Source organism: Vibrio sp. 779(2023), assembly GCF_033344285.1.
GTDB classification, from domain to species: Bacteria; Pseudomonadota; Gammaproteobacteria; order Enterobacterales; family Vibrionaceae; genus Vibrio; species Vibrio alginolyticus.
In genome coordinates this window covers 1-57,671 of record NZ_JAWPOM010000007.1, presented here as the reverse complement: position 1 = coordinate 57,671, position 57,671 = coordinate 1, and the positions used below count along the sequence as shown (strand labels likewise).

48 protein-coding genes and 1 tRNA gene (1 of these 49 running past the window's edge) are annotated in these 57,671 nt (G+C 44.9%); 19 read left to right on the top strand and 30 right to left on the bottom strand.

The features are described from left to right. The 5 genes from R8O70_RS10915 to hrpB form a co-directional block, all read right to left on the bottom strand. Positions 1–325: the 5' portion of a YacL family protein gene (locus R8O70_RS10915; RefSeq protein WP_182016242.1), read on the bottom strand. 44 nt of this gene lie to the left of the window's left edge; 325 of the gene's 369 nt are visible here — the first part of the coding sequence; it begins with the start codon at positions 323–325; the stop codon falls past the left edge of the window. A gap of 99 nt (positions 326–424) precedes the next feature. After that, the gene (gene acnB, locus R8O70_RS10910; protein WP_047102649.1) at positions 425–3,022 is read right to left on the bottom strand and encodes a bifunctional aconitate hydratase 2/2-methylisocitrate dehydratase; all 2,598 of its coding nucleotides are present in this window, start codon (positions 3,020–3,022) and stop codon (positions 425–427) included. A gap of 268 nt (positions 3,023–3,290) precedes the next feature. Then, the gene (locus R8O70_RS10905) at positions 3,291–5,621 is read right to left on the bottom strand and encodes a patatin-like phospholipase family protein (protein WP_005380018.1); all 2,331 of its coding nucleotides are present in this window, start codon (positions 5,619–5,621) and stop codon (positions 3,291–3,293) included. Positions 5,622–5,743: 122 nt separating this feature from the next. Next, entirely contained in the window at positions 5,744–8,116 is a 2,373-nt protein-coding gene (gene mrcB / locus R8O70_RS10900) for a penicillin-binding protein 1B (RefSeq protein WP_053306758.1), read from the bottom strand. Then, positions 8,109–10,577, bottom strand: coding sequence for an ATP-dependent helicase HrpB (gene hrpB, locus R8O70_RS10895; protein WP_318184183.1), 2,469 nt, complete (start codon positions 10,575–10,577; stop codon positions 8,109–8,111). The genes mrcB and hrpB overlap by 8 nt, the downstream gene beginning before the upstream one ends. A 66-nt stretch (positions 10,578–10,643) precedes the next feature. On the opposite strand from hrpB, the gene sfsA reads away from it, so the two are divergent. The 7 genes from sfsA to panC all read left to right on the top strand — a co-directional run bounded on the left by sfsA (position 10,644) and on the right by panC (position 16,590). After that, the gene (sfsA, locus tag R8O70_RS10890; protein ID WP_017635909.1) at positions 10,644–11,360 is read left to right on the top strand and encodes a DNA/RNA nuclease SfsA; all 717 of its coding nucleotides are present in this window, start codon (positions 10,644–10,646) and stop codon (positions 11,358–11,360) included. Between the two features lie 136 nt (positions 11,361–11,496). Next, positions 11,497–11,943, top strand: coding sequence for an RNA polymerase-binding protein DksA (gene dksA, locus R8O70_RS10885; RefSeq protein WP_005386584.1), 447 nt, complete (start codon positions 11,497–11,499; stop codon positions 11,941–11,943). Between the two features lie 95 nt (positions 11,944–12,038). Further along, the gene (gene gluQRS / locus R8O70_RS10880) at positions 12,039–12,902 is read left to right on the top strand and encodes a tRNA glutamyl-Q(34) synthetase GluQRS (protein ID WP_047102653.1); all 864 of its coding nucleotides are present in this window, start codon (positions 12,039–12,041) and stop codon (positions 12,900–12,902) included. 102 nt (positions 12,903–13,004) lie between these two features. Then, a complete protein-coding gene (gene pcnB, locus R8O70_RS10875) occupies positions 13,005–14,372 on the top strand; it encodes a polynucleotide adenylyltransferase PcnB (protein ID WP_258623921.1) in 1,368 nt (455 codons plus the stop codon). Beyond that, on the top strand, positions 14,369–14,854 hold the full coding sequence (gene folK / locus R8O70_RS10870) for a 2-amino-4-hydroxy-6-hydroxymethyldihydropteridine diphosphokinase (RefSeq protein ID WP_017635910.1): 486 nt from the start codon (positions 14,369–14,371) through the stop codon (positions 14,852–14,854). Before pcnB ends, folK begins: the two co-directional genes overlap by 4 nt. A gap of 24 nt (positions 14,855–14,878) precedes the next feature. Then, positions 14,879–15,673 carry a 3-methyl-2-oxobutanoate hydroxymethyltransferase gene (gene panB / locus R8O70_RS10865; protein ID WP_054574817.1) on the top strand — a complete coding sequence of 265 codons (795 nt, stop codon included), beginning with the start codon at positions 14,879–14,881 and terminating at the stop codon, positions 15,671–15,673. Positions 15,674–15,684: 11 nt separating this feature from the next. Further along, entirely contained in the window at positions 15,685–16,590 is a 906-nt protein-coding gene (gene panC / locus R8O70_RS10860) for a pantoate--beta-alanine ligase (protein ID WP_065274834.1), read from the top strand. Between the two features lie 53 nt (positions 16,591–16,643). Here panC and R8O70_RS10855 read toward each other — a convergent pair whose 3' ends face one another. The 4 genes from R8O70_RS10855 to R8O70_RS10840 form a co-directional block, all read right to left on the bottom strand. Beyond that, positions 16,644–17,573, bottom strand: a complete 930-nt coding sequence (locus tag R8O70_RS10855; protein ID WP_005380004.1) for a Kdo(2)-lipid IV(A) acyltransferase — start codon at positions 17,571–17,573, stop codon at positions 16,644–16,646. A 127-nt stretch (positions 17,574–17,700) separates the two neighbouring features. Next, complete coding sequence (locus R8O70_RS10850; RefSeq protein WP_005380002.1) at positions 17,701–18,471, bottom strand: ABC transporter permease; 771 nt, start codon at positions 18,469–18,471, stop codon at positions 17,701–17,703. After that, positions 18,472–19,389 carry an ABC transporter ATP-binding protein gene (locus tag R8O70_RS10845; RefSeq protein ID WP_005380000.1) on the bottom strand — a complete coding sequence of 306 codons (918 nt, stop codon included), beginning with the start codon at positions 19,387–19,389 and terminating at the stop codon, positions 18,472–18,474. 250 nt (positions 19,390–19,639) lie between these two features. Further along, positions 19,640–21,310 (bottom strand): SulP family inorganic anion transporter, encoded by a 1,671-nt coding sequence (locus R8O70_RS10840; protein WP_005379997.1) that lies wholly within the window; start codon positions 21,308–21,310, stop codon positions 19,640–19,642. A 281-nt stretch (positions 21,311–21,591) separates the two neighbouring features. Between R8O70_RS10840 and can the strand changes: the two genes are divergently transcribed. Then, complete coding sequence (gene can, locus R8O70_RS10835) at positions 21,592–22,260, top strand: carbonate dehydratase (protein ID WP_005379996.1); 669 nt, start codon at positions 21,592–21,594, stop codon at positions 22,258–22,260. Positions 22,261–22,338: 78 nt separating this feature from the next. On the opposite strand, the gene hpt is transcribed toward can, so the two are convergent. Further along, positions 22,339–22,869 (bottom strand): hypoxanthine phosphoribosyltransferase, encoded by a 531-nt coding sequence (gene hpt / locus R8O70_RS10830; RefSeq protein WP_005379995.1) that lies wholly within the window; start codon positions 22,867–22,869, stop codon positions 22,339–22,341. A 319-nt stretch (positions 22,870–23,188) separates the two neighbouring features. Between hpt and opaR the strand changes: the two genes are divergently transcribed. Then, a complete protein-coding gene (gene opaR, locus R8O70_RS10825) occupies positions 23,189–23,803 on the top strand; it encodes a transcriptional regulator OpaR (protein ID WP_005379994.1) in 615 nt (204 codons plus the stop codon). A gap of 145 nt (positions 23,804–23,948) precedes the next feature. Here opaR and lpdA read toward each other — a convergent pair whose 3' ends face one another. The 5 genes from lpdA to ampD form a co-directional block, all read right to left on the bottom strand. After that, positions 23,949–25,376, bottom strand: coding sequence for a dihydrolipoyl dehydrogenase (lpdA, locus tag R8O70_RS10820; RefSeq protein WP_005379993.1), 1,428 nt, complete (start codon positions 25,374–25,376; stop codon positions 23,949–23,951). Positions 25,377–25,643: 267 nt separating this feature from the next. Beyond that, on the bottom strand, positions 25,644–27,539 hold the full coding sequence (gene aceF / locus R8O70_RS10815) for a pyruvate dehydrogenase complex dihydrolipoyllysine-residue acetyltransferase (RefSeq protein ID WP_171343194.1): 1,896 nt from the start codon (positions 27,537–27,539) through the stop codon (positions 25,644–25,646). A gap of 19 nt (positions 27,540–27,558) precedes the next feature. Further along, positions 27,559–30,222 (bottom strand): pyruvate dehydrogenase (acetyl-transferring), homodimeric type, encoded by a 2,664-nt coding sequence (gene aceE / locus R8O70_RS10810; RefSeq protein WP_005386612.1) that lies wholly within the window; start codon positions 30,220–30,222, stop codon positions 27,559–27,561. 48 nt (positions 30,223–30,270) lie between these two features. After that, positions 30,271–31,038 carry a pyruvate dehydrogenase complex transcriptional repressor PdhR gene (gene pdhR, locus R8O70_RS10805; RefSeq protein ID WP_005379989.1) on the bottom strand — a complete coding sequence of 256 codons (768 nt, stop codon included), beginning with the start codon at positions 31,036–31,038 and terminating at the stop codon, positions 30,271–30,273. A gap of 405 nt (positions 31,039–31,443) precedes the next feature. Continuing rightward, on the bottom strand, positions 31,444–31,995 hold the full coding sequence (gene ampD, locus R8O70_RS10800; RefSeq protein ID WP_005379985.1) for a 1,6-anhydro-N-acetylmuramyl-L-alanine amidase AmpD: 552 nt from the start codon (positions 31,993–31,995) through the stop codon (positions 31,444–31,446). Between the two features lie 92 nt (positions 31,996–32,087). Here ampD and nadC point away from each other — a divergent pair, with 92 nt between their 5' ends. The 8 genes from nadC (at position 32,088) to yacG (ending at position 39,275) form a co-directional block, all read left to right on the top strand. Next, on the top strand, positions 32,088–32,975 hold the full coding sequence (gene nadC / locus R8O70_RS10795) for a carboxylating nicotinate-nucleotide diphosphorylase (RefSeq protein WP_054576329.1): 888 nt from the start codon (positions 32,088–32,090) through the stop codon (positions 32,973–32,975). A gap of 263 nt (positions 32,976–33,238) precedes the next feature. Continuing rightward, positions 33,239–33,673: a type IV pilin protein gene (locus R8O70_RS10790; protein WP_029803401.1), complete on the top strand. Its 435-nt coding sequence runs from the start codon at positions 33,239–33,241 to the stop codon at positions 33,671–33,673. Continuing rightward, positions 33,673–35,358, top strand: a complete 1,686-nt coding sequence (gene pilB / locus R8O70_RS10785) for a type IV-A pilus assembly ATPase PilB (RefSeq protein ID WP_115386281.1) — start codon at positions 33,673–33,675, stop codon at positions 35,356–35,358. The genes R8O70_RS10790 and pilB overlap by 1 nt, the downstream gene beginning before the upstream one ends. A gap of 23 nt (positions 35,359–35,381) precedes the next feature. After that, complete coding sequence (locus tag R8O70_RS10780; protein WP_171343192.1) at positions 35,382–36,605, top strand: type II secretion system F family protein; 1,224 nt, start codon at positions 35,382–35,384, stop codon at positions 36,603–36,605. A 64-nt stretch (positions 36,606–36,669) separates the two neighbouring features. After that, entirely contained in the window at positions 36,670–37,539 is an 870-nt protein-coding gene (locus tag R8O70_RS10775) for a prepilin peptidase (protein ID WP_025768182.1), read from the top strand. Continuing rightward, positions 37,540–38,154: a dephospho-CoA kinase gene (gene coaE, locus R8O70_RS10770; RefSeq protein ID WP_017635920.1), complete on the top strand. Its 615-nt coding sequence runs from the start codon at positions 37,540–37,542 to the stop codon at positions 38,152–38,154. It begins immediately after the preceding gene. 27 nt (positions 38,155–38,181) lie between these two features. Continuing rightward, positions 38,182–38,922 (top strand): cell division protein ZapD, encoded by a 741-nt coding sequence (zapD, locus tag R8O70_RS10765; protein ID WP_017820392.1) that lies wholly within the window; start codon positions 38,182–38,184, stop codon positions 38,920–38,922. Between the two features lie 158 nt (positions 38,923–39,080). Continuing rightward, positions 39,081–39,275: a DNA gyrase inhibitor YacG gene (gene yacG, locus R8O70_RS10760; RefSeq protein ID WP_017635922.1), complete on the top strand. Its 195-nt coding sequence runs from the start codon at positions 39,081–39,083 to the stop codon at positions 39,273–39,275. Positions 39,276–40,270: 995 nt separating this feature from the next. Here yacG and rplS read toward each other — a convergent pair. From rplS to ffh, 5 genes are all read right to left on the bottom strand, one after another. Next, positions 40,271–40,624, bottom strand: a complete 354-nt coding sequence (gene rplS, locus R8O70_RS10755) for a 50S ribosomal protein L19 (protein ID WP_005379971.1) — start codon at positions 40,622–40,624, stop codon at positions 40,271–40,273. Positions 40,625–40,665: 41 nt separating this feature from the next. Continuing rightward, a complete protein-coding gene (trmD, locus tag R8O70_RS10750) occupies positions 40,666–41,427 on the bottom strand; it encodes a tRNA (guanosine(37)-N1)-methyltransferase TrmD (protein WP_033905595.1) in 762 nt (253 codons plus the stop codon). Positions 41,428–41,454: 27 nt separating this feature from the next. Next, positions 41,455–42,003, bottom strand: a complete 549-nt coding sequence (rimM, locus tag R8O70_RS10745; RefSeq protein WP_005379964.1) for a ribosome maturation factor RimM — start codon at positions 42,001–42,003, stop codon at positions 41,455–41,457. A 29-nt stretch (positions 42,004–42,032) separates the two neighbouring features. Beyond that, positions 42,033–42,281, bottom strand: coding sequence for a 30S ribosomal protein S16 (gene rpsP / locus R8O70_RS10740; RefSeq protein WP_005379962.1), 249 nt, complete (start codon positions 42,279–42,281; stop codon positions 42,033–42,035). Between the two features lie 209 nt (positions 42,282–42,490). Further along, positions 42,491–43,873 (bottom strand): signal recognition particle protein, encoded by a 1,383-nt coding sequence (gene ffh / locus R8O70_RS10735; protein ID WP_005385423.1) that lies wholly within the window; start codon positions 43,871–43,873, stop codon positions 42,491–42,493. Between the two features lie 224 nt (positions 43,874–44,097). Here ffh and R8O70_RS10730 point away from each other — a divergent pair, with 224 nt between their 5' ends. Continuing rightward, positions 44,098–44,892, top strand: a complete 795-nt coding sequence (locus tag R8O70_RS10730; protein WP_005379950.1) for an inner membrane protein YpjD — start codon at positions 44,098–44,100, stop codon at positions 44,890–44,892. Positions 44,893–45,016: 124 nt separating this feature from the next. Next, complete coding sequence (locus R8O70_RS10725; RefSeq protein ID WP_005379948.1) at positions 45,017–46,297, top strand: HlyC/CorC family transporter; 1,281 nt, start codon at positions 45,017–45,019, stop codon at positions 46,295–46,297. A gap of 68 nt (positions 46,298–46,365) precedes the next feature. Here R8O70_RS10725 and luxS read toward each other — a convergent pair whose 3' ends face one another. The 10 genes from luxS to R8O70_RS10675 all read right to left on the bottom strand — a co-directional run bounded on the left by luxS (position 46,366) and on the right by R8O70_RS10675 (position 57,548). Further along, positions 46,366–46,884, bottom strand: a complete 519-nt coding sequence (gene luxS / locus R8O70_RS10720) for an S-ribosylhomocysteine lyase (protein ID WP_017820391.1) — start codon at positions 46,882–46,884, stop codon at positions 46,366–46,368. An 84-nt stretch (positions 46,885–46,968) separates the two neighbouring features. Then, a complete protein-coding gene (locus R8O70_RS10715) occupies positions 46,969–47,574 on the bottom strand; it encodes a hypothetical protein (RefSeq protein WP_171343190.1) in 606 nt (201 codons plus the stop codon). A 23-nt stretch (positions 47,575–47,597) separates the two neighbouring features. Then, a complete protein-coding gene (gene gshA / locus R8O70_RS10710) occupies positions 47,598–49,166 on the bottom strand; it encodes a glutamate--cysteine ligase (RefSeq protein WP_064368762.1) in 1,569 nt (522 codons plus the stop codon). Between the two features lie 156 nt (positions 49,167–49,322). Then, complete coding sequence (locus R8O70_RS10705) at positions 49,323–52,166, bottom strand: M16 family metallopeptidase (RefSeq protein WP_042521322.1); 2,844 nt, start codon at positions 52,164–52,166, stop codon at positions 49,323–49,325. A 9-nt stretch (positions 52,167–52,175) separates the two neighbouring features. Continuing rightward, a complete protein-coding gene (locus tag R8O70_RS10700; RefSeq protein ID WP_005379938.1) occupies positions 52,176–52,637 on the bottom strand; it encodes a YqaA family protein in 462 nt (153 codons plus the stop codon). Further along, positions 52,631–53,581 (bottom strand): NADP-dependent oxidoreductase, encoded by a 951-nt coding sequence (locus tag R8O70_RS10695; protein WP_042521320.1) that lies wholly within the window; start codon positions 53,579–53,581, stop codon positions 52,631–52,633. The genes R8O70_RS10700 and R8O70_RS10695 overlap by 7 nt, the downstream gene beginning before the upstream one ends. Positions 53,582–53,704: 123 nt before the next feature. Further along, positions 53,705–54,835 (bottom strand): sodium ion-translocating decarboxylase subunit beta, encoded by a 1,131-nt coding sequence (locus tag R8O70_RS10690; RefSeq protein ID WP_005379935.1) that lies wholly within the window; start codon positions 54,833–54,835, stop codon positions 53,705–53,707. 9 nt (positions 54,836–54,844) lie between these two features. Beyond that, positions 54,845–56,629, bottom strand: coding sequence for a sodium-extruding oxaloacetate decarboxylase subunit alpha (gene oadA, locus R8O70_RS10685; RefSeq protein WP_225474072.1), 1,785 nt, complete (start codon positions 56,627–56,629; stop codon positions 54,845–54,847). A 31-nt stretch (positions 56,630–56,660) separates the two neighbouring features. Further along, positions 56,661–56,918, bottom strand: coding sequence for an oxaloacetate decarboxylase subunit gamma (locus tag R8O70_RS10680; RefSeq protein WP_005379932.1), 258 nt, complete (start codon positions 56,916–56,918; stop codon positions 56,661–56,663). A gap of 553 nt (positions 56,919–57,471) precedes the next feature. Further along, a tRNA-Arg gene (locus tag R8O70_RS10675) sits at positions 57,472–57,548 on the bottom strand. Positions 57,549–57,671 lie beyond the last annotated feature (123 nt).

The following is a 57,671-nucleotide window of genomic DNA, read 5'->3' as shown; positions in this document are numbered from 1 at the left end:
AATCCTCTATCCCACAACTTGCTGTACTTTCTGCATTGTAGAAGTCGAACTCACTTTCCATCTCGACATCATATTCATGGGCTAATGCGTTTTCTTGTACAAGAACTTCGTCGCCCTGAATCATCAAGCTAATTTCCGTGCCTGTTAGGTTATGCTCCTGAGAAGGCGCTAAAAATGACCGCTCAATTAGCTTTTCAACTTGTGCAATCTTCATCGGATCTTTGCCAATTTCTTCTTGCAACCAGCGCCCTACAATCTCATGTCCCATGCTACATTTTACGTAGTACTCGCCCATCAACGTGTTACGAATGAATTCAAATTCCACCGAGATTGCCTATTTCGTATCAATTTGGTGCGAGTATAGCGAATTGCTCCCATAAAAAAAGCACCTCATGTGAGGTGCTTTTGAATTGTGCATTTCTGATTATGCTGGTTCTTGGAAGATCACTTCGTCCGCTTTCTTGGTGTATTGATCCATTTTATGGAAGTTCAAGTAGCGGTACGTATCCGTTGCCGTAGCGTCGATTTGCTTCGCGTATTCTAGGTATTCTTCTTTGGTTGGAATCTTACCTAGGATTGCACCTACTGCAGCTAGCTCAGCTGACGATAGGTAAACATTCGCACCAGTACCCAGACGGTTCGGGAAGTTACGCGTTGAAGTCGACATTACTGTTGATTTATCTGCAACACGTGCTTGGTTACCCATACAAAGTGAACACCCTGGCGTTTCAATACGAACCCCTGCACGTCCGAAGATACCGTAGTAGCCTTCTTCAATCAGTTGGTCTTTATCCATCTTTGTTGGTGGCGCTACCCAAAGGCGCGTTGCTAACTGGCCATTGAACTTATCAAGCAATTTACCTGCTGCGCGGAAGTGACCGATGTTCGTCATACAAGAACCGATGAACACTTCATCAATCGCTGTGCCTTGTACTTCAGACAACAAACGAGCGTCATCTGGGTCATTCGGTGCACATAGTACTGGCTCATTGATTTCAGCCATATCGATTTCAATCACATGTGCGTATTCAGCGTCTTTATCTGCTTGCATCAGCTCAGGGTTTGCTAGCCACTCTTGCATTGCTGTAATGCGGCGCTCGATAGTACGGCGATCACCGTAGCCTTCAGAGATCATCCACTTCAGCATCACGATGTTAGAGTTTAAGTACTCTTCGATCGACTCTTGAGACAATTTCACAGTACAACCTGCCGCCGAACGCTCTGCAGATGCATCAGAAAGCTCAAATGCTTGCTCAACCGTTAGCGTTTCTAAGCCTTCAATCTCAAGGATACGGCCAGAAAATTCGTTGATCTTGCCCGCTTTCTCTACCGTTAGTAGACCTTGCTGAATCGCGTAGTAAGGGATGGCATGAACAAGATCACGCAGTGTAATACCCGGTTGCATTTCACCTTTAAAACGAACCAAGATTGACTCTGGCATGTCTAGCGGCATAACGCCTGTCGCAGCTGCAAAGGCAACCAAGCCCGAGCCTGCTGGGAATGAAATACCCAGAGGGAAACGAGTATGTGAGTCCCCACCCGTACCGACAGTATCCGGTAGTAGCATACGGTTTAGCCATGAGTGGATAATACCGTCACCAGGACGAAGAGATACACCACCGCGGTTCATAATAAAGTCCGGAAGTGTATGGTGAGTGTTAACGTCTACTGGTTTTGGATAAGCCGATGTGTGACAGAAAGACTGCATGACAAGATCAGCAGAGAAGCCGAGACACGCCAAGTCTTTAAGTTCATCACGAGTCATAGGGCCAGTAGTATCTTGCGAACCTACTGTCGTCATTTTCGGCTCACAGTAGGTTCCAGGACGGATGCCTTCTACGCCACATGCTTTACCAACCATTTTCTGTGCAAGCGTGTAGCCTTTACCAGAATCTGCGATTTCACCAGGTTTGCGGAATACGTCCGAAGGCTCAAGACCTAGCGATTGACGCGCTTTGTCTGTCAAACCACGACCGATGATCAATGGGATACGACCACCAGCACGAACTTCATCAATCAGTACTTCTGTTTTTAGCGAGAACTCAGCTAGAACCTCACCAGTTTCGTGGTTGCAAACTTTACCTTCATATGGGTAAACATCGATAACATCGCCCATGTTGAGCTTAGTTACGTCAACTTCGATTGGTAGTGCGCCAGCATCTTCCATTGTGTTAAAGAAGATAGGGGCAATTTTGCCACCAAGCACATACCCACCAGCTCGTTTGTTTGGAACGTAAGGGATATCATCACCCATAAACCAAAGCACTGAGTTGGTTGCAGATTTACGTGAAGAGCCAGTACCAACAACATCACCAACGTAAACCAATTGATGACCTTTGTCTTTTAACTCTTCAATTTGCTTGATCGGACCAATAGTACCCGGTTGATCAGGGTTTATTCCTTCACGCTCGTTTTTAAGCATCGCCAGTGCGTGTACTGGGATATCAGGACGAGACCAAGCGTCAGGTGCAGGTGAAAGGTCATCCGTGTTCGTTTCACCTGTTACTTTAAATACGGTTAGAGTGACTTTTTCTTCAAGCTTAGGCTTAGAAAGGAACCACTCAGCATCAGCCCATGATTGAAGTACTTTCTGTGCATGCGCATTGCCTGCTTTTGCTTTCTCTTCTACGTCATAGAAAGCATCAAACATTAGCAGCGTATGAGACAGCGCTTTTACTGCGATCTCTGCCAGTGCTTCATCATCCAATAGCTCAACTAGCGGTTCGATGTTGTAACCACCTTGCATAGTGCCTAGCAGTTCAGCCGCTTTTTCACGACTCACTAATGGTGATTTAACTTCACCTTTTGCTACTGCTGTTAGGAAACCCGCTTTTACATAAGCAGCTTCATCAACACCTGGAGGGATACGGTTTTCAAGTAGGTCAAGAATGACTTTTTCTTCACCTTGCGGGGGATTTTTCAGAAGTTCTACAAGTCCAGCAACTTGTTCTGCGTCTAGCGGTTTAGGAACAACTCCTTCAGCAGCACGCTCTTCGACGTGTTTACGGTAGGCTTCAAGCACGACTTTTTCCTCTCATTGCGGTTCCTCCTCTATTATTACTATTGTTAAAGTAAAGGAGTGAACATCCTTGGAAACTTGGCTCTCCATTGCCCTTGTTTTCATTCAATTATGATTGAGAAACAGCGCCGTAGAGGCCAAACTGTGGGCAAAATAATAGCAAATTTAACCTTAAATTAAAATCTTATCATTTTGACCAACATAGCAACTTACGACTAAAGTTCTGCTAATTTTGACCAAATATGCCAAGTTTTTGCTTTCTCATACCCGATTAATTAAACGATGTTCCTACGATCAAATACACAGCATCCAAATCTTGCTCGGTACGACCGTATGCCAACATTATTGGTCCTATTGGTGAGTCAACACCAAAGAAGATGGAGCCAGCATTGTAAAGCGGCGCTTCGTTTAGTTTCAGATCATTATCAGACCAAACACCGCCATATTCGACCGATGCGCCCAGGTAGACTGGAGCTTCAAACAATCCGAAATCATTATCAAACCACTTATATCGGTACACCAAACTGCTGAAAAATAAGTTCTGTCCGATCAGGCTATTTCTTGGGATTCCCGATAGGCTTAAGAAGCCGCCCAACTCTCTGGGATCAAGCGGTAAAGATGAGTTTTTACTCTCTACAAAACTATATTCAGCATGTCCGACTAAAGTATGACGCTGATGACTCACTGCACCTTTAAATCGTGCAGAGATTTCATAAACGGTATCTTCAATAATTTTGTCAGTTTCTAAAAGGCTAACGCCTTGAGGACTTTGATCATGAGACACTAAATATTCGAGATCGACTAAAAGCCCACGAGTCGGAAATGCGAAATCATCAAGTGTATCTAGGCGATAATTGGCAAACAGGCCACGACGTTCAAAATCCAATTTACCAGCAGAAGCCAAAGTAGAAAGCTCAATATCTCCGGTTGAGTAGCGAGCGCCAAATCGAAGTTCTTGCCACAATGTGGGTTGGATACCTATCGCTAACTCTGTTGTAAAATCATCGTAAGTGACCGGAAAAAAGTCATTTACTGACTCTAAATCTGGTGCTTGAGGCTCTGTTAAAGGTAAGTTTCGGCTCTCACTACCATAGGAAATTCGCCCCGATACAAAAAGTTCTTGGCTAGATAAAACAGGGGAATACAACTCAGCTTCAATCAGCTTATCCGTGCCCATTTCTACGTTGAACGCCAACTCCGCGCCATGAGAGTTTAAATTGGTAAAGTTGGTCGATATTCCTATGCCGTACTGGCTATCTGTATCGAAGTCATCTTCAAGAAAAAATCGGAAGTTGAGATAATTAGGCCCCCACGACTTCTCGTTAACATCAAAAACCAACAATGTCTCACCATCAACCTCTTCAAAGTGATAAGTGATGAGCTCGAACCGATCTAACGCGTAGAGGTTTTCAACGGCTTTCTCAATTTCGGCCGTTGAAATACGACGTCCGGTTTCTAATTCAATACGATTCGTCAACAACACATCGCTGTAGTGCGTGTTATTAACAATCACTATGTCATCAACCACACGCTGATCGCCATAAATCAAAGTTTTACGAACTTCTTGTTTGCGATCGATGTATTTTTGATAGTCCGCATTGGACAAGCGCAACCCTTTCAGCTTGTCTTTTAACTGCTTGGTAATATCGTACCCAGCTTGAAAAGCCCAAGGCATTTTGTCGAACTCGACAGTTTCCATGGTGCCCACATTGGGACGAATATAGATATCTTGAGGTTCAAGCTCGTCCACTTGCTGTTGTGTACTACGACGAACGAGATAGTTAGAGAGTTGGTCCGCGACAGTAAACAGCCCCGTAAATTCATCTTCGGTTTTGTAGTCGGTGCTAATATCGACGGCAATAACGACATCAGCCCCCATGGCGCGAGCCACATCGACAGGCATGTTATTGACGACACCGCCATCGACAAGCATATGGCCATTGAGCTTATAGGGAGGAAGCGCTCCTGGTACAGACATGCTAGCCATCATGGCGTCCACAAGGTAACCATTGCCCAGTACGACTTCTTCTAGGGCAAGAATATCTGTCGCAACAGAACGATAGGGAATGGCAAGATCATCAAAAGAATCGAATCGCCCTAAGTTCCCTGTAGTCTCACGCAATACTCGCAACATGTTCTGGCCTTGCACCACACCCGTTGGTGCTCGTACCTCACCGAATCTTAAGCCGAGGTCGGTATTAATTTGATAGCGGTCTTCATACTCTTTGTCACGAACTCGACGTTGGCTACGGTCAACACGATCTCGATAACCGCTGCCCCAATCGACGGTGTAGATAAAACTCTCGATTTCATCAGCACTCATACCCGTGGCATAAAGCCCACCCACATAGGCGCCCATACTGGTACCGGTCACAATATCCACAGGGATCTGCATTTCTTCCAATGCTTTTAAAACTCCAATGTGTGCCGCCCCTTTCGCTCCGCCACCAGCGAGCACAACCGCCACCTTTGGTCGAGGTTCCAAGTCATCCGTTTTTGTTAGAGAGTTTGCGAGGGAAACAGAAGGAGTGATCATCAAAAAGGTACTAACCCAAAGCGCAAAGTTGCGAACCGATGGGCTTGATAACAGCTTTTTGAACATTCACTTCTTCCTTTATTGAATATCTGATCAAGTAGGGCGTGCTAGCAGTACTGTACTAACACGCCCTAATATGTACTAAGAATTAATCAGATAAACAAGCTAATGTTGTTGATTTGGCGATGCTACCAATCAAATATGCTATTTAACCAGTTTGATTTCTTCTCACACTGTTGCTTTATCTGACCGGTTTTATCCCAAATCGGCAGTTTGTAATCACTACGGCAGTTCATTTCTAAACCTCCATCAGATGTAGGCTTGAACCCTAATGTGGTGATTTCTCTTGGCCATGGGAGCTCTAAACGCTCAGGAATACGCTGCTTCAAGTACTCTGCGTACACTCGTAATGCACCACTCGACCCTGTTAGATTCACGGGTTTATTATCGTCACGGCCTAGCCAAATTGTCGTCACCTCACGACCATCAACACCGACAAACCAACTATCGCGGTTGTCATTACTGGTACCCGTTTTTCCTGCCAATGCAGCCCAACCAAACTGGCTTTGTAAGAAGCGGCCAGTGCCTTGAGCAACCCCTTGTTTCATCGCGTAGGTCGTTAGCCATGCAGCTTGTTCATCCACGGCTCTTGATGAACGAGGCAAGGATTGATACAGCACATTACCTTCCATATCCATGACTGAGCGCAGAGCGGTCAGTTTTGCACGCTTACCTGAATTCGTCAGAGTCTGATACATCTGTGCAACTTCGAATGGCGTCAAAGAAAACGAACCCAAAAACATCGAAGGCACTGGGCGAATTTCGTCTTTGTTCACGCCCAAACGCTCTAAAGTATTGGACACTTCAGGAATGCCAAGTGCCATACCTAAGCGCACGGTCGGTACGTTAAGTGATTTCGCTAAAGCAATGTAAAGTGGCACATCACCACGATATTTTCTATCGTAGTTGCGCGGCGTCCACACGTTACCTTTACTGCTCTTCAGACTTAACGGCGTGTCGTGTAGCGTCGTGCCTAGGTTGTATTTATCCGGTTGTTCTAGAGCCGTTAAGTAAATCGCTGGTTTCACTAAAGAACCAATCGGACGACTGGCATTGAGCGCGCGGTTAAAGCCTTCATAACCGACACGTTTACCACCTACCATCGCACGGATTTCACCACTATGGCGATCAACGGCCACAGCTGCGGCTTCTAACTCTTTACCACCCCGTTTAGCTAGTTCTGGGATCTTTTTCGCGATAGCTTGTTCCATTTTGCTTTGCGATACTGGGTCCAGAGACGTAAATACGCGCAGTCCGGTCTCTGCCTTAAATCGCTCCCCAACTTTTTCTTTTAATTCAATACTCAATTGTTGGAAATAAGCTGGCTGACGGCTCGCAATACGTGGCTTGCTTTGCGTATCGAGTGGACGACTTACAGCTTGTTCATACTGCTCTGAAGTCAACATGTTTTGCTGCATTAACAGGCGCAGAACGAGATCACGACGCTCTTTCGTTCTCTCAGGGTAACGAATTGGGTTGTAGTAAGACGGTCCTTTTACCATCCCAACTAACATCGCCAATTGATCGATTCGCAACTCCTGAATTGGCTGCCCAAAATAATAACGCGACGCCAAGCCAAACCCGTGGATCGCTTCACCTCCACTTTGACCTAGGTACACTTCGTTTAGGTAGGCTTCTAAGATACGATCTTTGCTGTAACGGTAATCCAAAATTAGCGCGATATACGCTTCTCGAACTTTACGCCACAGTGTTTTATCACGAGTCAAAAACAGGTTTTTTGCCAATTGCTGAGTCAGCGTACTACCACCTTGAACAGTACGACCCGCCTTAATGTTCGCAACCAATGCACGTGCAATCGCGAGCGGTGACACCCCGTCATGTTGATAAAAATCCCGGTCTTCGGTCGCAAGCAGTGCATCCACCAAAATTTCAGGGAACTGATCACGACGTAAGAAAAGGCGCTGTTCATCACGGTCTTTCTCCAGCATGCCCAACATCTTCGGTTCTAGGCGCAAGTAACCAAGGTCTCCTCGAGATTCTAAAGACTGAATACGTTGCAAGCCGGAATCAGAGAAATGCAGCATAATGTGACGATCCGGCTCGGGACCATCGGCAAACTCGAATGGACGACGAATCAATTCAATCCGAGTGGAAGAAGAGGAATATTCGCCTGGGTAACGAGGTTGACTCACTTTACGGTAATTCAACACATCTAGCTCGTTGCGCAGTTCTTGGATGGTGATATTCTCACCAGGGCTTAGATTCAAGATACGGGCATAAACCACCGTTGGCAGCTCAAACAGCTGACCTTCAAAGCGTTCTTTCACCACACTATCTAAGTAAATCCCAACAAACAGCAAAACAGCGGCAAGTGCAACGCCAGCTTTCCAGCTAAACGACCACAGAACTTTCAACCACGAACGTTTCTCGTTAGTCGGCTTTTTACTCGGCGTACGTCGAGTCTGTTTTGCGGTTCCTTTATTGGTTGTACTTTTCTTCGCTGGCGCTTTTTTCGCGCTAGGCTTCTTGCTGTCAGTCATTATTCAATTGTCTTTTTGTTTTCGTTGTTGCTACATGATTGGCAGGATCATCTGGCCAAACGTGTTTTGGGTAGCGCCCTTTCATCTCTTTTTGAACGTCTTTGTAGCTTCCGTTCCAGAAAGCCGCCAAGTCCGACGTTACTTGCAATGGACGTTGTGCCGGTGAAAGCAGTTCAAGCACCAAACGCTTGCGGCCAAGAGCTACCGTTGGGGAACCACTCTCCCCAAATACTTCTTGCATACGCACCGATAATATCGGCTCGTGGCCATATTGGTAACGGATACGCTTCTTTGAACCTGTGGGTAGTTGGTAATGCTCAGGTAACCATTCATCCAGTTGTTGATTGAGTGGCCAACCTAATAGAGCATTAAGCGCTTCGACCAAGTTTATCTTGCTCAGGTCTTTAACCGAGCTGACAGACGTCATGTATGGTTCTAACCACTCCTCTAATGAATCCAGCAAACTGGCTTCATCAAACACTGGCCATGACTGCTCAGGTAACCATTCCACCGCACAACGAATCCGAGCCAACAAGCTCTCCGCTGCCGGTGTCCAGTTTAGACTCTGTAAGCCCTGGCGGCGGACATACGTGAGTAAAGCTTGTGTCATTTTTTCTTTGCCCGGGCTTGGCAACGGCTCGCGTTCAACGACCAGCAGACCGAGTTTTGTTTGTCGCTCAGCTATTAGACGGCCTCTTTTTTCATCCCAGTCCACTACTTCTTCAGACGAAAATAGCGCATCAAAGGTCGTTCGCAATATATTGACATCCAATTCACATGCCGAATGAATTTGACTTGAATTAGAATGAGAACGCATTAAGTCAACGGCAACCAAATACTCACAGCCACCTAGCATGTCTTCCTGATGACATTCTGCACCATGACCATTAGCCAAAGTAAATCGCCCAAATTGATTTGTGCGCTGCTGCGCAATGCGATCTGGAAATGCCAAACTTAACACCAGCGGTAATGCATCTTCATCCACGCCTTTCAGGTCAAATACCGTATCCAATTTGTACGCCAGAGATTGAGCACGCTTGAACAACATCGACTTTTTTGGATGAGTACCAACAAGCCAACGATGCAAGCTATGAGCGATATTGGTAACATTTCTCTCTGGCTCTTCAATCAGTGCGACCGCCGCCAAAGCAGCATTTAACATCTTATCACTGTAAGATAGCGCTTTAATTAGCATCGCAGCCGCACGAGGCTCAACGCCTAGTTCATGCGCCTGTTTTCCTTCGGACGTTAATTGCCCTTTTTCCGTCAGTAGTCCCAATGACACCAATAGCTGCTTCGCTTGTTCCAATGACGCATTAGCGGGAACATCAAGCCACTTTAGATCGTGGATATCACCCGTTCCCCAAAAGGCAAGCTCCATAACTAAACTAGCCAAATCGGAATGCAAAATTTCGGGTAGGGGAACCAGCGGTTGCTGCTTGAACTGGCTTTCAGAATAAAGACGAACACAAATGCCCTCTTCTATTCGTCCCGCTCGTCCTGCACGCTGAATCGCTGAAGACTGTGCAATGCGTGTTTGCTCTAAGCGTGTTAAACCGTTTTTCAAATCAAAGCGGGCAATACGCTCTAACCCAGAATCAACCACGAGGCGAATGCCTTCAATCGTTAGTGAAGTTTCTGCAATGTTGGTCGCTAGAACGACTTTACGCTTACCTTGTTCTGCTGGCGTAATCGCTTTTTGTTGGTCTGCAAAACTCAGTTGACCATAAAGTGGGCATATGTCGATATCATCCGCTAAATGAGACAACCGCTCTTCAACTTGTTTTATGGCACCAACACCCGGCAGGAAAGCCAACAAAGATCCGGACTCTTTGTTCATAAGACTTTCTATTGTTTTTGCCATACTCGTAGGTAAATGCTCGTTCACACCTAACGGCTGGTAGCGCATTGCCACATCAAAGCTGCGCCCTTCAGATTCAATGTAACTGGCTTCCGGCAACAACGATTGTAATGCTTGTTGGTCAAGCGTTGCCGACATTACCACCAGCTTGAGATCGTCTCGCAATGCCTCTTGAACTTCTAAACTGAATGCCAAAGCGGTATCGGCATGAATGCTGCGTTCATGAAACTCATCAAAGATCAGTAGATCAACCCCATCCAGTTCAGGGTCAGTTTGGATCATCCTGGTCATGATCCCTTCGGTCACGATCTCCAGCTGCGTTGCAGAACTTACCTTTGCCTCGCCACGAACTCGATAACCCACGCGTTGACCAACTTGTTCTCCCAATTGCTCAGCAAGATAACGGGCAATGTTACGCGCCGCGAGTCGTCTTGGCTCAAGCATGATGATTTTTCCAGCAACCGAATGATTTAAGAGTAACTGCAAAGGGAAGTAAGTCGACTTACCGGCACCAGGCACCGCTTTTAAGATCACTTGATGTTGATTTTTGACCGCCGTCAGCAACTCAGGCATCACGGCTTCAATCGGCAATTGTGACAAAGAAAATACCTTATGGTGTAATGGTGGCAACATTGTACATAAAAAATTTTTTGTCTAAATAAGCAAATGCATTTCACACCCGCTTTAGAGTCCGCCACTCTACTCAAACGTTATAAACGCTTTCTTGCCGATATCGAGCTCGATACTGGTGAAATCCGTACAATCCACTGCGCAAATACAGGTGCAATGACGGGTTGTGCTACGCCCGGAAACAAGGTTTGGTTTTCTACTTCCGACAACCCGAAACGAAAATACCCCAATAGTTGGGAGTTGAGTGAAACCGAACAAGGCCACCGTATTTGTATCAATACCGCGCGCGCCAATCAATTAGCCGTAGAGGCTATTGAAAATAATGTCATTTCAGAGCTTTGTGGTTATGACACACTTCAAACTGAGGTGAAATACGGCAATGAAAATAGCCGAATTGATATCTTGCTCAGCGCAGACGACAAGCCAAAGTGCTATATAGAAGTGAAAAGCGTCACTCTTCTTGATGAGACCGACTCTACTGGACAAGGATACTTCCCAGATGCGGTCACGACTCGGGGACAAAAACACCTGAGAGAGCTCACAGAAATGGCACAAAATGGAAGTAGAGCCATACTTTTATTCACTGTTTTACATTCAGGTATTGAAAAAGTATCCGCGGCGCACCATATAGACGCGAAATATTCACTATTACTCAAACAAGCACAAGACGCTGGAGTGGAAGTTCTCTGCTACAAAGCTGAACTGAGCGATACTGGAATGAAGCTGATTTCCGCTATTGATTTTATCAATTAAGAGAAAAAATGATGTCGTCTTCACATTGACGATAACTTTGCGATTCAGTATTTGCTTGCACCGCCTCTTTTTGCTATAGATACCCGCCTTAAATTGACTGCGTAGCAGTTGACTAGGTGTAAGTAGGAGATGCTGTATGCCAGAATCAAAGAAGAAAACGATAGGCATCCTAGCCATTGCCGGCGTGGAGCCATATCAGGAAAAACCTGGTGAAGAGTACATGTCACCAGAGCAGGTTGAACACTTTACGAAAATCTTAACAGCTTGGCGCGACCAGCTAAGAGCTGAAGTGGATCGTACTGTTCACCACATGCAGGACGAAGCAGCAAACTTCCCAGATCCAGTTGACCGCGCCTCTCAAGAGGAAGAGTTCAGCCTAGAACTGCGTAACCGTGACCGCGAACGCCGTTTGATCAAGAAGATTGAAAAGACTTTGGATAAAATCAAAGAAGACGATTTTGGCTTCTGTGAGTCTTGTGGCGTAGAGATTGGCGTTCGCCGTCTTGAAGCACGTCCAACCGCTGACCTTTGTATTGACTGTAAAACACTTGCAGAAATCAAAGAGAAGCAAATGCAAGGTTAATCACCCAGCATTATGATTGTTGAAGGGAGCTCAGGCTCCCTTTTTGTTTTGGCTATCTTCGCACCCTATTTGTTTACTAAATTCGAGATACACGCATGACACGCTATGTAGGTCGATTCGCCCCATCTCCTTCTGGTCCACTGCATTTTGGTTCACTGATTGCCGCTCTTGGCAGTTATTTTCAAGCGAAAGCACAAAACGGAGCTTGGTTAGTACGTATTGAGGACTTAGACCCACCAAGAGAAATGCCAGGTGCAGCGCAACTTATCCTAGAGGCACTCAAGGCCTATCAGCTGCATTGGGATGGAGAAGTGGTATACCAGAGCGAACGTCACGACCTTTACCAAGCTCAAATAAACAAATGGCTCGAAAATGGAGAAGCCTATTATTGCCAATGTACTCGTAAGCAAATTAAAGAGCATGGCGGTTTTTATCCTGGCACTTGCCGCGATAAAAACTTGAAAGACGGCGCGATTCGCCTAAAAATGACCAAGCCTGTCGCTCATTTCCTCGACCAAAAGCAGGGAACCATTACGATTCCAGAGCAACTCGTTAATGAAGATTTCATTATTAAACGTCGAGATGGATTATTTGCTTATAATCTTGCGGTAGTATTGGACGACATCGACCAAGGCGTCACAGAAGTCGTGCGAGGTGCAGACTTAATCGAGCCGACAGGGCGTCAAATTAGCCTGTACCAAATACTTGGTCAGCCTGAAGTTAGCTACTTGCATTTACCATTGGCGATGGACAACAACGGCAATAAATTGTCGAAACAAAATCACGCGACGGCTATTGATATAGATACACCAAAACCTACTCTATTGCGCGCCATGACATTTTTAGGTTTCGAGATACCTGAAACCGTAAGGGCGGCCAACATAGAAGATATTCTTCGTTGGGGCTGCGAAAACTGGCGGTTGGAACAGCTTCCAGCAGAGATCGAGATCACACCGTGATTCTCAAATGGCATTGTGTAGGCTATCATTAGCCGCAAATTAGGCCCTAGAGGCGTATAAAACTAACCAAAGCAAGATTGGATTAAACCCAGTTATTGCCAGATGCACATGAATACAAACGACTATACACCAAGCGAACCTGCCACAATTCCAGAGCTCGCTCTCAATGTAATAACTCGTGAAGAGCACAACATTTCGCGTAAGCAGATCAGTGATAATGCGCTGAAGGTACTGTACCGCCTAAATGGTGCTGGTTTCGATGCTTTTCTTGTGGGTGGCGGGGTTCGAGACTTACTGCTTGGACAAAAACCAAAAGATTTTGACATTGCGACCAACGCAACGCCGGAACAGATCAAACAGCTATTTCGTAACTGCCGTTTGATTGGTCGCCGCTTCCGCTTGGCTCATATTATGTTTGGCCGAGACATCATTGAGGTTGCGACATTCCGTGGTCACCACCAAGAGCAAAAGAATAAGAGCATTTCTCAGCAATCAAAAGAGGGTATGCTGCTGCGTGACAACGTCTACGGCACCATCGATGAAGATGCTGAGCGCCGTGATTTCACGATTAACTCGATGTACTACAACATCGCAGATTACTCGATTCACGACTACGCACGTGGTATTGAAGATTTAGAAGATCGCCTAATTCGACTGATTGGTGATCCAGAAACACGCTACCGTGAAGACCCTGTGCGCATGCTGCGTGCGGTTCGTTTCGCGGTAAAACTAGACTTTGATATTGAAGAAGACACCGCAGCGCCAATCGAACACATGGCACCGTTGCTCGGTGACATTCCGTCAGCGCGTCTTTTTGAAGAGTCACTCAAATTATTGCAATCCGGTCATGGCTTAGAAACCTACCACCTACTGCGTGAGTACAACCTATTCCAGCAACTATTCCCGACGATTGCAGCGCACTTTACAGAAGATTACTCCTCTCATACTGAGCAGATGTTGGATCTTGTCCTAGATTCTACCGACATGCGCATCGAAGATGGGAAACGCATCAATCCAGCATTTATGTTTGCTGCAATGCTGTGGTACCCACTGTGTGCGAAAGCCGATGAACTGATGGAAGAGCGCAACGTAGGCCATTACGACGCCATTATGGAAGCGAGCAACATCATTCTTGACGAGCAAGTTCGCACAATTGCCATTCCAAGACGCCACACCGCAACCATTCGCGAGATTTGGCAGTTACAGCTTCGTCTTCCACGACGTAACGGTAAACGTGCATTCCGTCTTATGGAGCTCAATAAATTTAGAGCTGGCTTTGATTTTCTTGAAATGCGCGGTGAAATTGAAGGTGGTGACACTCAGAAGCTTGCCAAGTGGTGGGAAACTTTTCAAAATGCAGGCCGAGAAATGCGTCAAGCAATGGCTGCCGACTTAGACGGTCAATCACCGAAAACAGGCCAGCGCCGCCGTAAAACTTATCGCAAGAAAAAGAGTAAGCCCAAATCATGATTACAGCGTACATTGCGGTAGGCAGTAACTTGGCGGATCCTGTCAGCCAAGCGAAGCAAGCGATTGAAGCATTAAAAACGCTGCCTAAATCAGAGTTTGTTCAAGCTTCTTCGCTATACAGCAGCACGCCAATGGGGCCACAAAACCAACCGGATTACATCAATGCGGTTGTGTCTATTAACACCAGTTTGACGCCTATTGAATTGCTCAATTGCACACAAGCTATAGAGCAAGAACAAGGGCGTGTCCGTAAAGACGAACGCTGGGGACCAAGAACCTTGGACCTCGACATTGTGCTTTATGGCAATGAGGTGATTAATTCCGAGAGGCTGATCGTTCCTCATTATGGAATGAAAGAGCGTGAATTCGTACTCTACCCTCTTGCGGAAATTGCACCAAGTTTACAACTCCCTGATGGGACCGAGGTCTCTGAACTACTGGAACAAGTAGATAGAAACGGCCTCAGTATCTGGCAGTCATAGCCAACTCCTAGTAAGGATAAAACCATGAAAAAAATGACCATCAACGACCTAATCAAGTGGAAGCAAGAAGGTCGTAAATTTGCTACTTCAACCGCTTATGATGCGAGCTTTGCCCAACTGTTTGAAAGCCAAGAAATGCCAGTACTTCTTGTTGGTGATTCTCTAGGTATGGTTTTGCAAGGTCACAACGATACTCTGCCAGTAACGGTCGATGATATCGCTTACCATACTCGTTGCGTACGTGCTGGTAGCCCAAATTGTTTGTTGATGGCAGACATGCCATTCATGAGCTACACCACGCCAGAGCAAGCTTGCGAAAGTGCGGCTAAACTGATGCGTGCTGGTGCCAATATGGTAAAAATTGAAGGTGGTGACTGGCTTGTCGACACGGTGAAAATGCTCACTGAACGATCAGTTCCAGTTTGTGCTCATCTTGGTTTAACTCCTCAAGCTGTTAATATTTTTGGTGGTTACAAAATCCAAGGTCGCGATCAAGAAAAAGCAGACCGCATGGTAAAAGACGCATTAGCGCTGCAAGAAGCAGGCGCTCAAATCGTCTTACTAGAATGCGTACCAGCTGAGCTTGCTGAACGTATTACGCAAGTGCTTGACGTTCCTGTTATCGGTATTGGTGCAGGTAACGTAACAGATGGTCAAATTCTCGTGATGCATGATATGTTCGGTATTTCTGCCAACTACATGCCGAAATTCTCCAAAAACTTTCTTGCTGAAACAGGTGATATGCGCAAAGCCGTTACTAAATACATTGAAGATGTAGCCAACGGTGTATTCCCAGACGACGCTCATACCATTGCCTAGAGGATAAATGCATGCAAACTTTTGCGGAAATCTCAGCAGTTCGTGAACACCTTAAAACCTTTAAACGTGAAGGTCGTAAAGTGGCGTTTGTCCCTACCATGGGCAACCTTCACGAAGGCCACTTAACTTTAGTGCGTAAAGCACGCGAATACGCTGATATCGTTGTCGTAAGCATCTTTGTTAATCCGATGCAGTTTGATCGTGCTGACGATTTAAATAATTACCCACGCACGCTAGAGGAAGACTTAAGCAAGTTAACCTCTGAAGGGGTCGATGTGGTATTTACGCCAACACCAGAAGTTATCTACCCTGAAGGTCTGGATAAGCAAACCTTCGTCGATGTCCCTGGCCTATCAACAATTCTCGAAGGCGCGTCTCGACCAGGTCATTTCCGTGGCGTGACGACGATTGTGAATAAGCTGTTTAACATCGTACAACCGGATGTCGCGTGCTTCGGCGAGAAGGACTTCCAACAACTTGCTGTTATCCGCAAGATGGTTGATGACCTAGCAATGGACATTGAAATCATCGGTGTACCAACCGTACGTGAAATGGACGGTTTAGCAATGAGTTCACGCAATGGCTTGCTTACGCTGGACGAGCGTCAACGCGCTCCTGTACTTGCTCGTACAATGCGTTGGATCAGTAGTGCCATTCGCGGTGGCCGCGATGACTACGCATCGATCATCGAAGATGCAAGCGACCAACTTCGAGCTGCAGGTCTGCACCCTGATGAGATCTTCATTCGTGATGCTCGTACATTACAAGTGATCACACCAGAAACGACACAAGCTGTTATTCTGATGTCTGCGTTCCTAGGCAAAGCTCGTCTTATCGATAACCAAACGGTAGATATGGTTGTCGAAACGAAGGAAGAAGCTGAATCTAACAATACAAACTCAGAGAACGCAGAGTAAGCTCTGAGCCATAAAAGTAAAAAGGTCGACTCTTAGTCGACCTTTTTTATACTCTACGTATAGACGCAATCTAACCCTTCAGGGCGAGTTTTAAACCGCTTGTGCAGCCACATCCACGCTGGAATATCACGTTTTATCATTTTCTCAAGCTCTTGGTTCAAGATGCTTGCCGCTTTAACCGCATTACGTCTCTCGAAACGCTCGCTAATGTCTTTTCCAATGTACAGCGTGTAATGGTGATTTTTACTCACTGTAACGCCAGATATAACCGCGCACTTTGTTGCATCAATGAGAACACTAGACCCGACGGTACTCGCCGCTTGTTCAACAGCAAAAAACGGCGCAAAAACAGAATGGCTAACGCCATAATCATGGTCGGGTAAATACCAAAGTCGATGACCATTCTTCAGAACTTTGAGCATTGATTTCACGTCTTTTCGATCAATCATTTGATGTCCAAAACGAGTTCGACCTCGATGTTGAATAAACTCATAAGCAGGATTCGAATTTGGGCGATAAACGCCATAACCTTGGGCAAACTGGCTAAAAATACGAGCGGTTATCTCCAAGTTTAAATGGTGACTGCACACCACCAACACACCACGTCCATTCTTTTCCTCAGCGAGTAAACGATCTTTTCCAACAATAGAGGTTATCCGACGTATCCGCCAATCTGGCCAAAACCAAGCGATACCGGTTTCGATGATCGCCATTCCAGTATATTGAAAGTTTTTTCGTACTACGTCCTTACATTGCCAATCCGTAAAATCAGGGAAACACAGCTGGAGATTACGCAGAGCGATCTTGTATCGGCGCTTCATTACATGCATCGCAATACAGCCGATGCTTCTACCTAAGATTCGCAATACTACGTATGGCAGTACATTAACAAGAATCGCTAAAGATCCAAATGCCAGCCATACAGACCAATATTTGGGCTTAAGTAACTGATAGGAGAAAGGCGGCGGCGGGACAATATTCATAGGATCACTCATTTATTACAAATGATTGAAACCTACCATGATAAAAACCGAAAAATTGTATGGGTATGTATTGTTATGCATGCGAAAGAGCAGCGTGAATCGCCGCTCTTTGCTTTATGAGAATGGCTTAGCTTCTTAGCCCAATCCCTTTGGTTACTAGATAATGCGCAATGGCATACAGTGCAACAACAAACACTGCAAGTACACTAAATGAAGTGATAATGCCTACATCCGAGACACCTAAAAAGCCGTAACGGAACGCATTCACCATGTAGACGATTGGGTTGATCTTAGAAACGCCTTGCCAAAATTCAGGCAGAAGACTAATCGAATAAAAGACACCTCCCAAGTAAGTTAGAGGGGTCAATACAAACGTAGGGATGATCGAAATATCATCAAATGTTTTTGCGTAAACCGCATTGATCAAGCCACCGAGAGCAAATACCACCGACGTCATGAAGACAGTCGCGACAATAATGCCCCAGTGCTCCACTTGCAAATCAACGAACAAAAGTGACACACAAGTAACAATTGCACCGACCAACAAACCTCGAGTCACGCCGCCCATCACATAGCCAGCAATAATCACATAGTTTGGTACCGGTGCCACCAGCAGTTCTTCAATATTCTTCTGTAGCTTTGCACTAAAGAATGAAGACGCAACATTCGAGTATGAGTTGGTGATCACCGACATCATGATCAAACCTGGAACAATGTACTCCATGTAACTAAAGCCGCTCATCTCACCAATTCGAGAGCCAATAAGATTGCCGAAAATGATGAAGTACAACGTCATCGTAATGGCTGGCGGCACTAAGGTTTGCACCCAAATACGTGTAAAACGAGTGACTTCTTTGCTCAGCAAGCTGCGAAATGCCGTCCAATATAAACCGTACATTTAATTACTCCCCTCTCTTACAATGCTGACAAACAACTCTTCAAGTCGGTTGGCTTTGTTACGCATTGAGAGAACTTTAATGCCATGCTCTGTTAACTGACTGAATACCGAATTCAATCCTTGGCTTTTATCTAGTTCTATCTCTAAAGAGCCATCAACAATACTTTGTCGATTAACACCTTCAAGCTCAGGCACCTCGACTTCTGACTCAATATCCAAGATAAATGTCTCGACGCTTAGCTTACCTAGTAACGCCTTCATGGTGGTATTTTCAATCAGCTCACCACGATTAATAATGCCGATATTTCGACACAGCATCTCCGCTTCTTCTAGGTAGTGTGTCGTTAAAATAATCGTAATTCCTTGCTCTTGGTTGATCTCTTTCAGAAACCCCCACATTGAGCGGCGTAGTTCAATATCCACTCCAGCCGTTGGTTCATCTAAAATGAGTAATTGCGGCTCGTGCATCAAAGCTCTTGCGATCATTAAACGACGCTTCATCCCACCGGATAGGTTACGAGCACGCTCTTGGCGTTTTTCCCATAAATCCAATTTTTTCAGGTATTTTTCTGCTCTTTCTTTGGCTAACACTTTAGACACACCGTAATAGCCAGCTTGCTGCATCACAATTTGCTCAACGGTTTCAAACTGGTTGAAGTTGAACTCTTGTGGCACCAAGCCTAAATTCTGCTTGGCCAATTCGAGGTCGGTATCAATGTCATAACCGAAAACTTTCGTCGTTCCGGAGGTTTTATTCACTAAGGAGGAAATGATGCCAATCGTGGTCGATTTTCCTGCACCATTGGGACCCAGAAGCGCGTAGAAGTCACCCTTTTTCACTTGGAGACTTATACCTTTTAACGCCTCAAAGCCACCTGCATACGTCTTGCGCAGTTGTTCAATTTCTAATGCGTACATAAGGTCTTGATTGCCGTTTGTTTGTGATTACTAATACCGACTCATATTTAGCAGCGGTTTACTACAAAATCGCCTTGGGTATCGTATTGGAGGTCCATCAGTTTATCGTTGAATAACGATGATTACAAATAAACCTTTCGATAATATTGGAAATATAACCCTTACCTCGTAAAGGTTATCTCTGAGTAAGACAAAATAGAGCATAAAAAAACGCAACAGGACACTGTTGCGTTTTTAACTGTCAGAATGATTACGCCGTTATGCGCTGATACTGGTCTGCCTCAACATGTGCCACCGCCGCATTCAATGCTTCGTAACGGAATTGGTACATATTTTCATCAGGCACAAGGTCAATCACATGGAATTTCTCTAGCTGTTCTCGTGTTCGCTCATTCGGGCATAATAAATACACGGCACAATTGGCATCGAGAGCATCCTTAATCGCATTCTCTAACGCCAAACCGACGGTCACATCAATCATTGGTACATCCGTAAGATCGAGAATCATCACGTCATAGTCCGAAATACTAGAGTGCTGACGTGAAATGGCTTTAGAAACACTAAAGATCATCGGACCGGAAAGATAAAAGAACAGCACTTTACCATTAGCACGATCCAACAAACCACGCTCGCTGTCAGTCAGCGGCACATCATCTTCATCCGCGTCGCTGATCGCTTTTACTTGTCGCGCCTGCTCTCGGCTCAAACGCTCGATGATGATAATGTTCGAGATAAAGACGCCTAAACCCACCGCAACGATAAGATCAACGAATACTGTAAGCAACATAACGCCATACATCACCGCCATTCCGGAAAAGCTTACCTTATGTGCCCTCTGAATAAAGCTCCAGTCTAGGATGTTAAAGCCAACATACACCGCAATGCCAGCTAACACAGCCATCGGGATTGGCTCTGTTAATCCGCCAGCAACCAGTACAACCAACGCCAACATTAGTGCACGAATCACACCAGATAATGGCGAACGAGCCCCAACTTGGATATTCGTTACCGTCCCCATGGTAGCCCCCGCCCCCGGCAGCGCACCAAACAAGCCTGAGATCATGTTAGCTAACCCTTGACCTCGCAGCTCTTTATCTGAGTCGTGTTCTTTACGAGTTAATGAGTCACCGATAACCGCCGTTAACAAAGTATCAATACAACCTAATGTGCCGAGCACTAATGCATCAATGACCATCTCGACAAACATATCTGTGTCAATATAAGGGGCGACGAGAGAAGGTAACCCAGCAGGAATTTCACCGATACGACGAATATCTTCTGTATCAAAGAGAATCACAGACAATAAAGTCACCGCGACCAATGCCACGAGCTGTGCAGGAACGTATTTACGATATTGCTTAGGGAAGAAAAAAAGAATCCCCAAAGTCAGTAGTCCCAAAAACAACTCACTGAACTTAAGGTTAGAAATGGTCTCCGGCAAAGCAGATAACGTTCCGAGTACTCCCCCTGAAGGCGCAGCATGCCCCATCAAAGGCGATAACTGCAGAATGATAAGAATCACACCAATGCCAGACATAAACCCGGAAATAACGCTATAAGGCATTAAGGTAACGTATTTACCCAGTTTTAACGTCCCCAATAGGATTTGGAACGCGCCAGCCATCATGACAACCGTGAAAGTCATAGCCATGCCCGTTTCTGGGTATTTCGCCATCATACTGGTTAATACTGCGGTCATGATTACCGTCATTGGCCCTGTCGGTTCTGATATTAACGTATTAGAACCACCAAATAACGAGGCAAACAAACCGACCATTATTGCTCCCCAAAGGCCGGCCTCAGCACCGGCTCCGGATGCAACACCAAACGCTAACGCCAGAGGGAGAGAGATAATCGCCGTGGTTACCCCGCCAAATACATCCCCTTTGAAATTGATATCTTCAAAACGACTACCGAACACTGCTGATTTTCCCTGCATTCAATTTTAAAAAGTAAAATATCACTACTTTAACGAGCTAGGCGAAAATTTAAACCATAAATAGATTAAGGCTAAATTCACACCACAAATAGTTTCACCAGATTTTACTTTTTTCTTAATGAAAACTAGTCAGATGAGTCCTATCTGACGAATATTTAACGAGATCGAAATTGTAACATTGTGTATAGTTACAACACTGATCGCTTGCATGTGCACACAAACAGCGGCAGCGATTTTGTCTTTTAAGGGAAGTAGTTTGCAAAATGCCGGAAATAAAACAGTTATTTGAAAACAATTCGAAATGGTCTCAAGAGATCAAATCTGATCGACCTGAATACTTCGCAAAACTCGCTGAGGGGCAAAAGCCTGATTTTCTTTGGATTGGCTGCTCTGATAGCCGCGTCCCTGCCGAGCGACTAACCGGACTATACTCAGGTGAACTCTTTGTTCATCGGAATGTTGCAAACCAAGTTATCCATACTGATCTCAACTGTCTATCCGTCGTCCAGTACGCCGTAGACGTTCTTAAGGTTAAACACATCATTGTCTGTGGACACTATGGATGTGGTGGCGTAAATGCAGCCATTGATAACCCTAAGCTAGGTCTTATTAATAATTGGCTGTTACATATCAGAGATATCTATTTCAAACACCGCACTTACCTAGATCAAATGCCGCAACAAGATCGAGCGGATAAACTAGGCGAGCTTAATGTTGCAGAGCAAGTGTACAACTTGGGTAACTCAACCATCCTGCAAAACGCTTGGGAGCGTGGACAAGATGTTGAAATTCATGGTGTGGTATACGGAATTGAAGATGGTCGCTTAGAGTACTTAGGCATTCGTTCTAACTCTAAGGAAACCGTAGAAGCGTCTTACCAGAAAGCTCTTTCGACGATTCTAAATACAGATAACAAGCTGCTTTGTCGCTAAGTCATATCTAAAAGTTGAACAAAAAACGCCCATCTTAGATGGGCGTTTTTTTTATATTTTTAATGCTGCTCTCAATGATTATTCTTGAGGTACAACTTTACCGATGTATGGTAAGTGGCGGTATTTCTGCGCGTAATCAATACCCACCCCAACGACAAATTCATCTGGAATTTCGAAACCAATCCAATCCACAGGAACATTCACTTCACGACGAGATGGCTTATCTAGGAGCGTACAAATAGCGATAGACTTCGGCTCACGTAGCGAAAGAATCTCACGGATTTTATTTAGTGTGTTACCAGTGTCAATGATGTCTTCAACAAGCAGAATGTCTTTACCTTTGATGTCATCATCCAAATCTTTCAAGATACGAACGTCACGTGAGCTTTCCATCGTATTGCCGTAGCTTGACGCAGTCATAAAATCAACTTGGTGAGTCAGTTCGATAGCACGTGCCAAGTCTGCCATAAATACAAATGAGCCACGCAATAAGCCTACCAACACAAGATCTTCACTACCTTGATAACGCTCTGTAATTTGTTTGCCTAATTCACGAACTCGCTCCTGAACTTCTTGCTCAGAAATCATGACTTCTATTGTATGTTTCATACTGTGCTCAATCTAAATTTGTGGGTTGAGGTAAGTCGCACGCAAACGATCACCTAATCTTACGGCGTGTAGTGTATCACCACGTTCATTGGGTTGAAAGTCGCATCCTGTTGCCAAAAAATCTTGGAAGAAGGTCTTAGTTTTATAAAGTTCATAGCTAAATTTATCAATAATAATGACATTACTGTATATAAATTGTTCTACAGATGTTGACCTTGTGCATATGCACCATTACACTCATCACTGCTTTAAGCAACTATTAAAATAATCAATTAGGGGGTTACCCCCAATATCAACTCAAATGGCAAGGAAAATGGATATGGACTCAATTGCAAAGAGACCTAGAACTAGGCTTTCTCCAATTAAGCGTAAGCAACAGTTAATGGAAATCGCATTGGAAGTATTTGCGCGCCGCGGCATCGGTCGTGGTGGTCACGCAGATATCGCAGAAATTGCTCAAGTTTCTGTAGCGACTGTTTTTAACTACTTCCCTACACGCGAAGACTTGGTGGATGAAGTTCTCAATCACGTCGTACGTCAGTTCTCAAACTTCCTATCGGATAACATAGACCTAGACTTACATGCACGTGAAAACATCGCCAATATTACTAATGCGATGATCGAGCTTGTCAGCCAAGATTGTCACTGGCTAAAAGTATGGTTCGAGTGGAGTGCTTCAACACGTGACGAAGTATGGCCATTGTTTGTTTCAACTAACCGTACTAACCAGTTGCTGGTACAAAACATGTTCATTAAAGCAATTGAACGTGGCGAAGTGTGTGACCAGCACGATTCAGAACACTTGGCAAACCTGTTCCACGGTATTTGTTACTCACTGTTTGTCCAAGCGAACCGCGCTAAAGGTGAAGCGGAGCTGAAACATCTAGTGAATTCATACTTAGATATGCTTTGCATTTACAACCGTGAACACTAAAGCTTAGCTCGTAATATATGTCAGCCCACCGTTTGGTGGGCTTTTTATTGTCTGCTGTCAGCTAAGCACACATTTATATTTCTATATAACAAGCATAAAAAAACCGCTGCAATGCAGCGGCTTCTATCATTCAGTCAGAAAAAGCTTACTTCTTCTTAACTGCTTTTTTGTTTGGCAGGTCAGTGATTGAACCTTCAAATACTTCAGCAGCTAGACCTACAGACTCGTGTAGAGTTGGGTGAGCGTGGATAGTCAGAGCGATATCTTCTGCATCACAGCCCATCTCAATTGCAAGGCCGATTTCACCAAGTAGTTCACCACCGTTAGTACCAACGATAGCACCACCGATTACGCGGTGAGTTTCTTTGTCGAAGATTAGCTTAGTCATACCGTCTGCACAGTCAGATGCGATTGCACGACCTGATGCTGCCCATGGGAATGTTGCTACTTCGTACTTGATGCCTTCTTCTTTCGCTTCTTTTTCAGTCTTACCAACCCAAGCCACTTCTGGCTCAGTGTACGCAATTGAAGGGATAACTTTAGGGTCGAAGTAGTGCTTCTTACCAGAGATAACTTCAGCAGCTACGTGACCTTCATGCACACCTTTGTGAGCAAGCATTGGTTGACCAACGATATCACCGATCGCGAAGATGTGAGGAACGTTAGTACGCATTTGCTTATCAACGTTGATGAAGCCGCGCTCGTCAATTTCTAGACCCGCTTTTTCACCGTCGATTAGCTTACCATTTGGTACACGACCGATAGCAACTAGAACCGCATCGTAACGCTCAGCTTCAGCTGGCGCTTTCTTGCCTTCCATTGAAACGTAGATACCGTCTTCTTTTGCTTCAACTGCTGTTACTTTCGTTTCTAGCATTAGCTTGAACTTGTCTTTAATACGCTTAGTAAATACTTTCACGATATCTTTGTCTGCTGCAGGAATTACCTGGTCAAACATTTCAACAACTTCAACTTTAGAACCTAGAGAGTGGTAAACCGTACCCATTTCTAGACCGATGATACCACCGCCCATGATAAGCAGTTTTTCTGGCACTTCTTTTAGTTCTAGAGCGTCAGTAGAGTCCCAAATACGTGGGTCTTCATGCGGGATAAATGGCAGTTTGATTGGACGAGAACCAGCCGCAACGATTGCGTTGTCAAAGTTAACAACTGTTGGCTCACCTTCGCCTTCTACAAGGATAGAGTTAGGGCCAGTGAACTTACCGTAACCGTTAACTACTGTTACGTTACGCATCTTAGCCATACCGCTTAGGCCGCCAGTTAGTTGGTTAACAACTTTTTCTTTCCAGATGCGGATTTTGCTGATGTCTGTTTGAGGCTCACCGAACACAACGCCGTGGTCAGCCATCGCTTTCGCTTCTTCAATTACTTTAGAAACGTGAAGCAGTGCTTTAGATGGGATACAACCCACGTTCAGACATACACCGCCAAGCGTGCTGTAACGTTCAACTAGTACAGTTTCAAGACCTAAGTCCGCACAACGGAATGCAGCGGAGTAACCAGCAGGACCAGAACCAAGTACAACAACTTGGGCTTTAATTTCTTTGCTCATTTTGACCTCTTGTAGTCATTATCCCTAACAGGCTGAGTGGGTATCGATTTTTTATGTTTAAGAGAGATTTGTTTTAAACAGTTATTTTCAGACCGCTAACAGTTTACAGAGATGTTAATGGTGTGAAAAGTAAATCAATTTAGCCTGTGAGCTAGACAACAATTCGATTGTGAAAACCCTGAACGAAGCAAGGCTGATAACCAAATTGTCGGTAATTATGATTAGCAGAGGCGGCTAAGTTGCCGCCTCTCATTCATCTAATTTCTATTACAGAACTAGACGACGAATGTCAGATAGACATGAGTTTAGGTAAGTGATGAAGCGCGCACCTTCAGCACCATCGATCACACGGTGGTCGTATGATAGAGACAGTGGAAGTTGTAGACGCGGTTCGAACTCTTTACCGTTCCATACCGGTTTCATTTCTGACTTAGACACACCTAGGATACCAACTTCTGGTGCGTTTACGATTGGAGTAAACGCTGTACCGCCGATACCGCCTAGGCTAGAGATAGTGAAACAGCCACCTTGCATGTCAGCCGCAGTTAGCTTACCAGCACGTGCTTTCTTAGAAACCGCCATTAGCTCTTCAGATAGCTCGTAGATGCCTTTCTTGTTCACGTCTTTAAATACAGGAACAACTAGACCGTTTGGTGTATCTACCGCGATACCAACATTCACGTATTTCTTCAGAATTAGGCTCTCACCGTCTTCTGATAGAGAAGAGTTGAACGCGGGGAACGCTTCAAGCGCTTTAGCTACCGCTTTCATGATGAACACAAGTGGTGTGATCTTCATGCCAGTGTCTTTCTTCGCTTCAATCGCGTTTTGCTCTTTACGGAATGCTTCAAGAGCCGTGATGTCTGCGTTATCCCACTGTGTAACGTGCGGGATCATTACCCAGTTACGGTGTAGGTTTGCGCCAGAGATCTTCTTAATGCGAGATAGCGGTTGAACTTCTGTCTCACCAAACTTGCTGAAGTCCACTTTTGGCCATGGTAGTAGACCAAGAGCCGCGCCGTCGCCTTTGCCAGATGCTGCTGCACCTGCGCCAGACTCAAGACGCTTAAGTGCATCTTTCACGTAAGCTTGAACGTCTTCTTTTAGGATACGGCTCTTACGACCAGAACCTTTAACCTTAGAAAGATTAACGCCAAATTCACGCGCTAGACGACGAACAACTGGAGACGCGTGAGCGTACTCATCGTTTTCTTTGAAATCGCCAGTCGCTGCTGGAGCTGCTGCCGCCGGAGCTTCTGCTTTAGGAGCCGGAGCTGCAGGTGCTGCCGCTTGAGCTGGAGCTGCTGCAGGAGCAGGTGCTGCACCCGCCACTTCGAATACCATGATTAGTGAGCCAGTAGACACTTTGTCGCCAGCTGCAATCTTGATTTCTTTAACTGTGCCAGCGAATGGTGCAGGAACTTCCATAGAAGCTTTGTCACCTTCAACAGTGATTAGAGATTGCTCTTCTTCCACTGTGTCGCCAACCGCAACCATGATCTCAGTAACTTCAACTTCGTCGCCGCCGATATCTGGAACGTTCACTTCTTTTGCCGCAGACGCTGCTGGAGCTGCTGCCGCAGGAGCTTCAGCTGCCGCTGGTGCTGCTGGAGCGCCTGAACCTGCTGTTTCGAATACCATGATAAGTGAGCCAGTCGATACTTTATCGCCTGCTGCAACTTTGATCTCTTTTAGAGTACCTGCGAATGGCGCTGGAACTTCCATAGAAGCTTTGTCGCCTTCAACAGTTAGAAGAGATTGCTCTTCTTCGATGCTGTCGCCAACGGCAACCATGATTTCGGTAACTTCTACTTCATCACCACCGATGTCTGGTACGTGAACTTCTTTTAGTTCTGCCGCTGCTGCTGCTGGAGCTGGAGCTGCTGCTGGAGCTGCTTCTGCCGCAGGAGCAGGTGCAGCGTCAGCTGCACCCTCGGCTTCGAAAATCATGATTAGAGAACCAGTAGAAACCTTGTCGCCTTCTGCAACTTTGATTTCTTTAACGATACCCGCTTGAGAAGCAGGAACTTCCATAGAAGCTTTATCGCCTTCAACTGTGATCAGAGACTGCTCTTCTTCAACCTTGTCGCCAACGCTTACAAGAATCTCAGTAACTTCAACCTCATCCGCACCGATGTCTGGTACATTAATTTCGATTGCCATTTCTTATCTACCTTCTTAATTAAGCGTATAGCGGGTTTGTTTTCTCTGTGTCGATGTCGAATTTCTTAATTGCTTCTGCAACTACAGATTTCTCAACTTCGCCACGTTTCGCTAGTTCAGTTAGCGCTGCTACTACTACGTAACCTGCGTTCACTTCGAAGTGACGACGTAGGTTTTCACGGCTGTCTGAACGACCGAAGCCATCAGTACCAAGAACTTTGAAAGACTCAGCAGGAATGTATGCACGAACCTGCTCTGCGTAGTTCTTCATGTAGTCAGTTGCTGCGATAGCAGGTTCAGTACCCATTACTGTTTGGATGTAAGGTACTTTCGCTTCCGCTTCTGGGTGAAGCATGTTGAAACGCTCTGCATCTTGGCCATCGCGAGTTAGTTCGTTGAATGACGTTACAGAGTAAACATCAGAAGCAACACCGTAATCTTCGCTTAGGATTTGAGCTGCTTTACGTACTTCATTCATGATAGTACCAGAGCTCATTAGCTGAACTTTCGCTTTGTCGCCCGTGTAAGTTTCTAGCTTGTAGATACCTTTACGGATGCCTTCTTCAGCGCCTTCTGGCATTGCTGGCATTGCGTAGTTTTCGTTCATTAGCGTTAGGTAGTAGAACACGTTTTCTTGTTCTGGACCGTACATGCGACGGATACCGTCTTGCATGATTACTGCTACTTCGTACGCGAATGTTGGGTCGTAAGAAATACAGTTAGGAACCGTACCCGCCAAAATGTGCGAGTGGCCGTCTTCGTGCTGTAGACCTTCACCGTTCAACGTTGTACGACCCGCAGTTGCACCTAGTAGGAAACCACGTGCTTGTTGGTCACCAGCCATCCACGCCATGTCGCCAACACGTTGGAAGCCGAACATTGAGTAGTAGATGTAGAACGGGATCATTGGTAGGTCGTTTGTCGAGTATGAAGTCGCAGCAGCAACCCATGAAGACATAGCACCTAGCTCGTTGATACCTTCTTGTAGAACCTGACCTGAAGTCGCTTCTTTGTAGTAAGAAACAACGCCACGGTCTTCTGGTGTGTAAGTTTGGCCGTGCGGGTTGTAGATACCGATTTGACGGAACAGACCTTCCATACCGAATGTACGTGCTTCGTCAGCAATGATAGGAACGATGTTCTTACCAATGTTCTTGTTCTTAAGTAGAACGTTTAGCGCACGTACGAATGCCATAGTAGAAGAGATATCACGCTTCTGTTCTTCTAGTAGTGGCTTGAATTCTTCTAGCTCAGGAACGATGAATTCTTGAGTGAATTTTGGTAGACGCTGTGGCGTGTAGCCGTGTAGCGCTTTACGACGAGCGTGTAGGTATTCGTACTCTTTTGAACCTTCTTCAAGTTTCAGGTACGGAAGCTCTTTCACTGCTTCGTCAGTTAGGATGTCTTGAAGACCTAGACGATCACGTAGGTGTAGTACGTGAGTCATGTCCATCTTCTTAACTTGGTGCGCGATGTTCTTACCTTCAGCCGCTTCACCCATGCCGTAACCTTTAACAGTCTTAGCTAGGATTACTGTTGGACGACCTTTAGTTTCTGCCGCGTTTTTGTATGCCGCGTATAGCTTAGAAGACTCGTGACCACCACGCTTAAGTGCGAAGATTTCGTCGTCAGTCATGTCAGCAACAAGTGCAGCTGTCTCTGGGTACTTACCAAAGAAGTGCTCACGTACGTACGCGCCATCTTTTGATTTGAATGTTTGGTAGTCGCCGTCGATCGTTTCATTCATAAGCTGTAGAAGCTTACCAGTCGTATCTTTAGCTAGTAGTGAATCCCAGTTGTTACCCCAGATTACCTTCACTACGTTCCAACCAGCACCTTTGAACAGACCTTCAAGTTCTTGAATGATCTTACCGTTACCCATTACAGGGCCATCTAGACGCTGTAGGTTACAGTTGATTAGGAAGCATAGGTTGTCTAGTTTCTCACGCGCAGCGAAAGAGATAGCACCACGTGATTCTGGCTCATCCATCTCACCGTCACCTAGGAACGCGTAAACGCGCTGCTCTGAAGTATCTTTAAGACCACGGCCTTCTAGGTACTTAAGGAAACGAGCTTGGTAGATAGAAGCGATTGGACCTAGGCCCATCGATACTGTCGGGAACTGCCAGAATTCAGGCATCAGTTTAGGGTGCGGGTATGAAGGAATACCTTTGCCGTCTACTTCTTGACGGAAGTTGTCTAGCTGCTCTTCAGTTAGACGACCTTCAACGAATGCACGTGAGTAGATACCTGGTGAAATGTGACCTTGGTAGTAAACTAGGTCGCCACCATCCTTCTCGTTTGGTGCACGGAAGAAGTGGTTGAAACATGTCTCGTAGAACGCAGCAGAAGACTGGAAAGACGCCATGTGGCCGCCTAGCTCTAGGTCTTTCTTAGATGCACGTAGAACGATCATGATAGCGTTCCAACGAATAATTGAGCGAATACGACGCTCAAGTGTTGTGTCACCTGGGTATGCTGGTTCTTGGTCTGCAGGAATCGTGTTGATGTAGTTAGTTGTGATACCTGTTGGCATATCAACACCGTCTAGACGTGCTTTATCTAGAACTTGCTCTAATAGGAATTGAGCACGCTCTAGACCTTCTTCACGTACAACTGACTCAAGCGCTTGTAGCCATTCTTGAGTTTCCAGTGCATCTACGTCATGCTTCATATCAGACATGGCGATCTATCCTTCTGTTGGTTGGATCTACTTATTTAAGTAACGCTCTTACGAGTCATTACCCTGCTGAATTCGACGTAGAGAACGCTCTCGTCGAGACTCTTCTCGAGTCAAATCCAACAATGTTTCTTCGATGTAAGCCAAGTGCGAGTGGGACATTTCTCGCGCCTTTTCAGGCTGACCAGAAACAATCGCATCCACGATATTGGCTCGGTGTTTACTGACTTTCTCGACCGCTTCTGGGCGGCGACGTAGTAATTTAAAATTTTGTAGAATATTTTGCTCAAGCAAAGGCGCTAAGCTTCGAACAATGTGCAACAGAACCACGTTGTGCGCGGCTTCTGTCAAAGCGATCAAAAATTGCATCACTTCCGCAGATTCAGCTTCGATATCGTTGTTTGCTTGCTCTTGGCTAATGCGCTCAAGGCAACCTTGAATACGCGCAAAATCTTCTTCGGTACCACGTAAAGCTGCAAAGTAGGCTGAAATTCCTTCCATCGCATGACGAGACTCAAGCACATCAAGCTGGGTTTCAGAATGACTAGACAACAAATTCAACAAGGGATCTGAAAAGCTCTTCCAGATATTCTCACTTACGAATGTTCCGCCACCTTGGCGACGAGTCAACAAACGCTTCGCTTCCAAGCGTTGAATGGCTTCTCGGACTGAAGGACGAGACACATCGAACTGTTTTGCCAGTTCACGCTCTGGAGGCAGTTGTTGCCCCGGAGACAATGTTCCTTCCACTATCAACCTTTCTAACTCTTGTTCTATAACATCAGAGAGTTTTGGCTGACGAATCCTTTGATAAGCCATAATTTATTGTTCTTCTACTCTTGCAGGTAATTGGTAATACCAATTTTAAGTTGGTGCAGAAATTAACATAATTAAAACGCCACTGTCCAGCCGAAAATTGACCTAAATCATAGAACGAGCTTACTTCCAACACTCTGATAACAATCGACTGTTAAAACAGCAATAGAATTGGTATGACCAATTACATAAAGCATACAAATGGGAAGTCGACGTGCTAGCAGTTTTGGAAAAGAAATACAGAAAATGACAAAATTATCAGTCTATTTATTCACCAAAACGGCATGTACGAGCGTAAGAATGTAGTTAACTTTTAACAATCATTAATATTTCTGGTATCAAAAAAAGGCATACCTGATCGTATGCCTTATTTATTTCGCTTTTTTGAATTTACACTTTCGCTACAAATCAACGCTGTATAAGCAGTCTATATTTCACCCAATCAAAGCTTAGACCAGGATCGCTTTTTCTCAAGGGCGCAATATATTGATGACCGGTAATTCGTGGCGGGGTGATTTGAGGATAAGACTGCATAATCACCTCAGTGATCTCTGCAAGTGATTGATATTGCGCTTCTGTGTAGGCAGTAAATTCTGTCCCTTCAAGCTCGATACCAATGGAATAGTCATTACAACGCTCCCTGCCTGCGAAACTGGATTGACCGGCATGCCATGCTCTATCAAGAAAAGAAACAAATTGAACAACCTCGCCGTTTCTTTTAATCAAGCAATGTGCAGAAACGCCCATTTTGTGAATAACTTCAAAAAATGGATGTTCATTTGGGTCTAGCTTGCCAGTGAAGAAGTCCTCTATATATGGTCCACCAAACTGCCCAGGAGGCAAACTGATGTTGTGTACCACCAGCAGAGAGATGTCGTTTGTATCAGAGCGAGCATCAAAAAATGGTGACGGAACATGCTTTGCCTGTGTCAGCCAGCCATTCTCGATAATTGGGCGCATATCAACCTCTCTACTTTGCAAATTAACTGCTGAAATTATTGACACCGGAGAGTATCATTCGTTGCCATCTCCCTTTCAAGACAAGATTTGCGATGAAGAACACACACAACATTCAAGAACGCCTAGAATACCTTAAACAACAACTCCCTTTAGAGATCACTCGCTCTGTCGCTGATACCTTAAAAGAAGATCTAGGTGGCAGTGTCGACGCAGATAATGACATTACTGCATCTTTGATCCCTGCCGATGCGGTTAATACCGCAACGATTATTACTCGTGAGTATGGTGTGTTCTGTGGTCAAGCATGGGCAGATGAAGTTTTTAAGCAGCTCGGTGGCAAGGTCAGTATTGAATGGCACGTAAAGGACGGCGATAAAGTCGAACCTAACCAAACCCTTTGCACGCTGACAGGCCCTGCTCGTGACTTGTTGACTGGTGAGCGTAACGCAATGAACTTCATCCAAACGTTGTCTGGCTGCGCAACAGTTACCGCAGAGTACGCTGAAAAAATCGCGCATACTGAGTGTCGTCTACTAGACACACGCAAAACCATTCCTGGTCTGCGTAGCGCACTAAAATACGCCGTGACGTGTGGTGGTGGCTTTAACCATCGCATCGGCGTGTTCGACGCTTACCTCATTAAAGAAAACCACATTATTGCTTGTGGTGGCATCACTCAAGCCATCCAAAAAGCGAAAGAGCTTAACCCAGGCAAACCGGTAGAAGTAGAAACGGAAAGCTTAGAAGAGTTGAAACAAGCGATAGAGGCTGGTGCCGACATCATCATGCTCGATAACTTCACAAAAGAAATGATGCGTGAAGCCGTAGCGATTAACGCAGGTCGTGCCGCTTTAGAGAACTCCGGCAACATTACGCTAGAGACCATCGCAGAATACGCAGAAACCGGTGTCGATTACATTTCGGTAGGCGCGTTGACTAAGCATTTAAAAGCGATGGATCTTTCGATGCGCTTCAAATAATAAAAGCAACAAATCTGAAATTACTTCAACTAACTCAGTGAGTTGTGAGTAATTCATCATTTAAAAGGGCCAATTGGCCCTTTCTTTTTATCCACTAAAAAAATAGTACTACTCGCAAAACTCTGCATGCGATATGCAACTTTTCACCAAAGAGTTTTATCTCACTCGAGAGCCCATCCCTTCCCCATTTTCAACCTTTATGAAGTCTCCATAATCCTTCGCTAATGCAAGGGCATTATTTATTTCATTAAGAAGGAAAGAAAATGAAACACAGTAAACAGAAAAAACAGCAAGGCTTTACGTTAATTGAATTGATGATTGTGGTAGCAATTATTGGTGTGTTATCAGCAGTCGCAATCCCTGCATATAAAGACTATGTCGCAAAGTCAGCTGTAACCTCTGCTGTGGGTACTTTAAAGTCATTACTTACTAATGCTGATTTATATACTCAGAACAACACCACAGCTACTTCCGACTTAGGAGACATCGGTGGGAACGCTACTATGAACGCCCTTGGCAATATTACCGCATCAATTGAAGGTGCTGGAGCAGCCTCAAACGCAAAATCTACACTCAAATTTGTATTTAATACTGGCAATGCTGCAGCAGGTGACATCGAATATGCTAGGACACCAAACACACCCTGGGGCTGTACAAATAATACTAACCCAAAAGTATCTATTGATAGCTGCCCATAATGCAAACCAACCTCTCCACGATTCTTCGTCAAAAAGGACTATTGGCTTTTTCCCAAGAAGAATCGTTGCTTGAGCAAGTCAAAGCTTCTGGCATTTCGATGCCGGAAGCTTTGCTCAGTTCAGGGTTATTTACATCACGCGAACTCACTGAACATTTAAATTCTATTTTTGGATTAAATCAGCCCGAGTTATCTCAGTACGAGTACGCCTCGCTTTGTCAGCAACTTGGCCTTAGGGAATTAATCACACGGCATAACGCACTCCCACTCCAGCGTACACCTTCAACGTTATTATTAGCCGTTGCCGACCCCACGAACCAACAAGCAGAAGACGATTTCCGCTTTGCCACTGGTTTACAGATTGAATTGGTGTTGGCGGATTTTCGTCAACTCAGCGCGGCAATTCGACGCTTATATGGTCGTTCATTGAGTCATGAGAAGTCCGGGTTAAAAGAGATCAACCAAGAAGAGTTAGCCAATCTGGTTGATGTGGGCGCAGATGAAATCGACAACATTGAAGACTTGAGCCAAGATGAGTCTCCTGTTAGCCGTTACATCAACCAAATTCTGTTGGACGCTGTGCGCAAAGGCGCATCCGATATCCACTTTGAGCCTTATGAAAAGATGTACCGTGTGCGCCTACGCTGTGATGGCATCTTAATTGAAACACAGCAGCCACCAAGCCACTTAAGTCGCCGCTTATCCGCTCGTATCAAAATCCTCTCTAAACTTGATATTGCAGAGCGACGTTTACCACAAGATGGGCGTATTAAGCTCAAGTTGAATCAAGACACCGCAATTGATATGCGTGTATCCACGCTACCGACTCTATTCGGAGAGAAAATTGTACTACGACTGCTCGACAGCAGCTCTGCGTCATTGGATATCGACAAGCTTGGTTATAGCGAACAACAAAAACAATTGTACTTGGATGCGCTGCGTCGCCCACAAGGCATGATTCTGATGACAGGCCCAACCGGGAGCGGAAAAACCGTTTCTCTGTACACTGGGCTGAGTATCCTCAATAAGCCAGAAATCAACATTTCCACGGCAGAAGACCCAGTAGAAATTAACTTATCGGGCATTAACCAAGTTCAAGTTCAGCCTAAGATTGGTTTTGGTTTTGCCGAAGCCCTGCGCTCTTTCTTACGTCAAGACCCGGATGTGGTAATGGTCGGTGAGATTCGTGACTTAGACACCGCCGAAATCGCTATAAAAGCATCGCAAACCGGTCACTTAGTACTTTCAACCTTACATACCAATTCTGCGGCTGAAACGGTTATTCGTTTATCAAACATGGGCGTAGAAAGCTTTAACTTGGCCTCATCTCTTAATTTGATTATTGCCCAGCGCTTGGCCCGTAAACTGTGCTCGCACTGTAAACAATCACAAGAGCTTACCGTTCAGCTACAACATCTTGGAATTCAAGCAAGCGACAACATTTTTAAAGCCAATCCCGATGGATGTAATGAGTGTACCCATGGTTATTCCGGCCGAACGGGAATTTATGAAGTGATGCGCTTTGATGAATTTCTTTCCGAAGCGCTTATTAAAGGCGCCTCAGTACATGAACTAGAAAAACTCGCCATCGCAAATGGTATGAGCACGTTACAAATGTCGGGCATAGAAAAACTCAAACAAGGGATCACAAGTTTTAGTGAACTACAGCGCGTACTTTATTTTTAATCCTTTAATCAGCAGTCACCTCTATGAAAAGCACTACAACACAACTTAAAAACTTCCGCTGGAAAGGCATCAACAGTTCTGGCAAAAAGACGTCTGGACAAACCCTCGCGATGACAGAAATTGAAGTACGCGAGCGTCTAGACGCACAGCACATCAAGATCAAGAAGTTAAAGAAAAGCAGTATCTCGTTTCTCACTAAACTCAGCCATCGCGTGAAAGGCAGAGACATCACGGTGTTTACCCGTCAGATTTCGACGATGTTGATAACCGGTGTACCCTTAGTTCAGGCTTTAAAATTGGTCTCAGAAAATCATAAAAAAGCAGAGATGAAATCCATTTTGATGAGCGTGACACGCGCCGTTGAAGCGGGGACGCCCATGTCAAAAGCCATGCGCACTGCAAGTGAACACTTTGACCCACTCTATACCGATCTTATCGCCACAGGTGAGCAATCCGGTAACTTAGCAGAAGTGTTCGAGCGCTTAGCCACCTACCGAGAAAAAAATGAACAACTCCGTGCGAAAGTGATCAAAGCACTGATTTACCCAGCGATGGTAGTGCTAGTAGCGTTAGGCGTGTCGTTTATCATGCTCACCAAAGTCATTCCCGAGTTTGAAAAAATGTTTGTTGGTTTTGGTGCTGACTTACCGTGGTTTACCAGGCAAGTATTAGATCTTTCCGCCTGGACACAAAACTGGAGTCCGTTTATCGCACTAGGCTCCATTAGTTTATTCATTTCGGCGAGAATCCTCTCTAAGCGTTCAGATTCTTTTCGCTTAATGCTCAACCGCTCTGTGCTTAAATTTCCTGTCCTGGGCCCTGTATTATCAAAAGCCGCTATCGCCAAATTTAGTCGAACACTCGCCACAAGCTTTACAGCGGGCATTCCAATTCTAACCAGTTTAAAAACTACATCAAAAACATCAGGAAACTTGCACTATCAACTCGCCATAGAAGAAGTTTACCGTGATACCGCCGCAGGTATGCCAATGTATGTAGCCATGCGCAACTGTAATGTGTTCCCTGAATTGGTGTTACAAATGGTTATGATCGGTGAAGAGTCTGGTCGACTTGACGATATGCTCAATAAAGTTGCAACAATCTACGAGTTTGAAGTCGACAACACCGTCGACAACCTTAGTAAAATTCTAGAGCCACTAATTATCGTTTTTTTAGGTATCGTTGTTGGCGGATTAGTGACAGCAATGTACTTGCCAATCTTTAACTTAATGAGTGTATTGGGCTAGAATGAGCTGTTAACTCCTTTAAAACAGCATCTTGCTGATTTCACTCATCGCTCAAGAGACAAATATGGAAGTATTCCAGTACTACCCTTGGCTATTCGTTGTGTTTGCCACCATCTTCGGTCTTATCGTGGGTAGCTTCCTCAATGTGGTTATTTATCGACTACCTAAAATCATGGAACTAGAATGGCGACGCGAATGTGCCGAGTCATTTCCTGAATACAAAATAGAACCTCCTAAAGAAGTGCTGACCTTGAGCGTCCCACGCTCCTCCTGCCAGAAATGCGCAACACCGATACGTATTCGCGACAACATTCCTGTGATTAGCTGGCTGCTTTTAAAAGGCAAATGTCACAACTGTCAGACAACCATTAGCACACGCTATCCACTGATTGAACTGCTCACTGCATTCTGCTCAGGCTTTGTCGCTTACCACTTTGGTTTTAGTTACTTTACCGTTGCACTACTCTTTTTCACTTTTATCTTAATCGCTGCAACATTTATCGATCTCGATACTATGTTGTTACCTGACCAATTAACATTACCATTAACTTGGGCTGGCATTGCCTTAGCATTAGTCGAAATAAGTCCTGTTACTCTACAAGATTCTGTCATTGGTGCTATTGCTGGTTACCTATGTCTCTGGTCCGTTTACTGGGGCTTTAAGCTACTTACTGGTAAAGAAGGAATGGGATATGGTGATTTTAAACTACTAGCAGCACTAGGGGCTTGGCTGGGCTGGCAGTCACTGCCGATGATCATTCTACTTTCTTCTGTGGTTGGCATCGTATTTGGCATCATTCAACTACGCTTGCAAAAGCAGGGAATTGAAAAAGCTTTCCCTTTCGGTCCTTACTTAGCAATTGCTGGTTGGATAAGCTTAATTTGGGGCGAGCAGATTTTAAACTGGTACTTTACTTCAGTTCTAGGAGTGTAAATGGCTTTGGTTATTGGTTTAACAGGTGGTATCGCTAGTGGAAAAACAACCGTCGCGAATCTGTTCAAACAACAATTTAAAATCGATATCGTTGATGCCGACATTGTAGCAAGAGAAGTTGTCGAACCAGGTACTCCCGGCCTAAACGCGATTATTGAACACTTTGGTCACGATATCGTTCGTGAAGACCAAACTTTAGATCGCGCAAAGCTGAGAGAAAAAATCTTTTCGAATTCAGATGAAAAAGCATGGCTCAACGCACTGTTGCACCCGATAATTCGTGAAAAGATGATCGAAGATTTGCAGCAAGTCACTTCAGAGTATGCGTTACTTGTGGTGCCGTTGCTCGTAGAAAACAAGCTAGATAGTTTGTGTGATCGCGTTCTTGTCGTCGATGTAGAACCGAATACACAGATATCTCGCACGATGAAACGAGACAATGTGAGTGAAGATCAAGTTCGCGCCATCCTTGCCTCTCAAGCATCAAGAGAGCAAAGGCTCGCGCTTGCAGACGATGTGGTTAAGAATAATCCAAGTGACCCTGATCTTTTGCTTCAAATCACAGATTTGCACGAAAAGTACCTAGCCATGTGTAAGAAAAATCTGCGAAAATAGGAACGAAACTCACAAAGGCTTATGTCGATGACCACGCACAAATTTGAACATCCGTTAAATGAGAAAACTCGTATTTATCTAAGAGTGGAGTCTCTGCTGCGTCAGGCTCACTTGGCCTCTGGGTTTAGCGAAAATCATCAGTATCAACTGTTTTTCCGTGCGTTATTCGATATGGTTGAGATCTTCGAACAAATCCAACTGAAAAGTGAACTGGCTAAAGATCTTGAGAAGCAACGGCTGTCGTACCGCCATTGGCTCAATGTTGATGGTGTCGATCAAGACGCATTAAATACCTTGCTACAAGAGATAGATGTCGTTCATAGCCAACTAATGAGTGCTGAACGTTTTGGCCAAGCATTAAAAGAAGATCGCTTCCTAAGCTCTATCCGTCAACGCTTTAATCTACCGGGTGGTTCATGCTGTTTTGATCTGCCAGCATTACACTACTGGCTTCATCTACCTATTGAACGTAAAAAGCGTGATGCACAACAGTGGCAAGCAAGCTTAAAGCCCTTATCTGATGCGCTTTCGTTATGGTTAAAGCTCACTAGAGAGACCGGACATTTCAAAGCTCAAATCGGTCGTGCAGGTTTCTTCCAAAGTGACGCTGATGAAGCCAACATTCTAAGACTTCACATCCCAATGGAATATGGCGTGTATCCTATGATTTCAGGCCATAAAAACCGCTTTGCGATCAAGTTCATGTCGTTTGAAAACGGTCAAGCATGCACACAAGATATTGAATTTGAACTTGCTGTGTGCAGCTAAGACGACACTACGCCTCGCCTCCATAATCTAAAATTCAACGCTTTATTGCGCTTATATTTGATAAAATTTCGTAGCAGCAATAGCGCGTTGAATAAGCCATCTTTAATTCGTTTAGGTATACTACCCTTTAACACCAATTAGTAATGGGACGCTCAACTATGTCTAAAGTTACCATCGTTCAATGTCCACAATGTGGCGCCGACGTAGAATGGGGAGAACAAAGTCCTCATCGCCCTTTCTGCAGTAAACAATGCCAAATGATTGATTTTGGTGAATGGGCAGATGAAGAAAACACCATCCCAGGCGCACCCGATATGTCCGACAGTGATGGCTGGTCTGAAGACCAGTATTAAATTGAGACCTAGGGTAAAGGAATACCCTAGGTTCCTTCTTGGGGAACCGAATCACGCTCCGTCGTCGCTGTCCAGAATGACGAATGTGAACCTCAGTGCTATATAATCTTTGACCATCATTTTCCGTCATTCCGAGGAGCCATAGCGACATCAGGAATCTACTCACAGTAAGGATGAAGCTAACAACGTAAACACTTGCATGCTCGACTAGTAGATTCTGAATCACGCTCCTTCGTCGCTGTCCAGAATGACGAATTTTAACCACGGTACTCTGTAATCTTTGACCATCATTTCCTGTCATTCCGAGGAGCCATAGCGGCATCAGAAATCTACTCATAGCAAGGATGAAGCTAACAACTTAAACACTTACATTCTCAACTAGTAGATTCTGAATCACGCTCCTTCGTCGCTACCCAGAATGACGAATTTTAACCACGGTACTCTGTAATCTTTGACCATCATTTACTGTCATTCCGAGGAGCCATAGCGACATTAAGAATCTACTAACAGCAAGGATGAAGCTAACAACTTAAACACTTACATTCTCAACTAGTAGATTCTGAATCACGCTCCTTCGTCGCTATCCAGAATGACGAATTTTAACCACAGTACCCAGTAATATTTGATCATCATTTCCCGTCATTCCGAGGAGCCATAGCGACATCAGGAATCTACTCATAGCAAGGATGAAGCTAACAACGTAAACACTTGCATGCTCGACTAGTAGACTCTGAATCACGGTCCTCCGTCGCTATTCAAAATGACGAATTTTAACCGCGGTACCCTGTAATCTTTGGCCATCATTTCCCGTCATTCCGAGGAGCCATAGCGACATCAGGAATCTATTCACAGCAAGGCAGAGGCGTGGAGTGTACATCAGTGCATGAGCATCGACAGTTCAGGTCGGGTGAAAAGAAACGAGCAAGCTAATTACACAAATAAAAAAACGGAGCCCTAAAAGGACTCCGTTTAAGATGAGAACGCTAGTTATAGCATTACTTCTTAGCAAGTTTCTCTTTGATACGAGCAGACTTACCAGAACGCTCACGTAGGTAGTACAACTTGGCACGACGTACTGCACCACGGCGTTTAACTTCGATGCTATCAACGATTGGAGAGTGTGTTTGGAACGTACGCTCAACACCTTCACCGTTAGAGATCTTACGTACAGTGAAAGCAGAGTGTAGACCACGGTTACGGATTGCGATTACAACGCCTTCGAAAGCCTGTAGACGCTCACGGTCACCTTCTTTTACCTTAACTTGAACTACAACAGTGTCACCTGGTGCAAATTTAGGTAGGTCTGATTTCATTTGCTCTTCTTCAAGAGCTTTGATGATGTTACTCATTTTTTAAATTCCTAGAATAAACTGATACTAAATAAATTAGGTTACTTTGCGTTATGTTCTTTAATGGCTTTATGCTCATTAACAAACTCAGCAAGTAATTGTTCCTGTTCGTCAGTCAGAGCTAGGTTTTCCAGGAGCTCTGGTCTTCTTAGCCAAGTACGGCCCAACGACTGCTTGAGTCGCCATTGACGAATGTCCTTGTGATTGCCTGACATCAGTACCGCTGGTACCTCTTTGTCATCCAATACTTCTGGACGCGTATAGTGAGGGCAATCTAACAAGCCATTTGCAAAAGAGTCTTCTTCTGCTGACGCGAAATCCCCTAGTACACCCGGAACAAACCGAGAGACAGCGTCGATTAACGTCATGGCTGGTATCTCACCACCCGTCATCACAAAATCACCAATCGACCATTCTTCGTCGACTTCAGATTGAATGATGCGCTCATCTACCCCTTCATAACGACCACAAATCAGAAGCAAGTTCTCATTCGTTGCCAGTTCTTCCACTCCTTTCTGGTCGAGCTTGCGACCTTGAGGAGAAAGGTAGATGACTTTCGTCTTGCCCGGTGAGGCTGCTTTCGCGGTATAAATGGCATCGCGCAAAGGCTGAACCATCATTAACATACCAGGGCCACCACCGTAAGGTCGGTCATCGACTGTGCGATGTTTGTCGTGAGTGAAATCTCTAGGATTCCAAGTCTCAATCGACAAAAGACCTTTTTTAACCGCTTGACCTGTTACTCCAAAATCAGTAACAGAACGGAACATTTCTGGAAAAAGGCTAATAACGCCAACCCACATGTTTATCTCGCTCTGTAATTTTGGAGATTAGAATCCAGGATCCCAGTCAACTTCGATCCGTTGAGCTTCGCGATCAACATTAATGATCACTTGCTCTTCAAGGAACGGGATTAATCGTTCCTTCTGCCCGAAAGCATCTTTAAGATTTGCTTTAACAACCAGAACATCGTTTGAGCCAGTTTCTAGCATGTCAGTAACAACACCTAGATCGTAACCTTTAGTGGTTACAACTTGCATCCCAAACAATTCGCGCCAGTAGAACTCATCTTCTGACAATTCAGGAAGTACCGCAGGGTCAATAGCAATTTCAAAGTTCGTCATTAGATGCGCGTCTTCACGAACATCCATGCCTTCCAGCTTAGCCACCATACCTTTGTTATGACGCTTCCAGCTTTCTACTTTGTACTCAACCCACTTGCCCTTTTGGTTAATGTACCAAGGGCTGTAATCGAAAATGCTTTCAGCATTGTCTGTGTAGGAAAAAACCTTAAGCCAACCACGAATGCCGTAAGTAGCACCAAACTTGCCTACAACAATCTTTTCGTTGCTCATTGTTTCTTTACCTTTCATCGACATAAACTAGTTTCTACTTTTCAAGTAAAAAATTAAGCCGCTTTTTGAGCGTCTTTAACTAGCTTAGCAACACGGTCAGATACTGACGCGCCTTGACCAACCCAGTGGTTAACGCGGTCTAGGTCTAGACGTAGACCTTCTTCTTGACCTTTAGCAGTTGGGTTGAAGAAACCAACTTTCTCGATGAAACGGCCAGTTGCAGCGTTGCGGCTGTCCGCTACTACGATTTGATAAAATGGACGCTTTTTAGCGCCGTGACGTGCCAAACGAATGGTTACCATGTCGTCCTCTTTGCTTTCTCAAAAATAAAATTAACCCCAAAAACCATTCAAGAAATTAAACAGTTTGGGGTCTCGTGCCAAAATAAAGCTCCGGAATTTTACTCTTCTCCCGGAGCAATGCAAGGAGTTTAGTTACTTTTTCACCAACATAAATTGAATTTAAAGTTTGTGACGTACCTAACACCCTGAATCTATGCGTGATCGATTAATTAACGACCAAATGGGTTGAAGCCACCGCCACCACCCATGCCGCCCATCATGCCTTGCATGTTGCGCATCATGCCTTTCATGCCACCTTTTTGCATCTTTTTCATCATTTTCTGCATTTGGGTGAACTGTTTTAGTAAGCGGTTTACATCTTGAACCTGCACACCAGAACCAGCCGCGATACGCTTCTTGCGCGAGCCCTTGATAATTTCTGGGCGTTGACGTTCTTTCATTGTCATGGAGCTGATGATCGCTTCCATCTGTTTGAACATCTTGTCATCGACTTTATCTTTCACATTGTCTGGTAGCTGGGACATTCCTGGAAGCTTATCCATCATCCCCATCATGCCGCCCATGTTTTGCATCTGGCCTAGCTGTTCACGGAAATCTTCAAGGTCGAAACCTTTCTTCTCTTTGAACTTCTTCGCTAACTTTTCTGCCTTTTCTTGGTCAACGTTGCGTTGTAGGTCTTCAATCAAAGACAGAACGTCACCCATGCCAAGAATACGTGAAGCAACTCGATCTGGGTGGAACGGTTCTAGCGCGTCAGTTTTTTCACCGACACCCAAGAATTTGATTGGTTTGCCCGTGACATGGCGTACTGAAAGTGCCGCACCACCACGAGCATCACCATCAACCTTAGTTAGAACTACACCGGTAAGAGGTAGCGCATCGCCAAAGGCTTTTGCTGTATTTGCTGCATCTTGACCCGTCATGGCGTCAACAACAAATAGCGTTTCTACTGGGTTGATAGCTGCGTGAAGATCTTTGATCTCCCCCATCATCTCTTCATCAATTGCCAAACGACCTGCGGTATCGACAATCAATACGTCGTAGAATTTTTTCTTCGCATGGTCAATCGCTGCATTGGCGATATCAATAGGCTTTTGGTCTGGTGATGATGGGAAGAAGTCAACACCGATGTCTGATGCCAGCGTTTCAAGCTGCTTGATTGCCGCAGGACGGTAAACGTCGGCAGACACAACCAAAACTTTCTTCTTGTCACGTTCTTTTAGAAGCTTAGATAACTTACCTACCGATGTGGTTTTACCCGCACCTTGTAGACCTGCCATAAGAAGCACAGCAGGTGGTTGAGCGGCAAGGTTTAGCGCCTCATTCGACTCACCCATTACGGCTTCAAGTTCTGTTTGAACGATCTTGATAAATTCCTGACCTGGAGTCAGAGATTTAGAAACTTCTACGCCCACCGCTTTTTCTTTAACGCGGTTCACAAATTCACGAACGACCGGAAGCGCAACGTCAGCTTCAAGTAGAGCCATTCGGACTTCACGTAGGGTTTCTTTAATGTTGTCTTCGGTCAGACGACCTTTACCACTGATATTTTTCAGCGTTTTGGATAATCGATCCGTTAAATTCTCAAACATCTTTGTCTCTTCGCTAAAATGGCGATTAATTAGTGTGAGTATACATTAGCCAAGGTCTGAGTCATACCCGTACCGCTGTCCTATTCTTGTCTCTATTTATATATGGTGCGGTAACTTATTAATTTCAATATCTCATCTCTCACGATTGATGTCGGATATAACGTAGCCCCAAAGTGTAATGCAAGGTATAATTTCTCCATCGTGCACAATAATATTTAGGATTCATGGATAGCTTAATAGCCATCGCGGCCGCCATACTTTATGTTTTGGCGATTGCGACCATCATACCCGGACTCTCACAACAGTCAGGAATCAAAGCAAAAACAGTGTTTGCTAGTGCTGCCTGTGCGCTTGTTTTTCATGCGTGGATTTTGAGTGATCTGATTTTTGATGGTTCAGGTCAAAACCTGAGTATTCTCAACGTGGCTTCTTTGATCAGTTTTATTATTTCTCTGGTCATGAGCCTTGCTATGTTGAAAAACCGACTGTGGTTTTTATTGCCTGTCGTTTATAGCTTTGCTGCCATCAATTTATCTGCTGCCACATTTTTGCCAAGCACGTTTATAAAGCACCTAGAGAATGACCCTAAGCTACTCATTCATATTTCATTTGCGCTCTTCTCATACGCGACTTTAACTATCGGGGCACTCTATGCGCTTCAGTTGGCTTGGCTGGATCACAAACTGAAAGCAAAAAAATCTTTGGCGATTAACCCAAACCTGCCGCCTCTATTAATGGTGGAGCGTCAACTCTTCAAAATTATTTTGATCGGTAACTTATTGTTAACTGCCACGCTCATTACTGGCTTTGTCTTTGTGCAGGATATGTTTGCCCAAGGTAAGGCACATAAGGGCATTCTTTCTTTCATCGCTTGGGTGGTGTACTCAATACTGCTTTGGGGTCACTATCAAAAAGGCTGGCGTGGTAGAAAAGTCACATGGTTCGCTGTTGCAGGAGCAACACTGTTGACTCTGGCATATTTTGGCAGTCGCTTTGTAAAAGAAATCATCTTGAATTAAGGAGCTCTAGGGCTCCTATCCTTTATATTTTAGGCTAGATAAAATACAGTACGCCTTAACTCTTTGACTTAACGGACTTACTCAACCGTTATATAACCCAATACTTACAAGGAACAGCAACGTTTTGGACGACATCTCTACGGGTATCTTGTTTGCGCTACTCGCGTGTCTTATCGTCATATCAGGTTACTTTTCCGGTTCAGAAACAGGGATGATGTCTCTGAATCGTTATCGCTTAAAACACTTAGCCAAAAACGGGCATAAGGGTGCTAAGCGAGTCGAAAGACTATTAGACCGTCCAGATCGTTTGATTGGTCTTATTCTTATCGGCAACAACCTCGTTAATATTCTCGCGTCTGCTATCGCGACCATTATTGGTATGCGTTTGTATGGTGATTTAGGTGTCGCTATCGCAACCGGTGCACTAACTATGGTTGTATTGGTTTTTGCCGAGGTTACCCCTAAAACAATTGCAGCGCTTTACCCTGAACGTGTGTCCTACGCGAGCAGTATATTATTGACCATACTGATGAAGTTACTGTCGCCTTTAGTGATGCTTGTTAACTTTATTACGAATGGCTTTATCCGCTTACTTGGCGTAAGAGCGGATCACTCAGCAGAAGATCATCTTAGCTCCGATGAGCTGCGTACGGTGGTAAATGAAGCTGGCGGTTTGATCCCTCGCCGACACCAAGACATGCTAGTGTCTATTTTGGATCTTGAGCACGTCACCGTGAACGACATTATGGTCCCACGCAATGAAATTACCGGTATTGATATTAACGACGACTGGAAATCCATTGTTCGCCAGCTAACACACTCACCACATGGACGCATAGTTTTCTATCGTGACCAAATTGATGAAGTGGTTGGCATGCTGCGCTTGCGTGAAGCTTATCGTCTGATGTTGGAAAAGAACGAATTCAACAAAGAAACGCTATTACGTGCTGCTGATGAGGTCTATTACATCCCAGAAGGCACACCACTGAACGTGCAAATGTTGAAATTCCAACGCAACAAGCAACGTATCGGTCTGATCGTGGATGAGTACGGTGATATCATCGGTCTAATCACTCTTGAAGATATTCTGGAAGAGATCATTGGTGAGTTCACGACGTCAATTTCTCCAAGCCTCTCTGATGAAATCAGTCCTCAAGGTGACGGAAGCTTTCTTATTGAAGGCAGCACCAATATTCGAGATATTAACAAAGGCCTGAAATGGGATTTACCAACGGATGGCCCAAGAACGTTAAACGGTCTTATTTTGGAGCACCTGGAAGATATTCCAGAGAGCCATTTAAGCGTGAGAGTAGCGGGTCACCCAATGGAACTTGTTGAGATTGAAGAGAACCGAATCAAGCTCGTTCGTGTTTATCCGAAGAAGAAAAAATCGACATCCAAATAACCAAAAGAAAAGCCTGACTCATGTCAGGCTTTTTTACTTATTGGGGCAATATGCTTCTTAATGAGCACCTAGTCGATGCGCAACTCTTTTAACATCGACTCAGGCAAAGCAAGTTCATCATTTTTGTTCACCGAAACACCAGCATCCAAAATGTTCTTTGCGATCTGTTGTGCTTCTTTTAAAGAGTGCATTGCTGCCGTGCCGCATTGGTATTCGTTAAGTTCAGGGATCTTATTCTGACTTTCTACCTTCAGCACGTCTTCCATTGCTGCAATCCAAGCATCTGCGACTTGCTGCTCTGATGGTGTGCCAATCAGACTCATGTAAAAACCTGTGCGGCAACCCATAGGCGAAATATCGATGATCTCAACAGAATCACCGTTTAGGTGATTACGCATAAAGCCTGCATAAAGGTGCTCTAGGGTGTGAATACCTTTTTCAGAAAGAATGTCTTTGTTTGGCGCAGTAAAGCGTAAGTCGAAAACAGTAATCGTATCCCCTTTTGGGGTCTGCATGGTTTTCGCCACTCGCACTGCCGGTGCATTCATACGAGTGTGGTCCACGGTAAAACTATCGAGTAAAGGCATTACATCTCTCCTGATTGTAACTCCAGTACCTTTCGGTAATGGATAAATGTCATTCATCCCTACAGCACATGAACAGACTGTGGGCTAAAAGAACCAGCTGCTGTTGTCTTCTAATTCCTGACGACATTGCTTCAGCTGCCAGCCATAAGTTTTCGCTGTTTGTTCAACACGTCGAGCGACTTTGATTAAACTAGGTTTTCGATTATAAGTGCCTCGCTTATATCCACCTCGCCCTTCATGATAAGCCAGATACTGGTTATAGGGATCCCATAATGAAATCCCTAGCTGACGCCGTGTTTCATGAGTGTACCAACCGACAAACATCATAGAATCATCGAAGTTGGTACGAGAGCCCCCCTGACCTGTCGCATCTTGGAAGTCTTCCCAAGCAGGGTCTTGAGCTTGAGCATAACCATACGCACTGCTGACTCGTCCCCAAGGAATAAACCCTAGCAAATAATCTTTAGGTGGTTTTGCATCGTGCCGAAAGCTGCTTTCTTGTTTAATGATGGCCATAGCGACATGAATAGGGGTACCCCATTCATCTTCCATATCTTTGGCATCATCGTACCAACCGGATTTCTCTCGGAATATCTCGCATAAGTTATTCTGCTGCTTTGGCGGTGCCGTAGCACAACCTGCAAGTAACACGCTTCCAAGTACCGCTACTACTAACGACTTAATGTTCAACCCCACCAATCCTTAGTTAGTCATTACTGCTTCAGGTAAGCAAAGTAATCTTCCAAAAAATCATCAAAAGAAAGCATGTCACTCTGCTCTGCTTGCTTTTGTTTTTCCACGGACGACGCAACTTCCGTTTCCATCGTATCTTGTGAATAGTACTGATAACCGTGAGCTAGGTTTTCATCACGGTACTTCATACCAAGAGTACAACCGACTTTACCTAGCCCACCCAGCTCTTTCGTTAGCTCTAATAGTTGACCAGAGATCGTTAGTTCTGGGTTATCAATCCATGTCTCGAGTTGATTACACACATCTTGGTATGCACTGCCACCAGCGGTCATATCCATTTGCTGTGCTATTTGACGTAACTCGACGAAAACTCGGTGTGCCCAATCTTGTAGAGATAGACGCTCACCTTGGCAACCAATTTGCAGCATTAGACCTTTTTCACGGCCTGAAACAATGACTTTATTCCAGTTATCGCGCCAACACTCTAATTCACAGTTATCCATAGGGTCTGAGTCTGACAAGGCCGCCCAGGTAAGGAAGAGATCCAAGAATCGTACTTGCTCTTCATTTAAGCCCACTGCGCTGAATGGGTTAACATCTAGAGAACGAACTTCAATGTATTCGACACCACCGCGTCGTAACGCATCTGAAGGCTTCTCACCACTTTTCGATACACGTTTTGGACGAATCGGAGCGTACAGTTCATTCTCAATTTGTAAGATATTGGAATTAAGCTGGCGGTATTCACCATCCACTTTTACCCCAATTTTCGCAAACTCTTCTGATGGGTGGCGAATCGCATCACTCAAACCATCGAGGTATTGGTCAATGCTGTTAAAACCAATTTTCAGCACACTTTGAGCACTATTGGTATAGCCAAGATCGCTCAAACGCAAAGACGTCGACTTCGGCAAATATAATGTCCCGCCAATCTTCTCGAATGGCAGATCGGTTTCACGACCTTGAATAAAAGAGCCACATAACGCTGGTGATGCACCAAAGAAGTAGGGAATCATCCAGCCAAAGCGGTAGTAATTACGGATCAACGCAAAGTACGCATCAGACTTAGCATCTTGGCGGGCTTGTTCATCTTGCTCACCATAGAGCGCATCCCAAAATGTTTCAGGAAACGAGAAGTTAAAATGGACACCTGAAATAATTTGCATCAGGCTGCCATAGCGACGCTTTAGGCCTTCTCGGTACAGCGTTTTCATTTTCGCTGCATTCGAAGAGCCATACTGGGCTAACTGAATATCATCCTCTGAGCCTACGTAGCAAGGCATTGATAGTGGCCACATTTTCTCTTCACCCATTTTGGTTTGAGTGAAATGATGGATATCTTTCAGCTGTGCCATCAGTTCTGGAATTTCATGTGACACAGGCGTAATGAACTCTAACAATGATTCCGAAAAATCCGTTGTGATCCATTGATTTGTGAACGCAGAGCCTAACCCTTCAGGATGAGGAGTTGTAGCTAGATGTCCATCCTGACGATAGCGCAAAGTTTCTCGCTCAACACCGCGTCCAAACTGCTTAAATACTTCGGGGTTTGATGCAACTTTTTTTAGTCGCGCAGCAAAATCAGTCAAAATGAGGTTCGCTTATATTGGGAGCAGGACACTTGTTACATAACACAAGTGTAAGCTAAGTTATTGATAGTTAATGCATCTAGATAAATAACCCACGAAAAGTTGCTTATCTAGATGAATAGCGGAGAAACGTTTCTCCGCTATTAAATGTGTACTCTATCGAATGATTTCAAGCTCTTCTACGTCTTTCCCCAACTTTTCTAATTGAGGACGCAACGATTTAGCATCACCAACGACGATAATTTGATAGTCATTTGGATCAAACCATTTCTGAGCCAGCGCATTCAACGTCTGCTTATCGACTTTTTCTACGATAGCGTTTCTTTGCTGCAAGTAATCATGATCGAGGTTGTACTTAAGAATATCACTGATGAGCTCCGCTTTTTGTGTTGGTGTTTCATATTTCAGTGCATCTTTTTGACCGACCGCTTGACGCATAAATTTCATCTCTTCATCAGTAATACCTGACTGCGAGTATTCATTTAGCTCATTTTCCATCTCAATGATCGAAGCAACCGTTGCATCCGCTCGTACTTGCGCGGTGAAAACCACCGAGCCTGTTTCTGGATTACCAGAGAAGTAGCCGTAAGCACCGTATGTGTAACCCTTGTCTTCACGTAGATTTTGGTTAATGCGGCTATTGAAGTTCCCAGCTAAGTTGAAGTTTGCCAGTTGGCTTAGGTAAAAATCGCCCGTTGCGTCGTAAGGCATACCTTGACGAACCATCATGACCACACTTTGCGGCGCTCCTGGTTTATCAACAAGATGGATCTTTTGCTCACCTAATGCAGCAATGCTTTGCGGTGCATACAATGGCGCAGCTTCATCTTGCCAGTTTTTCCAGAACGTCAGTTGCTGCTCAATTTCCTGTCTATTGATGTCACCAACAACGACGATTTGCGCACTTTGTGGCGTGTAATGCTTCGAGTAGAATTCACGGACATCATCCAACGTTAATGCACTGACACCTGCTTGCGTGCCGTCTTTTGGTCGAGCAAAAACCGAATCCCCATAGAGCACCTGGCGACTCGCTTGTGACGCCATCCAACTTGGATTTTGGTGCTCATATACCAGGCCTTCTAGCGCTTGCATTTTTACACGCTCGAAATCATCTTGATTAAATGCAGGAGACAGCAACATCTCTTCGACAATTTTTAACGTCGGCTCTAAGTTCTTTTCTAGAGCAGAAACACTGATGTTTGTTGTATAACCTGTGGCATTAACAGAGATAACACTACCCAGTTTATCAAGCTCAGCTTGAATCTCTTCGACACTGCGTTTCGTTGTGCCTTCTTGCAACATCGCAGCGGTCAATTGGGCAAGACCTTCTTTACCCTTTTCAACAAAACGTGTCCCTGCAGGTAAACTAAATTGCATCATCACCGTCGGCGTTTCATCGCTAACTGCACCAAGCAGCTCTGAGCCATTCTTGAAATGTAACTCGTACAGCTCTGGCATCGTCGCTTTCACTGGTTCTCCTACTGGCGGTTGCACTGAGCGATCGAAGTTATCGGTCGCACGACGATACGCCAATTGGTCATCGGAAATCTTCTCATATTCTGGCAGCGTACGCTTTGGTGTCACAAAGGTCGCAGGTTTTACGACAAGGTCTGTTTTTCCTTTTGGGACCACGCTTAGGGTCACTTTGTTCTTACCTTGGATAAAGTCCGTATACGCTTTTTCTACCGAAGTCGGCGTAACTGCACGGATTTGTTCAAGCTGTTGCTCAAGACGATCAGGATCGCCGAAAAATGTCTCGTTGGAAGCCAACTGAGTCACTTTACCTTTAACGCTTTCTAGCGCAAAAATAGCATCCGCTTCCGCTTTACCCTTCAACTGCTCAAGGCGATCTTTTGTCACGCCTTTTTCCGCAAACTGATTCAGTGATTGTAAAAGCTCGTCGTACAGTTTTGATAGGTCGCCTTTGTCTCCAGAATCACCCATTGCGTAAACGTAAAAGTTACACGCCAGTTCAGCACAATCATGGAATGAACCAGCATCGACCGCTTTTTGAGTCTTCACTAGGTCTTGATAGAGCACGCTGTTGGTACCGCCACCCAATACTTCTGATAATGTATCGAGAGACGCTTGGCTTTCTTCGCCATTGTAGGTTGTTGGCCACGCGATCATCACCATAGGTTGTTGAATACGATCTTCTAGAGTGATGTATTTGTCTTCTTGCAGTTTTGCAGGTTGTTTCGGCGCATTTTCAACCTCAGGACCACGAGGAATCGAACCGAAGTACTTATTTACCCACTCTAGAGTTTGTTCAACGTCTAAGTCACCACCGATCGTGATAGTCGCATTGTTTGGGCCATACCAACGCAAGAAAAACGCTTTGAGATCGTTCACATCAACACGATCAAGATCTTCAACATAACCAATGGTTTGCCACGAATACGGATGACCTTCAGGATATAGCGCTTCGGACATGCGCTCCCAAATTAAGCCATAAGGACGATTATCGTAACGCTGAGCTCGCTCATTTTTTACAGTAGAACGCTGAATTTCAAATTTGCGTTGAGAAACCGCATCCAACAAAAAGCCCATACGGTCAGACTCTAACCACAGCATTTTCTCGAGCTGGTTAGCAGGGACAGTTTCAAAGTAGTTAGTACGATCGCGGTTTGTTGTACCATTTAACGTGCCGCCAGCCTCTGTGATGATCCTGAAGTGCTCTTGGTCACCAACGTTCTCTGAACCTTGGAACATCATGTGCTCAAAGAAATGCGCAAAACCAGACTTACCCACTTCTTCACGAGCTGAACCAACATGGTAAGTCACATCCACATGGACCAATGGGTCAGAATCTTCAGGAGCTAAGATCACCGTTAAACCATTATCGAGTTTATACTTTTGGTATGGAATCTTAACTTTGCCTTCTTCAGCTTTCGATGACTCAACGAAAGTTACCCCTTTCGGCAGTGATGAAACTGGCGTATTTGATGCACAGCCCGTGATCACCAACAGTGAACACGCGCCAACCCAAAACATCTTCATGTACTTTCCTTAAAATAATCCGAGATAGATGGCCGCAAGTAAGCTATACCTAGCAGCCTTTCCTAAAAATATTAAAATCACGCAAGGCAGAAACTTCATTCTTAGCCACCCTGCGGCTAAACACAGCGGGTCTCCTATTACAGGTAACCAGCTAAAAAATAATCCCCAATAGCCATACTTAGAGAGCCACTTTAATGCGGTATGACCGTGCTTTTCCTCTTGTGCTTTGTTGGGAATCCACAAGCCAAGCCAATAATTTGTTAAGCCACCAAGCGTATTACCGATAGTAGCGACCATAACAATTGAAGAAACGGAGTATTGATTTAATGAGAGAGTGGCAACTAAGCCCGCCTCAGAACCACCAGGCAACAACGTGGCACTGAGAAAACCGGTCATGAAAAGCACCCATAATGCTGAATCTGAAAACCAAAGCGCTAAACTTTCAAAACTCGTGTTAAATGCTTCTAGCATGTCATATCAAGCAACACCTTGCCTCTGGTTCTTCCTGATTCGACCTGCTGGTGAGCACCAATGACATCACTCATAGGATAAACCTGTTGAATTTCAGTCTTCAGTAAGCCAACGCCGACCATGTACAACAAGGTATCTAACTGCGCAGGGTCTGGTTCAACCAACATGCCACTAGCCTCAAAGCCTAGGAGTTTGGCTTTTTCACAAATCAGCTCAGCAGTTATGGTTGGAACGGTGATGACTCTCGCATTGTCTTTCAGGCATTTAAGCGCATCTAACGCAGCATCTCCGCCTACTAAATCAATCAAAACATCAACATCTTCAACACGTTCTGACACTGGTGCAAATTGATAGTTCACTGCATGAGCACCGAGCGTCGCAAGGTAATCTAAATTTCGTTCACTGCAGGTTGTAAAGACTTCCGCTTTCGTCGCGATCGCAATTTGTACCGCGAGGTGTCCAACACCACCGGCACCAGCGAGGATAAGTACGCGATCGTTTTCCGTCACATTAGCCTTACTGAGAGCTTGTGCCGCAGTTTGTCCCGCCAACGGTAATGCAGCAGCTGCCTCTAAAGTGACAGAGCTAGGAACATGACTTAACTCAGTTTCTGGAACACATATGTATTGACTGTATCCACCGCCTCGAACTGGGAAACCAATAAATCCAGCCACCTCATCACCTTGATTAAAACGTGATGCCCCCTCTCCACAAGACATCACTTTTCCTGAGATGTCGTAACCTGGCACCCAAGGTAAATTATCCTTATTCTGCGCTGCCGCCCAACCGAGCCCAGCTCGAGTTTTGACATCAATAGGATTTACGCCTGAAAAAGCGACTTTTACTAAGACTTCACCAGGCTGTGGTGATGGTGTAGAAGCATGCTGAATCGCGAGTACGTTGGCATCACCAAACTCAGTGATAACGATCTGTTTGTGTTCCATAAACCATTCCCTGCAAGAAAACAAAAAGGGATGCGAAAGCATCCCTTTGACTATAAACCATTTTGTTAACCTAAGTTAATCGTGATTTTGTAAATTGGTTGATCATTCCATTTTCAATAATGTCTAACCAACAAGTGCTAACAATATACCAGCCGCAACGGCTGAACCCAGCACACCAGCAACGTTTGGTCCCATCGCATGCATTAACAAAAAGTTTTGCGGGTTAGCTTGTAAACCAACTTTGTTTACGACTCGCGCGGCCATTGGTACCGCAGAAACGCCAGCCGCACCAATAAGTGGGTTGATGTCTTCTTTCGAGAACTTGTTAAGCAGTTTCGCCATCAGGACGCCCGCACCAGTACCGATACTAAATGCAACTGCGCCTAACCCCAAGATACCTAACGTTTCTAGGTTCAAGAACTGCTCAGCTTGCAGCTTAGAACCAACACCAAGACCTAAAAAGATAGTCACTATGTTGATCAATTCATTTTGAGCAGTTTTCGATAAACGATCGACCACACCAGCTTCACGCATCAAGTTACCCAAACAGAACATACCAACCAATGGCGTAGCTGAAGGCAAGAACAGAATCGTCATCAGTAATACAGCAAGCGGGAAGATGACTTTCTCCCATTTACCAACATGACGAAGCTGAGCCATCTTGATTTGACGCTCTTCCTTGGTTGTCAGTGCTTTCATGATTGGTGGCTGGATGATCGGCACCAATGCCATATAGCTGTATGCCGCGACTGCAATCGCACCTAACAGATCTGGAGAGAGCTTACTCGCCAAGAAAATCGCTGTTGGCCCATCAGCACCACCGATGATCGCGATAGACGATGCATCCGCCATGGAGAACTCCATGCCAGGTACATAGTTGAGCAAAATAGCGCCAAACAGTGTTGCAAAAATACCAAACTGCGCAGCCGCACCTAACCACAACGTTTTTGGGTTTGCGATCAAAGCACCAAAGTCAGTCATCGCGCCCACACCCATGAAGATCAATAGCGGGAACACACCCGATTCAATCCCAATGTAGTAAACGTAGTAGAGCAAGCCACCAGGCTCAGTAAAGCCAGCATTTGGAATATTCGCCAAAATAGCACCGAAACCAATCGGCAATAACAGTAAAGGTTCAAATCCTTTTTTAATTGCCAAAAACAGCAAGGTACAACCAACCAGCATCATACAGATTTGGCCGAACTCGAAGTTAGCGATCCCTGTTTCTGCCCAAAGGGTTAACAATCCGTCCATGATACTCCCTTACGCCAGGCTCAACAGAGGCGCACCTACTGTGACAGCATCGCCTTCTTTAACGTTCAGCTCTTGAACCACACCACCACGCGCCGCTCGTACTTCAGTTTCCATTTTCATCGCTTCAAGGATGAGCAATACATCGCCTTCAGCTACCTCAGCACCAGGCTGAACATTCACTTTGAAGATGTTACCTGCAAGAGGAGCAGGCACCGCTTCAGCTGAAGCATTAGAAGGTGTGCTAGGTGTAGCCGATTTTGCCGGTGCATTAGAAGGAGCAACAGATGTCAGTTCACCTTTAGGACCAACTTCCACCTCATACACCTGCCCGTCAACACGTACACTATAAGTTTCTACACCGCCAGTTGCTGGTTGAGCCGCAGGTACAGCAGGCTTTGCAGCTTCTAGCGTTGGTGCAGGCTCAAATGCTTCTGGGTTTTCACGATTCTTAAGGAACTTAAGCCCAACTTGAGGGAAAAGTGCATAAGTGAGTACGTCATCAACACGCTCACTTGCTAGCTTAATGCCTTCTGATTTCGCTTTCTCCATCAGATCAACCGTAAGCGTCTCCATTTCAGGCTCAAGTAAATCGGCAGGACGACAGGTAATTGGCTCTTTACCATCAAGCACTTTCGCTTGCAGTTCTGCATTTAACTCGGCTGGCGCTTGACCGTACTCACCTTTCAATAGGCCAGCGGTTTCCTTGGTAATACTCTTATAGCGCTCGCCAGTAAGAACGTTAATCACCGCTTGCGTACCGACGATCTGTGAAGTTGGAGTCACCAATGGAATGAAACCAAGATCTTCACGTACACGAGGGATCTCTTCTAATACTTCATCAATGCGATCCGCAGCGCCCTGCTCTTTCAACTGGCCTTCCATATTGGTCAGCATACCACCAGGCACTTGAGCAATCAGGATGCGTGAATCGACTCCTTTTAACTGGCCTTCCCACTTCGCATACTTCTTACGTACCTCACGGAAATATGCGGCGATAGGTTCCAGTTGCTCGAGTTTTAAATTGGTATCTCGCTCGGTGCCTTCTAGCATAGCGACTACCGTTTCAGTCGGTGTATGACCGTAAGTACAACTCATTGAAGAAATCGCAGTATCGAGAATATCAATACCCGCTTCCACTGCTTTTACCGCTGTTGCTGTAGACAGCCCCGTTGTTGCATGACAATGAAGTGCCAATGGCACATCACAAGACGCTTTGATACGCGTGATAAGCTCTTCCGCTTCATAAGGCTTAAGTAAGCCAGACATATCTTTAATACACAGCGAGTGACAACCTAAATCCTCTAGGCGTTTTGCCAAGTCAACCCAAGTGTCTGCGTTATGCACTGGGCTCGTTGTGTAAGACAACGTACCTTGAGCATGCGCACCAACATCAACCGTTGCTTTAACGGCTTTCTGGAAGTTTCGCACGTCATTCATTGCATCAAAAATACGGAATACATCCATGCCGTTAGCATGCGCGCGTTCAACAAACTTCTCTACTACATCGTCGGCATAATGGCGGTATCCTAAAAGGTTTTGACCACGCAGTAGCATTTGCATTGGTGTATTAGGCATCGCTTTTTTTAGTTCACGTAAACGCTCCCAAGGGTCTTCTCCTAAGAATCGAATACAAGAATCAAATGTTGCACCACCCCAAGTCTCTAGAGACCAGTAACCAACCTTATCCAACTCAGCTGCGATAGGCAGCATATCCTCAATACGCATACGCGTAGCAAATAGTGATTGATGGGCATCACGAAGGACCACATCAGTAATAGCTAGTGGTTTAGACATGCTCTTAAACTCCTTTTTAATCCTAGTTCGGCTACTTCGCGAATGAGGCGCGATGTTTATGAATCGCAGCCGAGATCGCCGCCACTACTTGTGGACTAACAGCTGAAGAGGTTGATTGAATATTAGTGTTTGTTTTTGGTGCTGCGATCGGCTCTGGTACTTCTTCTGGTACCAATTTCGACATTAACCGAACGAGATAAACAAGAATAGTGAGGAAAATAAATACGACCGCCATCCCCGTTAGCATCAGGGTGGCCGCATCTACTAGCAGGCTTCCTATATTAGTCATGTTGCTTCCTTTCTTTGTCATCCTGACAACGTGCAGGACTTTAATAGTGTCAAATCCCGACCCATGGATTATCTCGATTGGTTAAATTTTGTCAATTTTGTTTAAGGAAGGTTTGTAGTAATCCTGATAAATGATTATTTATTCACTACCCAGATCACAGTTCATGACAAAATAATCACTTCAAATCGCTATCACCTTACGAACAGAGTAAAGGAGGACATAAATAAAAACTGCGATTTAGATTTCAAAATCAAATCGGGACTCACGCAGTAAAAACCAACAAAAACAAAAAGATGGACAAGATTAACAATAAATAAACAAATAACAAACAAAGTGACTACATGAGAGTGATTGAAATGAAAAATGGAAGTCAGTGTATAGGAGGGATAATCAGGATGATTTCACACGATGCGACAGAAGCTTGATAGCAAATTGCTTAGATACGCACATATTCGCTTTTAAAAAAGAGGAACATAGGCTCTAGTGATCCTACGCCATATTTCAGATGTCTAGATACAAAAAAGCCTCGCAATTGCGAGGCTGTTTCAATGAGTGGCGCGTCCTGGAGGATTCGAACCTCCGACCGCCTGGTTCGTAGCCAGGTACTCTATCCAGCTGAGCTAAGGACGCGCAGTTTTCGATATCGACTTTCGTCAACATCAGGGCATTACCCTGCAATAAGTGGCGCGTCCTGGAGGATTCGAACCTCCGACCGCCTGGTTCGTAGCCAGGTACTCTATCCAGCTGAGCTAA

Excerpts from the sequence above, each read along its gene's own strand:
- R8O70_RS10695 (WP_042521320.1), bottom strand. The coding sequence starts at position 53,581 with ATGGAACACAAACAGATCGTTATCACTGAGTTTGGTGATGCCAACGTA.
- R8O70_RS10855 (WP_005380004.1), bottom strand. The coding sequence starts at position 17,573 with ATGAATATTGTCCCGCCGCCGCCTTTCTCCTATCAGTTACTTAAGCCC.
- rplS (WP_005379971.1), bottom strand. The coding sequence starts at position 40,624 with ATGAGTAACATCATCAAAGCTCTTGAAGAAGAGCAAATGAAATCAGAC.
- rpsP (WP_005379962.1), bottom strand. The coding sequence starts at position 42,281 with ATGGTAACCATTCGTTTGGCACGTCACGGCGCTAAAAAGCGTCCATTT.
- panC (WP_065274834.1), top strand. The coding sequence starts at position 15,685 with ATGCAAACTTTTGCGGAAATCTCAGCAGTTCGTGAACACCTTAAAACC.
- R8O70_RS10705 (WP_042521322.1), bottom strand. The coding sequence starts at position 52,166 with ATGAAGATGTTTTGGGTTGGCGCGTGTTCACTGTTGGTGATCACGGGC.
- aceE (WP_005386612.1), bottom strand. The coding sequence starts at position 30,222 with ATGTCTGATATGAAGCATGACGTAGATGCACTGGAAACTCAAGAATGG.
- nadC (WP_054576329.1), top strand. The coding sequence starts at position 32,088 with ATGAAGAACACACACAACATTCAAGAACGCCTAGAATACCTTAAACAA.
- panB (WP_054574817.1), top strand. The coding sequence starts at position 14,879 with ATGAAAAAAATGACCATCAACGACCTAATCAAGTGGAAGCAAGAAGGT.
- rimM (WP_005379964.1), bottom strand. The coding sequence starts at position 42,003 with ATGTCGATGAAAGGTAAAGAAACAATGAGCAACGAAAAGATTGTTGTA.
- pilB (WP_115386281.1), top strand. The coding sequence starts at position 33,673 with ATGCAAACCAACCTCTCCACGATTCTTCGTCAAAAAGGACTATTGGCT.
- R8O70_RS10690 (WP_005379935.1), bottom strand. The coding sequence starts at position 54,835 with ATGGACGGATTGTTAACCCTTTGGGCAGAAACAGGGATCGCTAACTTC.
- sfsA (WP_017635909.1), top strand. The coding sequence starts at position 10,644 with ATGCATTTCACACCCGCTTTAGAGTCCGCCACTCTACTCAAACGTTAT.
- opaR (WP_005379994.1), top strand. The coding sequence starts at position 23,189 with ATGGACTCAATTGCAAAGAGACCTAGAACTAGGCTTTCTCCAATTAAG.
- yacG (WP_017635922.1), top strand. The coding sequence starts at position 39,081 with ATGTCTAAAGTTACCATCGTTCAATGTCCACAATGTGGCGCCGACGTA.
- pcnB (WP_258623921.1), top strand. The coding sequence starts at position 13,005 with ATGCACATGAATACAAACGACTATACACCAAGCGAACCTGCCACAATT.
- R8O70_RS10780 (WP_171343192.1), top strand. The coding sequence starts at position 35,382 with ATGAAAAGCACTACAACACAACTTAAAAACTTCCGCTGGAAAGGCATC.
- R8O70_RS10790 (WP_029803401.1), top strand. The coding sequence starts at position 33,239 with ATGAAACACAGTAAACAGAAAAAACAGCAAGGCTTTACGTTAATTGAA.
- zapD (WP_017820392.1), top strand. The coding sequence starts at position 38,182 with ATGACCACGCACAAATTTGAACATCCGTTAAATGAGAAAACTCGTATT.
- folK (WP_017635910.1), top strand. The coding sequence starts at position 14,369 with ATGATTACAGCGTACATTGCGGTAGGCAGTAACTTGGCGGATCCTGTC.
- can (WP_005379996.1), top strand. The coding sequence starts at position 21,592 with ATGCCGGAAATAAAACAGTTATTTGAAAACAATTCGAAATGGTCTCAA.
- R8O70_RS10850 (WP_005380002.1), bottom strand. The coding sequence starts at position 18,471 with ATGTACGGTTTATATTGGACGGCATTTCGCAGCTTGCTGAGCAAAGAA.
- oadA (WP_225474072.1), bottom strand. The coding sequence starts at position 56,629 with ATGTCTAAACCACTAGCTATTACTGATGTGGTCCTTCGTGATGCCCAT.
- R8O70_RS10775 (WP_025768182.1), top strand. The coding sequence starts at position 36,670 with ATGGAAGTATTCCAGTACTACCCTTGGCTATTCGTTGTGTTTGCCACC.
- mrcB (WP_053306758.1), bottom strand. The coding sequence starts at position 8,116 with ATGACTGACAGCAAGAAGCCTAGCGCGAAAAAAGCGCCAGCGAAGAAA.
- R8O70_RS10905 (WP_005380018.1), bottom strand. The coding sequence starts at position 5,621 with ATGTTCAAAAAGCTGTTATCAAGCCCATCGGTTCGCAACTTTGCGCTT.
- hpt (WP_005379995.1), bottom strand. The coding sequence starts at position 22,869 with ATGAAACATACAATAGAAGTCATGATTTCTGAGCAAGAAGTTCAGGAG.
- ffh (WP_005385423.1), bottom strand. The coding sequence starts at position 43,873 with ATGTTTGAGAATTTAACGGATCGATTATCCAAAACGCTGAAAAATATC.
- R8O70_RS10700 (WP_005379938.1), bottom strand. The coding sequence starts at position 52,637 with ATGCTAGAAGCATTTAACACGAGTTTTGAAAGTTTAGCGCTTTGGTTT.
- R8O70_RS10730 (WP_005379950.1), top strand. The coding sequence starts at position 44,098 with ATGGATAGCTTAATAGCCATCGCGGCCGCCATACTTTATGTTTTGGCG.
- lpdA (WP_005379993.1), bottom strand. The coding sequence starts at position 25,376 with ATGAGCAAAGAAATTAAAGCCCAAGTTGTTGTACTTGGTTCTGGTCCT.
- pdhR (WP_005379989.1), bottom strand. The coding sequence starts at position 31,038 with ATGGCTTATCAAAGGATTCGTCAGCCAAAACTCTCTGATGTTATAGAA.
- R8O70_RS10680 (WP_005379932.1), bottom strand. The coding sequence starts at position 56,918 with ATGACTAATATAGGAAGCCTGCTAGTAGATGCGGCCACCCTGATGCTA.
- coaE (WP_017635920.1), top strand. The coding sequence starts at position 37,540 with ATGGCTTTGGTTATTGGTTTAACAGGTGGTATCGCTAGTGGAAAAACA.
- luxS (WP_017820391.1), bottom strand. The coding sequence starts at position 46,884 with ATGCCTTTACTCGATAGTTTTACCGTGGACCACACTCGTATGAATGCA.
- ampD (WP_005379985.1), bottom strand. The coding sequence starts at position 31,995 with ATGCGCCCAATTATCGAGAATGGCTGGCTGACACAGGCAAAGCATGTT.
- R8O70_RS10845 (WP_005380000.1), bottom strand. The coding sequence starts at position 19,389 with ATGTACGCATTAGAAATTGAACAACTGCGCAAGACGTATGCAGGTGGC.
- dksA (WP_005386584.1), top strand. The coding sequence starts at position 11,497 with ATGCCAGAATCAAAGAAGAAAACGATAGGCATCCTAGCCATTGCCGGC.
- trmD (WP_033905595.1), bottom strand. The coding sequence starts at position 41,427 with ATGTGGGTTGGCGTTATTAGCCTTTTTCCAGAAATGTTCCGTTCTGTT.
- gluQRS (WP_047102653.1), top strand. The coding sequence starts at position 12,039 with ATGACACGCTATGTAGGTCGATTCGCCCCATCTCCTTCTGGTCCACTG.
- aceF (WP_171343194.1), bottom strand. The coding sequence starts at position 27,539 with ATGGCAATCGAAATTAATGTACCAGACATCGGTGCGGATGAGGTTGAA.